36 protein-coding genes and 1 riboswitch are annotated in these 42,453 nt (G+C 60.0%); of the genes, 17 read left to right on the plus strand and 19 right to left on the minus strand.

Annotated elements, in window-relative coordinates:
- The 3 genes from VFN25_RS15375 to purD all read left to right on the plus strand — a co-directional run.
- Positions 1–305, plus strand: a 305-nt coding sequence (locus VFN25_RS15375) for a helix-turn-helix domain-containing protein (protein WP_414648982.1), incomplete at its 5' end; no start/stop codon positions are given.
- A gap of 214 nt (positions 306–519) precedes the next feature.
- On the plus strand, positions 520–2,097 hold the full coding sequence (gene purH, locus VFN25_RS15380; protein WP_325143467.1) for a bifunctional phosphoribosylaminoimidazolecarboxamide formyltransferase/IMP cyclohydrolase: 1,578 nt from the start codon (positions 520–522) through the stop codon (positions 2,095–2,097).
- A 183-nt stretch (positions 2,098–2,280) separates the two neighbouring features.
- Positions 2,281–3,564, plus strand: coding sequence for a phosphoribosylamine--glycine ligase (purD, locus tag VFN25_RS15385; protein ID WP_325143469.1), 1,284 nt, complete (start codon positions 2,281–2,283; stop codon positions 3,562–3,564).
- 770 nt (positions 3,565–4,334) lie between these two features.
- Here the strand turns inward: purD and VFN25_RS15390 are convergent.
- Positions 4,335–4,790, minus strand: coding sequence for an ATP-binding protein (locus tag VFN25_RS15390; RefSeq protein ID WP_325143471.1), 456 nt, complete (start codon positions 4,788–4,790; stop codon positions 4,335–4,337).
- A 146-nt stretch (positions 4,791–4,936) separates the two neighbouring features.
- Here VFN25_RS15390 and VFN25_RS15395 point away from each other — a divergent pair, with 146 nt between their 5' ends.
- Positions 4,937–6,820: an MFS transporter gene (locus tag VFN25_RS15395; protein ID WP_325143473.1), complete on the plus strand. Its 1,884-nt coding sequence runs from the start codon at positions 4,937–4,939 to the stop codon at positions 6,818–6,820.
- A gap of 43 nt (positions 6,821–6,863) precedes the next feature.
- Here VFN25_RS15395 and VFN25_RS15400 read toward each other — a convergent pair whose 3' ends face one another.
- A complete protein-coding gene (locus VFN25_RS15400; protein WP_325143475.1) occupies positions 6,864–7,871 on the minus strand; it encodes a mitochondrial fission ELM1 family protein in 1,008 nt (335 codons plus the stop codon).
- 135 nt (positions 7,872–8,006) lie between these two features.
- Between VFN25_RS15400 and VFN25_RS15405 the strand changes: the two genes are divergently transcribed.
- A complete protein-coding gene (locus VFN25_RS15405; protein ID WP_325143477.1) occupies positions 8,007–8,609 on the plus strand; it encodes a malonic semialdehyde reductase in 603 nt (200 codons plus the stop codon).
- Between the two features lie 24 nt (positions 8,610–8,633).
- The gene (locus tag VFN25_RS15410) at positions 8,634–9,224 is read left to right on the plus strand and encodes a YceI family protein (RefSeq protein WP_325143479.1); all 591 of its coding nucleotides are present in this window, start codon (positions 8,634–8,636) and stop codon (positions 9,222–9,224) included.
- A 77-nt stretch (positions 9,225–9,301) separates the two neighbouring features.
- Here the strand turns inward: VFN25_RS15410 and VFN25_RS15415 are convergent, their stop codons facing one another.
- Positions 9,302–10,561, minus strand: coding sequence for a Yip1 family protein (locus tag VFN25_RS15415; RefSeq protein ID WP_325143481.1), 1,260 nt, complete (start codon positions 10,559–10,561; stop codon positions 9,302–9,304).
- Between the two features lie 196 nt (positions 10,562–10,757).
- On the opposite strand from VFN25_RS15415, the gene VFN25_RS15420 reads away from it, so the two are divergent.
- The 3 genes from VFN25_RS15420 (at position 10,758) to VFN25_RS15430 (ending at position 13,460) form a co-directional block, all read left to right on the plus strand.
- Entirely contained in the window at positions 10,758–10,967 is a 210-nt protein-coding gene (locus VFN25_RS15420; protein ID WP_325143482.1) for a zinc-finger domain-containing protein, read from the plus strand.
- 64 nt (positions 10,968–11,031) lie between these two features.
- Positions 11,032–12,171 carry a glycosyltransferase gene (locus VFN25_RS15425; RefSeq protein WP_325143532.1) on the plus strand — a complete coding sequence of 380 codons (1,140 nt, stop codon included), beginning with the start codon at positions 11,032–11,034 and terminating at the stop codon, positions 12,169–12,171.
- Complete coding sequence (locus tag VFN25_RS15430; protein WP_325143484.1) at positions 12,168–13,460, plus strand: O-antigen ligase family protein; 1,293 nt, start codon at positions 12,168–12,170, stop codon at positions 13,458–13,460. The genes VFN25_RS15425 and VFN25_RS15430 overlap by 4 nt, the downstream gene beginning before the upstream one ends.
- Here VFN25_RS15430 and VFN25_RS15435 read toward each other — a convergent pair.
- The 3 genes from VFN25_RS15435 to lpxL are packed head-to-tail and all read right to left on the minus strand — an operon-like array spanning position 13,347 to position 18,466.
- Positions 13,347–14,759: a DUF3999 domain-containing protein gene (locus tag VFN25_RS15435; RefSeq protein WP_325143485.1), complete on the minus strand. Its 1,413-nt coding sequence runs from the start codon at positions 14,757–14,759 to the stop codon at positions 13,347–13,349. The two genes, VFN25_RS15430 and VFN25_RS15435, sit on opposite strands and share 114 nt — an antisense overlap.
- Positions 14,756–17,506, minus strand: coding sequence for a DUF2339 domain-containing protein (locus tag VFN25_RS15440; protein ID WP_325143487.1), 2,751 nt, complete (start codon positions 17,504–17,506; stop codon positions 14,756–14,758). Before VFN25_RS15440 ends, VFN25_RS15435 begins: the two co-directional genes overlap by 4 nt.
- 30 nt (positions 17,507–17,536) lie before the next feature.
- Positions 17,537–18,466 carry an LpxL/LpxP family Kdo(2)-lipid IV(A) lauroyl/palmitoleoyl acyltransferase gene (gene lpxL, locus VFN25_RS15445; protein ID WP_325143489.1) on the minus strand — a complete coding sequence of 310 codons (930 nt, stop codon included), beginning with the start codon at positions 18,464–18,466 and terminating at the stop codon, positions 17,537–17,539.
- Between the two features lie 114 nt (positions 18,467–18,580).
- Between lpxL and waaA the strand changes: the two genes are divergently transcribed.
- Complete coding sequence (waaA, locus tag VFN25_RS15450) at positions 18,581–19,870, plus strand: lipid IV(A) 3-deoxy-D-manno-octulosonic acid transferase (protein ID WP_325143491.1); 1,290 nt, start codon at positions 18,581–18,583, stop codon at positions 19,868–19,870.
- A 307-nt stretch (positions 19,871–20,177) separates the two neighbouring features.
- Here waaA and VFN25_RS15455 read toward each other — a convergent pair whose 3' ends face one another.
- Both VFN25_RS15455 and VFN25_RS15460 read right to left on the minus strand, forming a co-directional pair.
- Positions 20,178–21,563: a TolC family outer membrane protein gene (locus tag VFN25_RS15455; protein ID WP_325143493.1), complete on the minus strand. Its 1,386-nt coding sequence runs from the start codon at positions 21,561–21,563 to the stop codon at positions 20,178–20,180.
- 43 nt (positions 21,564–21,606) lie between these two features.
- Positions 21,607–22,266 carry a protein-L-isoaspartate O-methyltransferase gene (locus VFN25_RS15460; protein ID WP_325143495.1) on the minus strand — a complete coding sequence of 220 codons (660 nt, stop codon included), beginning with the start codon at positions 22,264–22,266 and terminating at the stop codon, positions 21,607–21,609.
- Positions 22,267–22,596: 330 nt separating this feature from the next.
- On the opposite strand from VFN25_RS15460, the gene VFN25_RS15465 reads away from it, so the two are divergent.
- Entirely contained in the window at positions 22,597–22,935 is a 339-nt protein-coding gene (locus tag VFN25_RS15465) for a hypothetical protein (protein WP_325143497.1), read from the plus strand.
- Here the strand turns inward: VFN25_RS15465 and VFN25_RS15470 are convergent.
- Entirely contained in the window at positions 22,930–26,097 is a 3,168-nt protein-coding gene (locus tag VFN25_RS15470) for an efflux RND transporter permease subunit (RefSeq protein ID WP_325143499.1), read from the minus strand. The two genes, VFN25_RS15465 and VFN25_RS15470, sit on opposite strands and share 6 nt — an antisense overlap.
- A 136-nt stretch (positions 26,098–26,233) precedes the next feature.
- Positions 26,234–27,337, minus strand: a complete 1,104-nt coding sequence (locus VFN25_RS15475) for an efflux RND transporter periplasmic adaptor subunit (protein ID WP_325143501.1) — start codon at positions 27,335–27,337, stop codon at positions 26,234–26,236.
- An 83-nt stretch (positions 27,338–27,420) separates the two neighbouring features.
- On the opposite strand from VFN25_RS15475, the gene VFN25_RS15480 reads away from it, so the two are divergent.
- Positions 27,421–28,077: a TetR/AcrR family transcriptional regulator gene (locus VFN25_RS15480; protein WP_325143503.1), complete on the plus strand. Its 657-nt coding sequence runs from the start codon at positions 27,421–27,423 to the stop codon at positions 28,075–28,077.
- 137 nt (positions 28,078–28,214) lie between these two features.
- On the opposite strand, the gene VFN25_RS15485 is transcribed toward VFN25_RS15480, so the two are convergent.
- From VFN25_RS15485 to hemW, 7 genes are all read right to left on the minus strand, one after another.
- On the minus strand, positions 28,215–28,553 hold the full coding sequence (locus VFN25_RS15485; RefSeq protein ID WP_325143504.1) for a PilZ domain-containing protein: 339 nt from the start codon (positions 28,551–28,553) through the stop codon (positions 28,215–28,217).
- Positions 28,554–28,564: 11 nt separating this feature from the next.
- Positions 28,565–31,105, minus strand: a complete 2,541-nt coding sequence (locus tag VFN25_RS15490; protein WP_325143506.1) for a DUF1631 domain-containing protein — start codon at positions 31,103–31,105, stop codon at positions 28,565–28,567.
- Between the two features lie 96 nt (positions 31,106–31,201).
- Positions 31,202–33,004 carry a TonB-dependent receptor domain-containing protein gene (locus VFN25_RS15495; RefSeq protein ID WP_325143508.1) on the minus strand — a complete coding sequence of 601 codons (1,803 nt, stop codon included), beginning with the start codon at positions 33,002–33,004 and terminating at the stop codon, positions 31,202–31,204.
- A gap of 122 nt (positions 33,005–33,126) precedes the next feature.
- Positions 33,127–33,360, minus strand: a riboswitch (cobalamin riboswitch).
- Positions 33,361–33,504: 144 nt separating this feature from the next.
- Entirely contained in the window at positions 33,505–34,680 is a 1,176-nt protein-coding gene (locus VFN25_RS15500; protein WP_325143510.1) for a vWA domain-containing protein, read from the minus strand.
- Complete coding sequence (locus VFN25_RS15505; protein ID WP_325143511.1) at positions 34,680–35,528, minus strand: MoxR family ATPase; 849 nt, start codon at positions 35,526–35,528, stop codon at positions 34,680–34,682. Before VFN25_RS15505 ends, VFN25_RS15500 begins: the two co-directional genes overlap by 1 nt.
- A 70-nt stretch (positions 35,529–35,598) precedes the next feature.
- Positions 35,599–35,787, minus strand: coding sequence for a CPXCG motif-containing cysteine-rich protein (locus VFN25_RS15510; protein WP_325143512.1), 189 nt, complete (start codon positions 35,785–35,787; stop codon positions 35,599–35,601).
- Complete coding sequence (gene hemW / locus VFN25_RS15515) at positions 35,780–36,961, minus strand: radical SAM family heme chaperone HemW (RefSeq protein ID WP_325143514.1); 1,182 nt, start codon at positions 36,959–36,961, stop codon at positions 35,780–35,782. Before hemW ends, VFN25_RS15510 begins: the two co-directional genes overlap by 8 nt.
- A 312-nt stretch (positions 36,962–37,273) precedes the next feature.
- Between hemW and VFN25_RS15520 the strand changes: the two genes are divergently transcribed.
- Positions 37,274–37,801, plus strand: a complete 528-nt coding sequence (locus VFN25_RS15520; protein WP_325143516.1) for a hypothetical protein — start codon at positions 37,274–37,276, stop codon at positions 37,799–37,801.
- Positions 37,798–38,643: a hypothetical protein gene (locus VFN25_RS15525; RefSeq protein ID WP_325143518.1), complete on the plus strand. Its 846-nt coding sequence runs from the start codon at positions 37,798–37,800 to the stop codon at positions 38,641–38,643. Before VFN25_RS15520 ends, VFN25_RS15525 begins: the two co-directional genes overlap by 4 nt.
- A 9-nt stretch (positions 38,644–38,652) precedes the next feature.
- Here the strand turns inward: VFN25_RS15525 and rdgB are convergent, their stop codons facing one another.
- Together rdgB and rph are read right to left on the minus strand one after the other, a co-directional pair.
- Entirely contained in the window at positions 38,653–39,246 is a 594-nt protein-coding gene (gene rdgB / locus VFN25_RS15530; RefSeq protein WP_325143520.1) for an RdgB/HAM1 family non-canonical purine NTP pyrophosphatase, read from the minus strand.
- Positions 39,243–39,968 carry a ribonuclease PH gene (gene rph, locus VFN25_RS15535; protein WP_325143522.1) on the minus strand — a complete coding sequence of 242 codons (726 nt, stop codon included), beginning with the start codon at positions 39,966–39,968 and terminating at the stop codon, positions 39,243–39,245. Before rph ends, rdgB begins: the two co-directional genes overlap by 4 nt.
- 69 nt (positions 39,969–40,037) lie before the next feature.
- Here rph and VFN25_RS15540 point away from each other — a divergent pair, with 69 nt between their 5' ends.
- The 3 genes from VFN25_RS15540 to VFN25_RS15550 all read left to right on the plus strand — a co-directional run.
- The gene (locus VFN25_RS15540) at positions 40,038–40,901 is read left to right on the plus strand and encodes a YicC/YloC family endoribonuclease (RefSeq protein ID WP_325143524.1); all 864 of its coding nucleotides are present in this window, start codon (positions 40,038–40,040) and stop codon (positions 40,899–40,901) included.
- Between the two features lie 2 nt (positions 40,902–40,903).
- A complete protein-coding gene (gene gmk / locus VFN25_RS15545) occupies positions 40,904–41,521 on the plus strand; it encodes a guanylate kinase (RefSeq protein ID WP_325143526.1) in 618 nt (205 codons plus the stop codon).
- 132 nt (positions 41,522–41,653) lie between these two features.
- Positions 41,654–42,453 (plus strand): ABC transporter ATP-binding protein (locus tag VFN25_RS15550; protein WP_325143528.1); only part of this gene is annotated, 800 nt, incomplete at its 3' end.

The following is a 42,453-nucleotide window of genomic DNA, read 5'->3' on the forward strand; positions in this document are numbered from 1 at the left end:
GATTGCCTCGGGGGGCCAGAAAGCAAGTGAATGCCGTTACTCCATTGCGCCCGGATGGCGCGCAAGATTCTGTCCTGCAGCCTGCGTTGAGCGAGTGTGTCGCCCGCGCTGTCCGCCACTACCTGGCCGATATCGATGCACAACCGGCCGACGGATTGCACGCATTGGTCATCAGTGAAGTCGAGTCGCCGCTGTTGCGCGAAGTCCTCGACTGGTGCGGCGGCAACCAGAGTCGTGCCGCTGCAACGCTCGGCATCAATCGGGCGACCCTGCGCAAGAAGCTGCAACAGCACGGATTGAGCTGAGCGTCATCCCGGCGAACTATTCCGTCTGAGGAGAGAATTCGGCCGGGTGGCACGGATTTTCGATGATTCGCAGAACCATGATGCTCGCATGGCTCAACAAGTGGCGGAGCCAGGGGTCACACAGACGGATTCGCGCCCTGTCTGGTAAACCCCGACAGCTTGCATGTGAGCCGCTATACTGCGCGGCTGCACCGATCCGCTTACGGCTGACTCCATGTTCGATACCCCGCTATTACCCGTTCGCCGCGCACTGCTCAGCGTCTCCGACAAGACCGGATTGCTCGATTTTGCGCGCGGACTCGAGTCTCTCGGCACCAGCCTGATCTCGACTGGCGGCACCGCGCAAAGCTTGCGTGAGGCTTCGATGCCCGTCGTTGAAGTCAGCGCCATGACCGGTTTTCCGGAAATCATGGATGGTCGGGTCAAGACCTTGCACCCACTGGTTCATGGTGGTCTGCTCGGGCGACGAGGGATTGATGATGAAGTCATGGCCGCGCATGGCATCAGCGCGATTGATCTGCTCGTCGTCAATCTGTATCCGTTCGACAAGGTCACCGCGCGACCGCAATGCTCGCTCGCCGAAGGAATCGAGAACATCGATATCGGTGGCCCGGCCATGTTGCGTGCCGCGGCCAAGAATCACGAGCATGTGATTGTCGTTGTCGACCCGGCCGACTACGCCGAAGTACTTGATGCGCTGGCCCACGGTGGCACCGGCATTGCCATGCGCCGTCGTCTGGCGGCCAAGGCCTACGCGCACACGGCGCGCTACGACGGCCGGATTGCCAACTGGCTCGGCGCACGCGCGCAAGGCGAAAACAGCGAGCCATTTGCGCCAAGTCTGCATCTTTCCTATGAGCGCAAGCAGGTCTTGCGCTATGGCGAGAACCCGCATCAGGCTGCGGCCCTCTACGTTGAAAGCAATGTGCCCAGCGGCACCGTTGCCGGTGCGCGCGTGCTCGCTGGCAAGGAGCTTTCCTACAACAATCTCGCCGATGCCGACTCTGCCCTGGAGTGCGTCAAGGCGTTCCGGCGTTCTCCAGCTTGCGTCATCGTCAAGCATGCCAATCCATGCGGCGTCGCGCTTGCCGCGAGCGTTCGCGAAGCTTACGAACTGGCCTACGCCTGCGATCCTGTCTCTGCTTTTGGCGGCATCATTGCCTTCAATCATCGTCTCGATCTGGAAACCGCCGAGCTTGTACTCGAGCGCCAGTTCGTCGAAGTCGTGATTGCTCCGGAAGTCGATGAGGCCGCATTGATTGTGTTCGCGAAAAAGCCGAATGTGCGTGTTCTTGCTACCGGCCAGTGGCCTGAACTGGCCAACCATTCCGTTGACTACAAACGCATCGCCGGCGGCATGCTGGCCCAGGATGCGGATCGCGACACCTTGATGTTGACCGACCTGAAAGTGGTCACGAAACGGGTTCCTGATGCTGACGAACTGCGCGACCTGCTGTTCGCCTGGCATGTTGCGATGTACGTGAAATCGAACGCCATCGTGTATGCACGAGACAGTCGTACAATCGGCATCGGCGCAGGCCAGATGAGCCGCGTCATCAGTGCGCGGATTGCCGCGATGAAGGCCGAAGAAGCGGGCCTGACCGTACCTGGCAGCGTCATGGCCTCGGACGCATTCTTTCCATTCCGCGACGGCATCGACGCTGCCGCGGAAGCCGGCATTCGCGCGGTGATCCAGCCAGGCGGCTCGATGCGCGACAAGGAAGTGATCGCCGCCGCCGATGAGAACGATATCGCCATGGTGTTTACCGGCGTGAGACATTTTAGACATTAGCGCGTTGCGCTAATGTCGGGATTTGGGATTCGCAAGGGCGAGTGCGTGCAACTCTCCGAATCTCTCAGCCAATAGCACTCAGATGAAAACTCGCGCCAGCGGGTATTCCACTTCCAAACCTAAAGTTGCAATCCACGCAGTCGAATCCCAAATGCCGAACCCCAAATCCCAAGCTCTCAAGCCATGAAAATTCTCGTCATCGGCGGCGGTGGCCGCGAACATGCTCTGGCATGGAAGCTCGCACAGTCAAAGCGCGTCAGCAATGTGATCGTTGCGCCGGGCAACGCGGGGACTGCGCGTGAGCCGCATATGCGCAACGCCGACGTGGCCGCGGACAATGTTGATGGCTTGTTGCAACTGGCCAGGGATGAAGGCGTCGCCTTGACCGTGGTCGGCCCCGAAGTTCCGTTGGTGCTGGGTGTGGTCGACAAATTTCGTGCGGCGGGTCTGGCCTGTTTTGGTCCCCGCCGTATTGCTGCGCAACTGGAAGGTTCGAAAGCCTTTGCCAAGGCCTTTCTCCAGCGCCGCAACATTCCCACGGCGCGGCATGCCGTATTCACCGATCTCAATGCCGCACTGGCCCATGTTCGTGCCCAGGGTGCGCCGATCGTGATCAAGGCGGATGGTCTTGCGGCCGGCAAGGGCGTGGTTGTCGCACTGACTCTCGGCGATGCCGAGCAAGCGCTGCACGACATGCTCGGCGCGCACTCGTTTGGTGACGCTTCGACCAGTGTGGTCATCGAGGAGTTTCTCGAAGGCGAGGAAGCGAGCTATATCGTCATCTCGGATGGTCAGCACGCGCTGCCAATGGCGACCAGCCAGGATCACAAGCGTGTCGGCGAAGCCGATACCGGTCCGAACACCGGCGGCATGGGTGCATATTCACCGGCACCGGTCGTCACGCCCGAGGTTGATCGCCGGATCATGGAAGAGGTGATCAAGCCGACACTGGCCGGCATGGCAGCGGAGGGCGCTCCCTTCATCGGCTTTCTCTATGCCGGATTGATGATCGACAAGAGTGGTGCGCCGAAGGTCATCGAGTTCAACGTGCGCCTCGGCGATCCGGAGACGCAGCCGATCATGTTGCGCTTGCAGACGGATCTGGTCGAAATAATCGAGGCGGCGCTGGCCGGAAGACTGCAGGACTTTAGCGTGAGTTGGGACCCTCGCCCGGCCATTGCCGTGGTCATGGCGGCTCACGGCTATCCGGGCAAGGTGCGCAGTGGTGACGTGATCCGCGGGCTCGACGTCGACACGGGCAAGGACTGCAAGATTTTCCACGCCGGCACGCGTGAGCGCGATGGCGAGGTGGTCACAGCGGGAGGGCGTGTGCTTTCGGTTTGCGCGCTCGGCGAGGATCTTGCGGCGGCACGCGAACACGTCTATTCAGCCGTTTCGATGATCCGGTTTGACGGAGGTTTTCAGCGTCGCGACATCGGTCACCGCGCCTTGCAGCGTGACGTGTGACCTACAAATAGGAAAATATTTAGTTTCCAGTTTAGACTCGAGTCTCAGTTGTCAAAAACTCTCCCTTCGTTGTCTCTCGATCGAATCGATTCCCAAGGATGAGACTTTGGCGACATACAAAATCACGTGGTTTCATCTCGTGCTTTTCGCGCTTGTCGCCCTTGCGTATGCAGGGATCCAGTGACTTTGTTTCTATAAAGCACGCTCCTTCGTCGCGCGGCATCCCTGCCGTTTTTCACTCGCCTCAGGCGAGCGAGTGTCTTCTCTTTGCGTGGCCAAAGAGAAGGCACCAAGAGAAAGGCCACCCCACAATCGCGCCTTGCGCACAGTCCCTGTGCTCCAGGTCCGCGAGGTTGCTCCGGGGTTCGCCGACAGTCCATCCGTGGACTGGCGTCGAACCCCCGGAGTCGCGTTGCGCAGTCGGAGGGCAGGATGCCCGGAGACCGCTGTAATGGGGTGCTCTTTCTTTTGGTTACTCTTTCTTTGAGCACGCAAAGAAAAGTGACTCGCTCGCCTGAGGCGAGTGAAAAAAGGCATGGATGCCGCGCCGCGAAGCGGCGTAAAGATCAACATGAATCAGAGAGTTGCGAGCTTACCTAGGCACCGCAGAGCTTGTTCTGCGTTTGTCGCAACGTCGGCTCAACGAGCTCGCTACTGCTGTATCGAGAAGTCTGATACAAACTCTTACGAAACCACGAATCGATGACGAAAGTTCTGATCAAGAAACAGCGACGATCGAGTGATTCTTGACGGCTCAGATTCGAGGCCAATCAGCTTGTCTTCAGCGGCAAACGAACGCGCAGATGATTTTCGCCGCGGCGGTATTGGTGGCTGAACTCACGGGTCATCGCGCGCACCATGGCAATGCCGACGCCACCGATGTTGGCTGAGGCGACTGTCGTTGGCAGATGGGTCGCGGCGATCACCGTGGGGTCGAAAGCGACAGCACAATAGCGCAGACGTGCAATCAGCTCATCATTGCTGCAGCGTAACCGGACATGCACCGGGCCGCGAACCGCCTGGGCATGCATGACGACGTTGGCGAGCAATTCATCGAGAACCGTGGCCAGGGATTGACGCACGCTTTCATCGATGCCCGCGGTATCCAGATCTTCGTCCATGCGATCGGCGAAACGACCGATGGCGGCACGTTCTGTCTTCACGCGATAGCGCCATCGGCGCACCGGGCGATTCAGTTTGACCCGCTGATTGCCGCGTTTTGCCATACCCGCTCCCCTTGCAGGCTGCTCTCAGCCTCATCGTGGACGAAGTCGCCCGATCAGGCAAATCCCGCTCCTGATGTGGGTGCGCGCATCGCCGGATTGCCTCGCCTCTGCTAGATTGCCGCAGTCAATTCAGCAAGATCGGGATCATGTCCGAACAAAGCCAGTTCACCCTGCTCGGCAAACGCAGGTTCGCGCCGTTCTTTACCACTCAGGCGCTCGGCGCGTTCAATGACAATGCGTTCCGCCAGGGCATGATTGTCCTGATCGGATTTCATCTTGGCCTGAGCATCGAGGCCGTCAGCTTCTACGCGATGATTGCTCCCGCGATTTTCATCCTGCCGTTCTTCCTGTTTTCGGCCAGCGCCGGACAGATTGCCGAGATGTTCGAGAAATCGCGTCTGATCCGCTACGTCAAGTTGTTCGAGATCGGTGCGATGCTGGTTGCGGTGTATGCGTTCCACGCGCATCAGGTCTGGCTGTTGTTTGTCGTGCTGTTCCTGATGGGCCTGCATTCGACCGTGTTCGGGCCGATCAAGTACGCGATTCTGCCGCAAGCTCTGAAAACCGAAGAACTCGTCGGCGGCAACGGTCTGGTCGAGATGGGTACGTCGATGTCGGTGCTGATCGGCATGATGGCCGGTGGCTCGTTGATGGCGATGGGCGATTTCGGTGCCACTGCAGCATCGATCCTGGTCGTCAGCATTGCCGTCATTGGCTATCTGGTCAGTCGCTCGATTCCGCTGGCGCCGGCGACGGCACCGAACCTCAAGTTCAACTGGAATCCGGCCAGTGAAACGCTGCGTGTAATGCGCTACGTGGTCAAGGACCGCACGATTTTCAATGCGATCCTCGGCATCTCCTGGTTCTGGTTTTTCGGTACCGTGTTCACGGCGCAATTGCCGGCCTATACGCAGACTTATCTCGGCGGTGGTGAAGGCGTACTCAATCTGACTCTGGCCATGTTCTCGGTCGGCGTCGGCATTGGCTCGCTGCTGTGTGAGCGCTTGTCCGGGCACAAGGTCGAAATCGGTCTGGTTCCGTTTGGCTCGATCGGCATGACCGTTTTCGCCATTGATCTGTATTTCTCGCGTCCGCATCTGGCGACCGTGCATGGTTTGAGCGCAGGTGACTTCCTGGTTGCCGCAGGCAGCATCCACATCCTCGTCGACCTGATCCTGATCGGCCTGTTCGCCGGTCTTTTCATCGTGCCGTTGTTCGCTCTCGTGCAGAGCCGGACCGATCGCAGCGAACTGTCTCGCGTGATTGCCGGCAACAACATCCTCAATGCGCTGTTCATGGTGGCCTCGGCTGGTCTTGGTCTTGGTCTGACCGCGCTTGGCCTGAGCATTCCGCAGATTTTCCTCTGCGTGGCCGTGCTCAATGCGCTCGTTGCGATCTACATCTACACGCTGGTGCCCGAGTTCCTCATGCGCTTCCTGTCGTGGATCCTGATCAACACGCTGTACCGGATCCGCAACGAGGGTCTCGACCATGTTCCTGAAGAAGGGCCTGCCTTGCTGGTCTGCAACCATGTCAGCTTCATGGATGCGTTGATTGTTGCCGGCAGTGTGCGTCGACCGGCGCGCTTCGTCATGTATTACAAGATTTTCAATATTCCTGTTCTCAGCTTCATCTTCCGCACTGCCAAGGCGATTCCGATCGCTGCGGCCAAGGAAGATCCGGCCTTGCTTGAAAAGGCCTTTGACGAGATCGATCGAGCCCTCGCCGACGGCGAGATCGTGTGTATTTTTCCTGAAGGCGGGTTGACCTCGGATGGTGAGATCGGGCCATTTCGAAATGGCGTCGAGCGCATTCTCGCGCGGCGTGCCGTGCCGGTCGTGCCGATGGCGCTTCGCGGACTTTGGGGCAGTATCTTCAGCCGCCGTGACAGCAAGCCTGGACGCATGCGACTTCCGCGTCGATTCCGGTCACGTATCGTGCTTGCGGTTGGTGAGGCCGTTGCGCCGGTGAATGCGAGTGCCGCCTTGCTTGAACAGCAGGTCAGGGAATTGCGCGGGACCTGGGCCTGAATTGTTCGACGGGATCAGCAATCGTTGTTGCCGCAGCGTTGAATCAGCGCTTCGTGGCATGCAGCCACTGCTGCCGCACTTGAGCGGCGACACGCGCTGTTTCGCGCAACGGCTTGATCGAGGCGGCGTCTGCGAGTCCATCTACGGAAGTGAGATAGCCCTGGTCGAGCAGAGTTTGATGGAAGCTGCCGATCTTGCCGGTGGCCGGAATCGGTGCAAAGACGTGAACGGGCCTGGCCGTCGCGCAAGCTTCGGAAATCATGTTGACCGAATCGCCGCTGACAATGAATTGCTCTGCCCAGCCGAGAATGCCTCGGTAGGGATTTTCGCCATCGCCGGATCCACCCCAGAAGATTCCCGGCCAGCGCGAAAATTCCTTGCGCAACCGTTCGACCTGTTTGCGTGATGTGCGTCGTGATGTACTGACCAGGAAGCAGCCGCCGTGCCGTGCATGCAGCCTTTCAAGAGCGGCGAACAGCGCTTCGAAATAGGCATCATCCAGCGCAATCGATGCATTCGATGCGCCGATCAATACCGCTCGTCGGGGACCCGCCAGTTTCGAAAACGATGGGAATTCAGATCGACCGTCGGCAAGCCAGGCCTCATCAACCGCATTCAAGCCGCCGAGTGTCTCGATCACGTTGTCACCCGGCAGATGGTCATGCTGTGGGGCAATGACGACATTGAAATGTGCGGGCGCGATGCGCGGATCGAGAATCTGCACGGTAAAGCATTGCTGGTCACTCCAGTCTCGCAGGCAACGGGTCAACAATGCCGCACGACGCCCGCAACCAATGGCGATGGTTGGCCATGGCGAAGCGATCACTCCGCCATGACGGTCGTGCATGCCACGCCGGGCAGCAAGCCGCAGTCTCGGCGCAAGCCAATCCCAAGGATGGCTCACTTGCAGCGAGATTACGCGTGGAACGAGGCCGAGCGCACGCGCCAGGGCAAGTGCCTGGGCCTCGTTGCCGGCCGCGCCGTCACTGATGACCCAACAAGGCGCATCGGTCGTGACTGAGGCCAATTGGTTGGCTTTCGCTGTCTTCATGGCGGGCCGAATTCTGGCTTCTGCAGTGATCGTGTATGCCATTGTCCATCAGTCGGCCGTCTTGAAGGTGTTGAACACTGCACGCACGCCCCCATGACTGTAGGCTTATCCGGATTTTTGCAGCCAGGAGTTTTGATGACGACCCCACTGAACGATTCCGCCCTCGACCAGATCTTCCGCAAGGCGCGCACCTATCGGCGTTCGGCGGCTGCCTGGCTGGACAAACCGGTCGATGATGCCTTGCTGCAGCAGGCCTACGATCTGGCCAAGCTGGGTCCGACCAGTGCCAACTGCCAGCCTTTGCGTGTTGTCTTTGTACGCAGTGCCGAGGCCAAGGAAAGGCTGCGACCGGCATTATCGGAAAGCAATGTCGCCCAGACCATGGCTGCACCGGCCACGGCAATCGTCGCTGCCGATCACGCGTTCTACAAGCATCTGCCGCGACTGTACAAGGAAGAGGATGCGTTGCCCTGGTTCGAAGGCAAGGCCGAGGCCATCGACGCAACGGCATTTCGCAATTCCAGCCTGCAAGGCGCCTATCTGATCATCGCCCTGCGTGCGCTCGGTCTCGATTGCGGGCCGATGTCCGGTTTCCACAATGCTTCGGTCGATGCGGAGTTTTTCGCCGGAACCGAGACAAGATCCAATTTTCTGATCAATATCGGCTACGGTGACCCTGCCACAGTACGCCCACGCGAAGAACGCTTCGAATTTGACGAAGCGTGTCGCATTGCTTGACACCCCCACATGAGGAAATTGAACATGCTGAAACAAACCTTGCTCGCCAGTGCTCTGGCGCTGGTCTCGGGCTCCGTATTTGCTGCAACGGAAGCCTATACGATCGATGGCAACCACACCCAGGCCAATTTCACCTGGACCCACTTCGGCTACTCCAACCCAAGTGGCGGCTTCAACGACATCTCGGGCACGATCAATTTTGATGCCGAGGATCCGACCCGGTCTTCAGTCGATGTGTCGATTGCGATTGACAGTTTGAACACGCAGGTCGAGAAGCTCGACGAGCACCTGAAGAAAGCCGATTTCTTCGACGCGGCGAAGTACCCGACGGCGACCTTCAAGAGTACCCGGATCGTCAAAGGCGCGACCAAGAACGAATTCAAGGTCAGCGGCGATCTGACCATCCACGGCGTGACCAGGCCGGTGACCCTCGACGCCACGCTCAATCGTGCCGAAGCGCATCCCATGTCGAAAAAGCCGACGATTGGATTCGACGGCAGCGTGACCATCAAACGCAGTGATTTCGGCATCGGGGCCTATGTGCCGAATGTCAGCGATGAGATTCGAATCCACATCACCACTGAGGCCAGCGTCGCCAAACCGAAAGCGGAATAACGACTGCGCGGGGTTCAATCGGGATCCCGCGTTCTCCCCCGGTGTGCTGACTTGATCTGCCGCCGGGCGGGTCGTCCTCAGCCCTTCTTGACGCCTTGATTCTTCATCGCTTCAAGGCCGGCCAGATTCAGGGAAGACACTGCCGACTTGATCGCATTCATGTCGAGGCCCTCGCCCTGGCCCTGCAACTTGACCGAAAAGCGCTGGCCGAGAACGATGCCGAACTCGCCACGATGGCTGTTGCTGTCCCAGCTTTCGTTGACCAGGCGACCATCCTGCTTGTAGGTACGCTCATAGCCGGATTCGGTCTGCTTCTCGGATTCAACACCGGCGAAGCCGGCCAGGGCCATCACGCCTTTGGCCCCGCCCATGTCGGTGATTTCCAGGTCAAGACGGTTGTCGTTGGCATCGCGATATCGCGCTTTGCCCGTGCTGACCTGCACGCCCATGACGCCGTTGCGCTCGACCGAGATCGACTCGCGCTTGAAGCCGGCGAGCTTCTCCGGCAAATAAGCCTTGATCTCGTTCGGGGCCAGTGCTTCGACTTGTGAGCCGCCGCCAAGGAGGCTGCCCATCATGGCGCTGGCTGCTTCGGCCTGGGCATTGGCATCGCCGCTGCGCTGCGCCGCTTCCATTTTCTTGCCTTGTTGCTCCATCTTCTGGCCCAGTGCGGCGAGCTTGCCGAACGGGCTGTCTGAATCGATGGTCACGCTGCTGCTTGAACTGTTGCCGAAGTTGATGGCATTGCCGGCGGTGCCAACTGCGGTGATTCCGCTGACGATCACACCAATGATCAGACTCAGGATGAATCCGATGATGATGATGACCACGGTATAGATGACCGACTTCTCCGGCGGGCAACGCATCGTGTGCGGCAAGCCGAGATAGAGCAGGTAGATACCGTAGATTGAACCCGCCAGAGCAACCAGCCAGCCAATCCACGGCACGATCATGGCGATGCTGGCAATCCAGCCCGCGGTATAGGCATAGGCTGCGGTTTTCAGCCCTTGCAGCACATTCTTTTCGCCATCAAAACTCGGCGCAAGAGCGCTGATCAGGAGGCCGACAAGATAGACCAGAGCAAGAATCAGGGCGTACTGGACAATCATTCCGACGATGCCGCTGACGATTGGTGTACGCGCAGTGAAGCCCATGACGCTATAGCCGATCAGGCTGCTCTTGATGAAACCGAACACGGCTGGAATCGCAGCCAGAATCAGAATGTAGTTCTTGTACAGGTTGGCAACGGTTTCCTGTTCCGCTGCAATGACCGGCCATTCAGTCTTCGGTGTCAGCAGAATGGCCTGGACGCGGGCAATGAGTTTCGAGAAATCCATGGTGTCTCCCCTAAAGGTTTGAATGAAACGCTGCGAGTGCGATCGAACGACTGGACATTCTAGGCCAGCCGCGATGCAAGGGTGTGGCCAAATCGTTAGGTCGACTGCGACCTGTTCGACGAGGCAAGTGTGACGAACTTGGCACAATCCGTGCTGCTAAACTAGATGGCTGTCATCTTTTCAGGAGTCGTGGCACATGTCATCGCGTAATCCAGCAGCGGAAACGCGTATTCCGGCGAATGCGGAAAACCGCTATCGAGTCACCCTTGGCGATCTTCCCTTGAGTTGCCCAATGCCGGCAATGTCGTTGTGGAACTCGCATCCGAAGGTCTATCTGCCGATCGAGGATCAGGGCGGCAAGGCGAAATGCCCCTATTGCGGCGCCGACTACGTGCTCGAAAGCTGAACGGCTGTACTGCTTGAATTTCAACCGCCATGCCGAGGTCGATTTGTCCGAACACGGTTCCAATCTGACAAGTCCGCGACTTTGCGTTGTCCAGTTGCTGCCGGCGCTGGCTTCGGGTGGCGCCGAGCGATCTGCGCTCGAGATCGGTCGCGGCCTGGTTGAGGCCGGCCACGAATCGATTGTGATCTCGGGCGGCGGGCGCCTGGTCGAACAACTGGAAGCGCAGGGCAGTCGTCACATCAGTTTGCCGATCGGGCACAAGTCCTTGCGCACCCTGATCCTGATGCCGCGGCTGCGTTCGCTGCTGGCTGAATTGAAGCCCGATATCGTGCACGCCCGATCGCGCTTGCCGGCCTGGCTCGGCTGGCATGCCATTCGCGGACTTCCGGCCCCAAGGCCGCACTTCGTGACCACGGTTCACGGCCTCAATACACCGGGTTGGTACAGCGGCATCATGGCTCGTGGCGAACGCGTCATCTGCGTTTCGAATCTGGTTCGCGATCATGTCCTGCGTCACTATCGCGGCACGAATCCGCAGCGATTGGTGCTGATCCCTCGCGGCGTGGATGCCAACGAGTTTCCATTCGGCTATCAGCCCGATGATGAATGGCGGACAAGATTCTTCGCCGAATACCCGCAATTGCAGGGTGCGCCGCTACTGACCTTGCCCGCGCGCGGCACGCGATTGAAGGGGCATGCCGATGGCATCGAACTGCTCGCTGATTTGAAGGATCGTGGCGTCGAGGCGCGGCTGCTTCTTCTGGGTGCGCGTGAACCCGGTCGCGAGGCCTATATCGCTGAACTCGAGGCACTGGCGGAAAAGCTTGATGTTGCCAATCACCTGGTCATCAGCGCGCAACGTGCTGATGTGCGTGAAGTCATGGCGGTATCAACCCTGATCCTGCAGCTCAGCACTCAGCGCGAGTCGTTTGGTCGAACCGTGATCGAGGCGCTTTCACTGTGCCGTCCGGTGCTGGGCTACGCACATGGCGGTGTTGGCGAACTGCTCACCGAGTTGTATCCGCAGGGTCGCGTGCCGCCGGGTGATCGCGCGCGACTGGCCGAATGCGCAGCCAGCCTGATGCGCAATGCACCGGCGATCCCGTCGCTGACCCGCTATCGGCTCAGCGATATGCAGGAGGCAACCCTGGCCCTTTATGCCGAACTGGTCGCTGAACCCCGGCGTCGTCAAAGTGATCGATGAACACGCTTGAGTCGATGCGCCGCGGTGAGCTCGGCGCGCTGCTGATTGTGCTTGCGGTGCTGATTCTTCTGCCCGTCGGCAGAACCTCGGAATTGCCGATTCTGATCGGTGGCCTGATCGGTATCGGATTGCTGCTGCGTCATCGCATCGAACCTCTCGCTGGTCCCGGATTGCGTCTGACGCTTGTCCTGTTCGCGTGCTACTGGATACCCGTGTTCCTGTCGGCCTTCAGCGCGGTAATGGCGCAGAAATCCTGGATGACTGCGCTCGAAATTCTGCGTTTTCTTCCATTCGCCCTGTTTGTTGCCTGGGCCTTGCGCAAAGGCGAATTCTGGCAACCGTTTCTGGGCGCCGTCGCGGCCGTATCGGCACTCTGGATTATCGATGCCTGGGTGCAGATCGTAGGCGGCTACAGTCTTGCTGGGGCGCCGGAACTCAATCGGATTTCCGGAATCTTCGGTGCGGGAAATCTCAAGCTCGGCCCGGTGCTTGCCGTGTTGTCGCCATTCCTGCTGCTTGCTGCGCGCGAAAAGGCGGGGCGCTGGGGTCTGTTGCTCGCGTTCATCTTTGTGCTGGTGCCAATCCTGATGTCCGGATCGCGTGCGGCCTGGCTGTCATTTGCACTGGTTACCCTGGCGTTTGGCTGGCGCGAAACGCGCAGTTTTCGCCGTTTCTTTCCGCTGCTTCTCGGTGCCTTGCTCGGCGTTGCCCTTTGCGCCGGCCTGATCCTGCGTGATTCGGAGCGCTTCGATTCACGCATAGAACGAAGCCTGCTTGTATTCCAGGGCACCGAGCAGGCCATTGATGAAGCCTCGGCCGGGCGCCTGCGCATCTGGAGCGCGGCAATTGACATGATCAAGGCGCATCCATTGAGCGGAGTCGGTGCCCGTGGCTTCCGCTACGACTACGCCGAGCACGCGTCCGCCGGTGACGATTTTGTCGATGCGGCTACTGGAACAGGCGCCTCGCATGCACACCAGATCGTGCTTGAGGTGCTGACTGAGACGGGCCTGATCGGGCTGATTTTCTGGATCGCTGGCGGTGTGTACGCGATCCGCACCTGGCGTCGCGCAACAACGGATCAACAAGTGCGGGCGTTTGCGCCAGGGCTGGCTCTGGCCGTGATGTGTTTTCCACTGAATACCCACTTCGCCTTCTACTCGGCGTGGTGGGGCCTATTCTTCTGGTGGCTGCTGGCGATCTTTTGTGCCGCCCTGACCGCTGGTGCGAAGCAGGCTGAGGGCAATCCCGCCGACCAGTCCGGCGGCTCCGACAAGCACCGTCCATAGCAGCCAGCGCTTCCAGGCCAGAGGTTCGTGCGGCTCGAGCAAGGCGTTTGCGCCAGCGCTAGGGCGCGCACTGTCGAGCGCGGCCAGCGGCGGTTGCCAGTCCGCACCGAATCGCTTGCGCAGGCTCGAGATAGCGGCTTCAACCGGATAGTCCGGTCGGCGTTCCTGACTGCTGCCAACAGCGAGCAGGAAAGGACCCTCACCCTCGGCGAGAAAAACCAGGCGATCAGCACTGTAACCCACGCGTACGCGCGGAGACTGACTGAGCGGCGTGGCCGAATCGATGCGCAATTCGTCAATGCGCTGTGTGCCGGAGACGCCGATTTCACCACTGTCGATTTCAGTGCCCGCCTGGCGAAGTCGATAAGCAACGAAACCCGCGCGGTGCATCCAGTGCTGCCCGCTTGTGATCGAACTGCTGGTTGAAACATCGAGCTGGGCCAGACTATTGTCGCTGGCAAGATCGATACGCAAGCGGCTCACGGGCACTGATGCAGGCAAGCTGTAGAGATGCCGTCGGTCGCTGTGTTGCATGCTGCCCAGAGCTTGCACCAGCGTCGCATCGAACCATTGAATTCGCTGCCTGAATTCAGAGCGATGCTGTCGTCTTTGCGCCTCGACATGCAGGTTTGCCAGAACCGGGCCATTGTCCAGCCGACGCAAACGCAAATAGCGAAATGGCTGGCCATTCAATTCAATCTCGCGGCGCTCGATACGCAACCCATCGCGCTCAAACAGAGCGATGGTTGCGTCGCTGCGGATTCGCTTCCACGTTTGCAAGTCATCGCTGCCGCCGACATCGTAGCGGGCGACGACGCTGGTCTCAGGGCTGCTCCAATGCAACGTGATTGCGTCGATGCCCTCGTCGAAATCACTGCTGTCGAGCAGCCACTCACTGGCTCTCGAATCTGCTTGTGCAGCGCCAGTCTCGTTGGTTTCGATGCGCTGGACGCGGCCACTTGCATCGCGATTGACGATCAGCTGGAGGTTTGTGTCCGGGCGTGTCGATGGTTCTGTCGGTAACGCGAAGATCGGCAGTTCCGCGGTGCGTTGTTCAACGGATTGTCTGGGCTCGACGCGCCAGCGTGCCATCGGTACCGGCTGCCCGGCCGCGTTGAATATGGCGATGTCGCGAAGGTTCGGCTCTTGTGACCAGTGATAGGCCTCGGTATTGAGCTCGATCTGCCAGGCAGCGCTGCTGCCGTCAGTTTCGATCGGCAACACCATTGCATAGTTGTCCGGGCTCGCGGCAGCTGCGGTTTGCATGCCGAGTACGGCGATCAAGGCGAGGAGTTTCATGCCGATTTCTCCTCCGCGAGCTGACGCGGCGGTGCCGGGGCCAGATAGCCGACCAGGGTGCAGAGCAGGCCATAGGCGATGAACGAGGCGATGCCGAACAGGTTGCCGAGGTGCTGGCGATCAACCAGCAACAACTTGACCAGCACCACGGCCATCAACAGTGCGCTGGCCAGCCACAACGGGCGGTTGCCGCGACGTGAACCGATTACCCAGCCGGCCACGCCGAGTACGCTCCAGACGACTGCAAGGCTGGTTTGCGAGAGGCTCGCGCGGAGCAGGTCGTCGTCCCAGGGTATGCCGCCGAGATGATGCGCAGCCCTCAGCGTGGCCGCGGTGATCAGCAGGAAGCCGGCGATCGAGAGCAGGGCGGGGCGATGGTCGCGGAACAGTTCCGGCGCGTCAGCATCGCGAATCCACAGCGCAAGCAATATCAATGCCGCAATCTGGAACAATTCAAGTGGATTGAGAATTGGCAGCCAGATCAGCGGGTCGCTGGCGCCATCGAGGATCAGGCTGAATCCAAGCATGCCGCCGAGTACGATCGCCTGCGAACCGAGGACGATGCCACGGTAGCGGACAAAGGCTTCAGAAAGTGGCATGGCAATCCAGTGCGGGCGACGCAGGGCCAGCACGAACAAAACCATCAGTGGCAGCGCGATCATCGCCATCATCCAGCCGTTGCCGAGCGTGGCATCGTCGGCGATTTCAATCAGGCGCAGCGCAAACACCACGGTCCAGACCCAGAACCAGCCAAGGTGTGCGGCGGTTTGTTCGGCCGAGGTGCTCTGACCCAAACAAGCCAGTGCACGCCAGCCAAGCACGGCAAAAATGGCGTAACCGAGCAGGTTCCAGGTTTCGAATACCCGACCTTCCATTGCAATCAACAAACTCAATGGAAGGACCAGCCAAACCAGGATCGTGGTGGTCAGCGTCAGGGCCAGGCGCTGCCAGTGGCGCGTGGCCTCGGCTGCCAGCCAGGCACTGACCGCGAGCAAGGCAAGTACGCCGGCGAGCTTGTGCTGGCTCGGTACAAAGCGATCGATTTCGATCAGCCATGCGCAGAACCACCAGCCAAGACCCCACAGATAGAGCGCTCCACTCAAGGCATTCGATGCCCTGGCGCGCTGGTAGAGCCAGGCACAAGTCAGGCCACCGAGACAGATCAGTATTGCGCCGGCGAAATGGCCGTTGGCGATTGGCAAACCAAATTCGAAGCGCCCCCATTCGAACGCGATCACGAATGCACCGCCGGCGAGCCCTTGCAGGAGCAAACCGATCCAGCGCGGCAAGCGTCGATCCTGGCGCAGGCCAAGCCAGACCAGAGCGGCACCTTCAAGGGCGAAGATACAACCAGTCGTGCGTGCCGACAGGGCCAGTGGAACCGAAAGCGTCGAGAAGCCCAAGGCGAGCACGGCAAATGATTCACCGAGAATACGCAGGCGACGAATCAGACTGGCCGCGAGCAGCAGATAGATGATGCCGAGAGCCAGTGCCGAGATCGCCAGCGGTGTGCGCTCCCACTCAAGCAGTGCGCCTTGCAGGGCGAATGCGGCCAGTGGATTGCCAAACAGCAAGGTACCGTCGATGGCATCGCGCTTTTCCGGCGAGCGTTTCAGCGCATACAGGATCGGAACGGCGAGATAGATCGCAAAGAACAGCAGCAGGAAGGGTTCGGTGCTGTTAAACAGATTGCCGCGATAGGACAACACACCCCACAGCGTGCCAATCGCGTAAGTAAAGAAGAAGCCAATCAGGTTCAGTATCCGCCAGGAGCGTTTCCAGGCGATCGCGAAAACCGCGATATTGAGCAAGGCGTAGTAGGAGAACAAGGCGACATGGTTGCCGCTGCCGGTCGAAATCAGAATTGGTGCAGCAAAGCCGGCAAGAATGCCAAGCACGGCCAGAGCCAGTGCATCCTGCAGCACGGCCAGCACACAGACGCCGGCGACGAGAATCAGCATCAAGGCAAATGCCGGCGTCGCCGGCAGCAGGTGATACAGGCGAAAGGCGGCGAATACGGTCAGCAGTAGCATGCCAATTGCGCCACCTTGCAGACTCAGAGAAAACGCACGCTTCGTGTCGCGCTGGCGCCAGGCAAAGGCCAGCGCCGCGATCGAGGCCAGGGCGATGCCGGCCAGACGGAACTCAATCGGAAAGGTGAACCAGCCTTCGTCAGCCGCGTATTTCAGCAGTGCAGCGACGCCGGCGAACAGCACAAGCATGCCGACCTTGACTGGCACATTGCCTTCGGTAAACCAGCTCTTGATTCGGTCGAATATATCCGCAGAAGGTTCTTCGTGCCAATCAGCAGGCTCCGCGGCAGAGGCCGGTTGCACCGCTTGTGACCAGACCGGCGTGGGCACTGGTGCTGGTACCGGCGGCATCGCTGCATCCTGTTTGACCACAGGCGTTTCATCAGCAGCGGATGGGAATCGCTGCGCGGCAGCCGGTCCTGGCGTAGCCGGTGCCGGAGCGGGAGCGGGTGCGCTGTCACGCAGGTCGAGCGTCGCCTCAGCAACAGGTCGTGACGGACTCCTGGCGATGCCGGCACGCAGCTCCTTCTGTTCCAGGGCAGCGAGACGCGCTTCGCCATCGTGCAAGCGTTTGGCCATCTGGCCGAGTCGCCAAAGCAGAAAACCGAATCCCGCGCCGCAAAAAAGACCAAACCAGGCCATGGATCGGTATGAAACCGTCGAGCCGAACAGGAGGCCAAGTAGTGCGCCGCCGATGATCCAGGCCAATCCCATGCGTCTCACTCCCTGCTTCTGTGTTGCCGCTCAATCGTATACCGGCGCTTCGCCCTTTGGACGAGTCTTGAAGCGCCGATGGATCCAAAGGTACTGGTTGGGTGCTTCGCGCGTCATGCGTTCGATCATGCCATTGATTCGCGCCGTATCGACACCTACGTCGTCGCCCGGAAACCCGGCCAGCGGCGCTTCCAGGCGCAGCGCGTAGCCGCCTTCAGGCAGGCGACGATGAAAGAACGGAATCACGCAGGCGCCGGAAAGGCGAGCCAGATGGTGAGTGGCAGTCAGGGTCGAGGCGCTGATGCCGAAGAAGGGAACAAACACCGTGTCCTTGCCGCGCATGTCCTGATCCGGTGCGTACCAGATGCGTCCGCCGGATTTCATGTAGCGCACACAGGCGCGCACCTCGTTCTTGGTGAACATGGTTGCGGCATAGTGCTGGCGCGCGCGGCGGATCGCCCATTCGAAAGCGGCATCGCCGTGTTCGCGGTACATGCCGGCCAGTTCGATGCCGCCGCGTTCGACCAGCAGACGCCCGGCCAGCTCGAGATGCGAGAAGTGTGCACCGGTCAGCAGAACGCCCTGGCCGCGTGCTCTCGCCGCCTCGATGTGTTCGATGCCCTCAATGGTCACCGGGACACTGGCAATGGCACGGCGGGAGCCCATCCAGGCGAGCGCAAACTCGACCAGCATGAGGCCGACATCGCGCAGACTGTCCTCAAGCAGGCGCGCGCGCGTTGCCGCATCCAGCTCGGCAAAGCACAGCTCGATATTGCGCGCGGCAATGCGCCGCCGCGAACCTGGAATGCGCGCGATCAACCAGCCGATTCCACGCCCTACCCGCATCAGTGCGCGATAGGGCAGGCACGACAGCAACCAGAGCAGGCCGAGCCCGATCCAGGCCGGCCAATGGCGGGGGCTGAGCAAGCCGGGGCGAAACGTTGGCGGACCTGATGACATTCCCCGATTATGGCGGTCGCGCCTGATTCTGCCTATGTCACCACGTAGCCCTGCGCAGAGCTTGATCGGTGCTTCCCTTATACTTCGCGGCCTTGCCCGACTGCGAATTCCGTCTTGCTGCGCCTGCTTTACACCCTGACCATGTACTTGTTGACGCCGGTGATTCTGTATCGGCTGGCCGCGCGCGGTCTGCGTTATCGGCGCTATCTTTCGCGCTGGAAGGAACGTTTCGGCTTTTTCCCGTCGCCGCGCTTCACCAACAGCAGCTGGGTGCATGCGGTTTCAGTGGGCGAGGTCAATGCGGCGGTGCCGCTGATCGAGGCCTTGATTCGCCGCTTTCCGGATTCGCCAATGGTGGTGACAACGGTCACACCGACCGGTTCCGAGCGCGTGCAGCAACTGTTCGGCGAGCGGATCTTTCATGTCTACCTGCCTTATGACCTGCCGGCTTCGGTCAAGCGCTTTCTGGATCGCATCAAGCCGAGGTTCGCGGTGATCATGGAAACCGAAATCTGGCCGAACCTGTTTGTGACCTGCCGTGAACGGTCGATTCCTATCGTGGTCACCAACGCTCGCCTGTCAAAGCGCAGCCTGAAAGGTTACGGCCCGGTGCGACCGCTGGCTCGACGCGCCATTCGCTGCGCGAATTTCGTCGCCGCCCAGTCGCCTGTGGATGCCGAGCGTTTGCGCCTGCTTGGCGCTGCAGTGACGCGATTGGCAGTGATCGGCAATCTCAAGTTCGACATGACAATACCGCCCGATCTGGCCGACAGTACCAGGAAGATGCGCGAGTCGTGGGGAGTAAAGCGACCCGTGTGGATCGCCGCGAGTACTCACGAAGGTGAGGAGTTGCCGGTGCTCAAGGCCCACAGTGCCGTGCTGCAGCGCTATCCGGATGCGCTGCTGCTGATTGCACCGCGTCATCCCGAGCGCTTCAAGCCGATTGTCGGTGTCTGCCGTTCGCTCGGCTTCAGTACGCGGGTGCGCAGTGAAGATGTACTTGCAGATGAGAGCTGCCAGTGCTTCGTCATCGACAGCATGGGTGAATTGCTGCAGTTCTATGCCTGCGCCGACGTCGCCTTTGTCGGCGGCAGTCTTGAGCCGATCGGCGGGCACAATCTGCTCGAACCTGCCGCTCTCGGCAAGCCGGTGATCGTCGGTCCGCATACTTTCAATACCGAAGAAATCGCCGATAGCCTGATCGCCGCGAAGGCGGTCTTGCGGGTTGCCGATGAAACCGAGCTTGGCGCCGACCTGATCCGTTTGTTCACTCATGCGGGAGAGCGGCAGGCCATGGGCCAGGCGGCACAAGCGGTCATCGAGCGCGAACGCGGCGCCGTTGAGCGCACGGTCAGAATCCTCGAGCAGGTGCTTGGTGAAGCGGGAGGGGGGAGTGGGGAGTAGGGCAAGCAAAATGCGTTTCGCCGCAAACCAGTAGCAGCGCCTACAGGCGCGATGAATATTGCCGACCATGAAGGCAACCGCGTTTGCTCAGCTTTGCTTCAAACGCTTGCCTTGAGTCTTTCGAGGGGAGACTCCCACAAATATCTTGTCGATCGATAAAAGGTGGGAGTCGGTGAAACACTGGGCGCGAGGCCCTTGGCAGGGAGTTTCAATTCTGGTCGGATATCGAAACAGGCCTTAAGGCAAGTGGAAAATCTTGCGCTAAATCGCTGTCCCCACTCCCCATTCCCTACTCCCTACTCCCGCTTCACTCAAGCAAGGCATTGACCGCTTCGAGATCCTGAATTTCGATGATGCCGGCGGCCTGCTTGAGGCGCAGACCGTTGAGGACGAAGGCGTGGCGTGCTTGCGAGTAGCTACTTTGTGCCGACAGCAATTGCTGCTGGCTGATCAGCACGTCGACGATGGTGCGCGTACCGACTTCATAACCGGCCTGGGTTGCGTCGAGTGAACTCTGAGCCGAGACGACGGCCTGGCGGGTGGCTTCGACCTGGCTGACACCGGCAATCACGGCACGGTAACTGTTGCGCGTGCTGCGCTCGATCAGGCGCTTCTGCAGCTCGTACTGATCCTGGGCGGCATCGCGTGTGTAGATCGACTGGCGGACCCGCGATTGGGTGAAGCCGCCGGAGAAAATCGGCACGTTGAGGGTCAGCCCGACCGTGGTCGACCAACTTTCACTGTTGGTGTGAAAGGCGTCGTTGAAGCTTGATGCGCTGTTATCGGACCAACGCGGATTCTTTGAGTAGATTATCCGACCATTGATTGTCGGCAGATGGCCTGAACGTGCGGTCTGGATGTTGGCTTTGGCGGCATCAAGATCGTACGCATAGGAGCTCAAAACGGGACTCTGGGCGACGGCGACGTTGACCCAATCGTCCGGGCTTTCGGGATTCGGCTTGTTCAGCGGCAGATCGTCGCGCAGCTTCTTGAGTTCGCCAGGCTCCTTGTTGGTGAGCTGACGCAGGGCTTCCTTGTTGTCATCGAGCGTGTTTCGCGCGGTGATGACATTGGCCACCGAAGTGTCGTGCTGGGCCTTGGCATCGTTGACGTCGGTAATTGCGGAAAGGCCGACGTCGAAGCGCTGTTGGGCCTGTTCCATCTGGCGACCCAGGGCCTGTTCGTTGGCCTGGGCGAATTTGAGCGCATCCTCTGCCGTCAGTACGTCGAAATAGAAGGTAGCGACACGGATCAGCAGATCCTGCTGGGCGGCTTCGTAAGTGGCATCACCGGCCTTGGCTGAAGCCCGCGCCGACTTCAGCGCGGTCCATTTGCTCAAATCGAGAATGCTCTGGTCGAGTTGACCACTCAGCGTGCGACTGTAGTTATCCGACGATGTCGAGACGTTGACCAGGCTCTGGCTGCCATCGGGATTGGTGACGAACTGCGGACCACCACTGGTGCCGTGGCTCTTCGAATAGCTCAGCGACGCACCGATTTGTGGCAGCAAGGCGGAGCGTGCCTGATCGACGTTCTCGCTGATGGCTTGGCTGTTGGCCTCGGCACCGGCGAGTTGTGGATCGGAAGATCGCGCTTCGCTGTAGATCTGCATCAGGTCGTCAGCGTGCGCCATGCTGGCGCTTGCGCCGAGCACCAAAGCCAGCGCGATCGACAGGGAACGGGGAGCATTCATCGGTTCATCCTCGGGAGTTTGCAGTGCCCGATCCAGGCTTTCATCACAGCGTGAAGTGCGCGGGTGGCGAGGCGTGGGTCAGGTACGGGATATCGGTTTCAAACAGACTTTCAGTCTGCCAGTGGTTGTCATCAACGCGCGTGTGCAATAAGGCCTGCATCGCGGGTGACTCGCCGCAGATTGCGAACAGGCACCCACCAGGCTTTACCCAGCTCTTGACGCGCTCAGGCAACGCAAAAACCGCGCCAGTCAGCACGACGCAGTCAAAAGTCGACGATGGCTGGTACTCCATCAAGGCTTCAGCGACCTCGATCCGGACCCGGGAAAGGCCGGCTTGATCAAGGTTCGCGCGGGCATTCGAGGCCAGGTCGGCATGCTGCTCGATGCTGGTGACATCGCCTCCGAGCTCGGCCATGCAGGCGGCGAGAAAGCCGGAACCGGTTCCGATTTCGAGCACCCGTTGTCCGTTTTCGATCATGATCGCCTGCAAGATGCGGCCTTCGACAACAGGTTTCAGCATCACCTCGCCATGGCCAAGCGGCAGTTGCACGTCGACGAAGGCCATGTCGCGATAGCGTGGCGGCACGAAATCTTCGCGATGCAGGCGGGAAAGCACATCGAGCACGCGCGGATCGAGCACCTCCCAGGTGCGAATCTGGTTCTCGACCATGTTGCTGCGGGCCACCTCAAGATTCATTGACATCGGAAGTTCCAAAAACAGGAAAAAAGGGGCGAAAGCATAGAAGGTCTGTCGGCGGGCAGCAAATCATTGTAAACAGGTTGCGTCGAATCGGCGAAGGCGGCCCGTGTCAATCAGGCAGCAACCGTACCCCAGTGATGGAGAGTTGCCAGCGCAGATTGGATCTGGGCGGCCCTCGAACGCACACTCGAAGCCAGCCCGGGATCGACCGTCGCCAAGGCACCCAGACCATTGGATGCGGATACCGCGGAAATGGTTGCCAACTGCAGAGCGAGCCAATGATCCAGACGTCCGCGGTCGTCCACGGACAACCTGGACAGGCAGCCCCGTGCATTGCTGCGCAAAGCGGTGGCGGAAATCCGGCCGCATCGACCCGCCTCTTCAAGCAAGGCGGAGAATGCCTGCTGTGCCAAGCGCAGTCGCCACATATCGAGTGCACTTGGGTCATTCAATTTGATTGCTGAATCAGCCATTTTCGCCTCTCACCAGTTCGTCGGTACGGAATCGGTCAAGATGACCGGCGCCGAGCATGTCGGATTTCAGGTTTGTGATCTTTGCAATTCCGATACCAACCGTTCGGTCCGGAGTTCTCATGAAGTTGCGATGATCGCGCAGAACATTGGATTGACTGTGCAGATTCAAGGGAGAAACAGACTCCTGGTCAATTCATGAAGTTTCCGCGCGCGGTTCGGTTTCGCGATGGATACGGAACCATGCCGCATACAAGGCTGGCAGGAACATCAGGGTAAACGCGGTGGCCACGGTCAAGCCGCCCATGATGGCAACCGCCATGGGGCCGAAGAAGGCGCTGCGCGACAGCGGAATCATGGCGAGAATGGCGGCCGAGGCAGTCAGTACGATGGGCCGTGAGCGACGCACGGTCGCATCGACAATCGCATCCCAGGGGCGATGGCCCTCGCCAATATCGTGCTCGATCTGGTCGACCAGAATCACTGAATTGCGCATGATCATGCCGAACATCGCAATCGTGCCGAGCATGGCGACGAATCCGAAAGGGACCTGCAAGACGAGCAGAAAAAGAACCACGCCAATGAGGCCGAGTGGAGCCGTCAGGACAACCAGAAGCACGCGCTGAAAACTGCGCAACTGCAACATCAGCACACTGAGCACAACCAGCACGAACAGCGGGATGCCGGCATTCACTGAACCCTGCCCCTTGGCCGATTCCTCGACGGAGCCACCGGTGACCAGATGATAGCCTTGCGCCAGCTCGGAGCGAATCTTTCCAAGCTGCGGCTGAATTTGCGCATCGATGGTTGCCGGCTGCAGAGCACCTTCAATATCGGCGCGCACGGTTACCGTCGGCAAGCGGTCGCGACGCCAGATGATGCCTTCCTCGAAACCATATTCGAATGTGGCTATATGACCCAGCGGGATGCTTTTTCCGGAAGCAGTCGGAACGGAGAGGCTTTTGAGCAAGCTCATTTGCGCACGCTCATCGGCAGTGCCGCGGAGTAGCACGCCGATCAACTGGTCGCGTTCGCGATAAGTTGCGATCGGCGCGCCATTCAACGAGCTTTGCAGGAAATTTGCGACATCTTCGGAGCTGACGCCAAGCGCGCGCGCGCGATCCTGATCAATGGCCAGACGGATCACCTTGCTCGGCTCTTCCCAGTCCAGATTCACGTTGCGCGCATTCGGGTTCTCTCGAACTACCGCAGCGACTTTGCGCGCCAACTCGCGCACGGTGTCGATTTCGGCGCCGGAAACGCGATATTGCAGTGGATAGCCGACTGGCGGGCCGTTTTCGAGGCGGATGACGCGTGCGCGCAGCTCCGGGAAGCCATTCTCGAACAGCGTCAGCAACTCCTTGCGCAGTGATTCGCGCTCGTCATTGCCATGGGTAAGCAAGACAAACTGCGCGAAACTCGCTTGTGGCAACTGTTGGTCCAGCGGCAGATAGAAACGCGGCGTGCCTGAGCCGACATAGCTGACATAGTTTTCCAACTCGGGCCGTTTGGCCAGCCAGGCTTCGAGCTTCTTTACCTGGGTCTCGGTTGCGGTCAGCGATGAGCCTTCGCCGAGTTTGAAATCAACCAGCAACTCCGGTCGAGTCGACTCGGGGAAGAATTGCTGCTGGACGAAACCAAAACCGAAAATAGCCAGAATAAAGAGGACAACCGTACCACCGATGACGATGAAACGATGCTCGACGCAGCTTTCGACGAAGCGCCGGAAACGTTGGTAGAACGGTGTGCCATACGGATCGTGACTGGCCTGGTCCGGCCTGTCGGAGATGCCGCCGAACCAGCTTGGCAAGGGCTGACGCAGACGCTGCAGACGCGATGCCAATGCCCCGCGAGCCCGCGTATCGGCCGGGGATTTCGGGTCTGGCAAGAACTTGTAGCCGAGATAGGGAATGAAAACGACCGCTGCGATCCAGGACAGAACCAGAGCGATCGTGACCACTTCAAAAATCGCCCGCGTGTATTCGCCGGTGCCGGATCTGGCTGTCGCAATGGGCAGGAAGCCGGCCGCCGTCACCAGCGTGCCGGTCAGCATCGGAAACGCGGTCGAGGTATAGGCAAAGGCCGCCGCACTCATGCGATCCATGCCTTGCTCCATCTTGATCGCCATCATTTCCACGGCAATGATGGCGTCATCGACGAGCAGGCCCAGACCGAGAACCAGTGCGCCGAGCGAAATCTTGTGCAGACCGATACCGAAGAAATGCATCGCGCCAAAGGTCATGGCCAGCACCAGCGGAATCGAGATCGCGACAACGAATCCGCTGCGTAATCCCAGTGAAAAGAAGCTGACCAGCAGGACGATCAGGACCGCTTCGGCCAGGGTGCGCACAAATTCGCCGACTGAACGACGCACTGCGGCGGGCTGGTCGGCAACTTTGTGCAAATCGAGACCGACCGGCAAGGTCTTGCCGATCTGTGCGGTCGCCGCTTCCAGATCGTGGCCGAGGGCGATGATGTCACCGCCACTGCGCATCGAAAGCGCGATGCCGATGGCCGGTTTGCCTTCAAAGCGCATGCGCGGTTGCGGCGGGTCGACGAAGCCACGCTTGACCGTGGCGATGTCGCCGAGCCGAAACAAGCGGCCATTGCTGCCGCGGATACTGAGCTCGCGAATCGCCTCGACCGAATCCAGAGCGCCGGTTGTGCGCAGGTAAATTCGGTCCGTGGCCGTCTCGAAACTGCCGGCGGGTGCAATGGCGTTCTGCGTCGCCAAGGTATGTTGCAGCTCGGCAAAGCTGACGCCGAGGGTGGCCAGCTTGGCATTCGAGGCTTCAACGTAGATCTTCGGGTCCTGGCGACCGATCAGCTCGATCTTGGCGACGTCAGGGACGCGCAACAGCTCAAGCTTGATGCGTTCGGCATAGTCGCGCAGGTCGCCATCATCGAATCCGTCGCCGGTCAGTGCATAAATGTTGCCGAAGGTGTCGCCAAACTCGTCGTTGAAAAACGGGCCGCGAATATCGGTGGGCAGGGCGTAGCGGATATCAGCCACCTTCTTGCGCACCTGATACCAGACATCGGGGACGCGGGCGGGATCGATGGAATCCTTGACCACGAAAAATATCTGCGATTCACCGGGCCGCGAGTAACTGCGCAGATAATCGAGATCGGGAATTTCCTGAAGTTTCTTCTCGATCGTCTCGGTAACCTTCTCGGAAATTTCCAACGCTGTAGCGCCCGGCCACTGGGTCTGCACAACCATGGCCTTGAAGGTGAACGGCGGGTCCTCGGCCTGACCTAGCCCGCGGTATGACCAGATGCCGATGATCCCGAACAGGATGATCGAGTACAGGACCAGAGACTGGTTGCGCAGCGCCCACGAGGAGAGATTGAATGAAGCCATCGATCAGAAAACCCCTGGTCTGGACTGGCTGAGGCGAGTTATCCCTGTGCCGTCAGACCGTGTGAAGGTCCTCCTCACTGTGCCGCCGGCGGGGAGGGGGGAGAATCTCCGGCAGCACAGGAAGAGGGTTTGAACATCAAAACGAAACGCGGCGGTTCTGTGCATCGATCGGACTGACGACTTCGCCTTCGCGCAAACGATGCACGCCGGCGGTGACGATCCAGGTCTGGACGACAAGTCCCTCACTGATGAATGCAACAGTTTCGTCAAACTTGTCGACCACGACCGGTGTCAAATGGACCTTTCGGGTTGCCGTATCGAATTGCCACAGCGCCGCCTTTCCTTCCTTCTCGTAGACCGCACTGAGTGGAACGATGAATCGCCCTTGTGCATTGTTCGATGCAAAAAAATAGACGCGTGCGCTCTGTCCCAGTCGCGGTTTCGACGATTCATCGTCGAACGCGACCCGAACTCGGAAGGTCCGTGTGGTTGCATCCGCAGCCGGTGCAATTTCACGGACCCGGCCCGAACTCCTGTTGCCGCTGTCAGTCCACAGTTCGACCTGAGCCTCCGAGCCAATGCGCATTCCGGATATGGCTTGCTCGGGAACGTTGATTTCGACTTCGCTGGCGCCATCATGAGCCAGATTGAGCACCGTTTGACCGGTGCCGACCACCTGTCCCGCTTCAGCCAGGACCGTCGTGATCACGCCATCGGCATCGGCACGCAAATCCGCGTAGCCGGTCTGATTTGTTGCCGCATTCAGAGCCGCCTGCGCTTCAGTGACATGTGCGCGCGCCGCTTCCAGAGCATTGGCCTTGGCTTCCAGATTGATCTGGCTGACGAAATTTTGTGCGTGTAGCGTCTGGTAGCGCTGGTGCTCGGACTCCGCCAGGCGAAACGCGGCTTGCGCCGACGCCAGTGTCGCGCGGGCACTCGAACTGGCCAATTCGAGATCGCGAGGATCCAGCTCGGCCAGCACTTGACCCTTGTCGACGTGATTTCCGACATCCACAAGACGCGCCTTGATCTTGCCGCCGACCCGAAAGCCCAGAGCACTTTCATAGCGTGCGCGCACTTCACCCGGGTAGACCGAGACGCCCTTGTCGTTGGCTGTTTCGACCTGGGCAACCCGGGCCACGCGCGGCGCCTCGGCTACTTCCGGCTTTGCCCCGCAACTCGCCAGCAAGGCAATCAGGGTTGCGCCGAGAATCGGCCGACAGACGGGGAGTGGGAGCATCGATAGAGTCACAAGGTGGGAGACAGTTGGTGTACTGCGTGGTATAGTAATGAATCAGAACTCACGAGTCCAGTAATTTCTCCATGAATGCAGCGATAGTAAAACCCTGTGGACCCGGTCGACCGAAAGATCTCGGCAAGCGTGCGGCGATCCTGGAGGCGGCCAAGTGCCTGTTCCCCGAACACGGTTTTGATGGCACCAGCATGGATGCCATTGCCGCACAGGCAGGTGTCTCCAAGCTCACCGTCTATAGTCATTTCACTGACAAGGAGACGCTTTTTACTGAGGCCGTGCGGGAAAAATGCAGCGAGCAGATGCCGAACACCTTGTTCGACGTTGATACGCGTGGCTCATTGCGTGATCAGTTGCTGGCCATTGCCAAGGCGTTCTTTGCGCTTGCGACCAGCGAAGAATCGATTGCCTTGCACCGATTGCTGACGGCGCGTGCGGGCGAGTCGACAAAGCTCGCGCAGAGATTCTGGGAGGCCGGGCCGCAAACCTTGCAGAACGAGTTTGCCGGCTTTCTGCAACGTGAAGTCGATGCAGGTCAGCTCGAAGTCAACGACATCAAGCGCGCGTCTTCGCAGTTCTTCTGTCTGCTGAAAGGAGAGCTGCATGCACGCCAATTGTGTGGCTGTGTCGAGGCCACGGCGTCGCAGGACGAGATCGAACAGCACCTGCAGGCCAGTGTCGACATGTTCATGCGTGCTTACGCGCCGGGCAACGCTGCGCCACGCTGATTGCGTCTGGCAGGCTGTTGAATTTCTGCGCGAGTCGGCGTTAAAAATGTCTGTTTACCGTATATAAGCCCGGCTTTTTCGGCCCGTTTCGCTTTGTCTCGCACTCGCCAGAGCGAAGTTCAACAGCCTGCCAGGACTCAGTCCTCGTTGTTGCCGATCCAGGATTCGATGGCACTGAGGTCAGCATCGGATATGTCGATAAAGTGGAAGCCAGCCCAGAACTGTCCGGGCACATTGGCCGGCTCCGACCACATCTGCTGAACGCCGACGTTGATCGCATGCGCCTTGTTGTGATCATCGTCCAACTCGAAGCCAAGTTGAAACAAGGCGTCGCTCGCGATTTCTGATTCGCAGACCATGAGCATGCCATCGGAAGAGAGATTTCCGATCCGACCCAGAACCTCGCCGGTCATCATGTTGTTGACCGGCGTGTTGGTGAAAGGGGTTTTGCGCAGTGAGCGTCGATATTCGTTCATGAAGGTAACCCTCAGGCCGATGCCGGTAAGGGGCTCTGCCCGGAAAAATGTTTCAGCTTGTCCTTGATCGCGTTCCACGCCCGATCAACGAAGCTTTCAGTTTCGTCCTTGTGCAATCGAACCTGGCCGGAAACAAGATCCCGCGCCAACTGCTCGATCGACCGTTCATCAGAGCGAGCACCGCGTTGGTTGACGAACAGGCAGCGACCGGTGACGGTTGAGAACCATGCAAGCTTGCGTCGAACGGTACTGCCTTGCTGATTGGTGACGAAATCGAACCAGGTGCCAAACGGGAACGTGCGAATTCGTTGCACCATTTCCTTCTCGGCAGCGGTCAGGGCTTTCGCCTTCGGCGCGCTCGCTTTCTCGTCGGCTACCTGTTTTGCCGATAGCGCATCGCCGCCGAGACGTGTCTTGCTCTTCAACGCGTGCGTAATTTCGGTATGACTGGTCTTTTTCTCAAGCGAAGCGGGATCAAACAGCTTGCCGAGGACGCCGTCGATTTCATCGTTGTGAAGTCCGACCTGCTGAAGGCCGTTGCGGACCTCTTCGCGGATCTTGTCGTCGACCCTGGCAATGTCCGCACCGGACCCGATCTGCATCAGCTGATCGGCAACCGCCAGGCAGCGTCGGTAGGCCTGACTGTCCTCGCCTTGGCGCAACAAGGTCAGGGCGAGCACGTCAGTCCACGCCTGTTCGAGCACGGCGCGCACCATCGGTGCAGGTTTGCCGCGCTTCAGCAATCGCGCAATCGCGGTGTTTGCCTGTTCGCGGGAAAGGTCGAGCCGCTCACGGCCCTTGGCTGCATCGATGTGCCGTCGCTCGGTAATTTCAGCGCGCCGGGTAACCTGGGACATGTAGCGTCCGAAGTCATCCAGTAGCGATTCCATCAAGCCGATGTCACCGTTGAATTCGTTGGTCACGCGGTCGACCATCGAGTTCATCGTGTCGACCATGCCGCTGTCGGTTTCCTCGTCGCTCATCCACTTCGCACTGGCTTCGGCGACGTTGTTGAGCAACTGCCGTGCCGGATGATTGCGTTGAGTGAAAAAATGCTTGTCGCTGATGGCGCTGCGCAGCACTGGAACCTGCAGTTTTGCAATCAGGTCGCGACTACCTCGATGTGAACCGAGATTTGCGCCGATGTAATCAAACAGCATGCCGATCAGATCGATCGTGTCGGAATCTTCCTCGGCCAGGACCGGCGCTTTGCCATCTGGACTCTTGGCCTTGAGCTCGTTGAGCAAATCCTGCTTGATGTGGCCGATATTGCGCGGAACAGTCTTGCCGTCCTGCTGCATGCCCTGATTTGGCACTGACTGCAGCGCACCTAGCGCATCCTGCAGATCGTCTCGGCTGGCTGCCCCGCCTGGCGGCGTCGATGCCAGTGGCGTACCGAGGCTGCGTCGGCGTTCGGCGAGCAGGCCGCGCAGCGAGGTGAACAGCTGGGAGTCACCACCTCCCTCGCCGACGGATCCTTTTCCGTCGCTACTTCCACCCCCTGTTCCCACGCCTGAATGACTGCTGCTGCGAGAGCCTGCGGGAGCCTGGTTGGAAATTGCGCCTGAACCTTGATACCCGCTTGAGCGCGCACCGGGCTGAGCTGGAGACGGCATGCGTGGTGGGGTCGAACCGGGCAACGCCCCATTGCCAGCGCGGCCAGGTGCCGCTTGCGCACCACCGTATGAACCTGCTGCCAATCCACCAACGTTCGCAGCGGGCGCGCCGCCCTGGTTGGCGGGCTCGACTTGTTCAGGTTCTTCCTTCGCCGGAGTGTCTTTGGTCGGGCTGGCATCTGCCTTCCTTTCCGCAACCGGCTTGTGCGAGCTGCTTTGATGCTGGTGGACTTGCAGGGTTGGCAAAACGCCTTGCTCGGCAAGATAGCGATTCAGGGTGTCGTAGTAGGGGCCGATCTGAGCGATGACGATACTGTCAAAATCATGGAATACGCTGATCCGATCCTCTTGATCGAGGTCGATTTCGCTCAACGCGTATTGCAGCGCCCTTGCCAGGGCATGTGGGCCGAGGGGCAAATCCTCGGGCTCGAACGCTGAGCGGCCGGCGATGACGCCGAGACGATGACCGAGCAGGTACAAGGCCGTCGAGTGGCGGATTTCGGCCTTGTTGCCGATATCCTGGGTGGCCAGGGATATTTCCAGATCCCTTGAGTCGACCAGCTCAAGCTTCATCGGACTGCGGTCGCGCCGCTGCGTGGACTCGTTCTTTTCAGAGGTCTCGTCGACCAGAGCAAGGCTCGACTCCAGATGAACCAGGAATCGAGGAACGATATCGGCCTTGCAGCGCTTGAGTTCCCTGATGGCTTCCATCAGACGCGCCTGTTGCACATTGTTGCGAGCGCTGTCGGCCTGTTTGAACAGGCGCTTTTCAACTTCCTCAAAAAGTTGGCCAAGCGCCGCCTCGAAATACGCCGTGCGTTCCTGCAAGCCTTCAAGCAGGAAACGCACGCGTCGCGGCAGAGTCCGCTCTGCCAGACGAGTCAGGCGATTCTTGTTCTCGGTTTTGTCACCCGTTTGATTCTCTTGTTGGTCCACTGCATCACCCTGCCCGCAATCCATCTGCATTCTTGCACGTTGGCGATGGCGGCAACAGATGGGGCGGGCGAATGCTGATGAGTGGCTCGCGGGTTACTACCTGGTCGTCCAGATCACTTCCAGAAAACCCGAGCGACCCGGCGTGTTGTAGCCGCGGGCAAGCTCGTAATCCCTGTCGGTCAGATTTTCAATCCGGGCTCGCAGCGCCCACTGCGGGGTCAGAGTCCAGCCGGCGCGCAGATTGACAAGGGTATAGCCAGGCAGTTTGATCCCGCCGACATCGTTGCGGCTGCCAGAATCAATCAGCTCGGCACCAATGCGCAGCGACTCTCCGAAAGAACGCTCAACGGTAGCTGTAAACTTCTGTCTCGGACGCCGAAGCAGATCGGATCCGGTGTCTTCGTTGCGTGGCCTGAGCCAGGTATAGGACGCCGAGACCTGCCACACGCCGAGTGATTTTTCATAGCCCAGCTCGGCACCTTTGATCCGTGCACGCGCGATATTCTCGGCCTGGAAATCCGTGCCGGTGAAACTGATCAGATTGTGAATTCGAGTCGAGTAGAGACTGGCCTTGAAGCGTTGACTGGAATCAGGTGCAAGTTCGATTCCGATTTCGCTGCTGCTCGATTCTTCCGGCTTGAGATCGGGGTTGCCCGCGTAAAGTCCACCAAACCCAGGTGAGTATTGCTCGTTGAGGGTAGGGCCGCGAAAGCCTTCGCCGTAACTTGCATAGGCGCGCAGCGAATCATTGAATCGCCAGCCGGCGGCGACCGATCCGGTGGTCTCGTTGCCAAAGTTGCTATTGTCGTCGTTGCGCACTGACACGGCGCTGTTGAACGAACGGATGTTGACCTGCCAGCCTGCATAGACGCCGGTGTTTCTTCGGCTTTCGCGATACACGCTTGTGTTGCCGAAAGTCTCGCGATTGTCGCCGCGCTCATCGATCGCATCAATGCCGAGGACGAGCAGTTGTTGTTCAGAGAGGGAGATCTCGTTTTGCCAACCCAGGGTTGAGCGGCGCGATTTGTAGGCACTGAAGAATGCCGGTGTTGCATAGTCCTCACTGCTGTGGCCGACGTTGAGGCGGTGTTGCCATGCCGGCGTGACCGCTCCGTCCAGTGTGACGCTGATCATTTGCTGGGTGAAATTCGACGATCCGCCGGCAAATTCGGCCGTCCCCTGGCTGCGCACGAGGATGCCTTGCAGCGTTTGATCGCCCCAGCGCTGGTCGGCGCGCGCGGAAAGATGCCGATTACGCAAACCGTGATCCTTGTCCTCGTAGCCAAATCCATTTTCGTTCTGGCTTGGAAAGCCGTCTTCATCACGAGCGCCAATCTGCACGCTGTAGCCACCACTATCGCTGCGATGGCCGATGCCGATATCGGCATTGGCATCGCCGTAGCTGCCGTAGCCCAGCGCAACTCTCGCGCCGTCGAGCTTGCGCGTGAAGATCTGGATGACACCGCCGATCGCGTCCGAACCCCAGTAGCTTGCACGTGGGCCACGAACAATTTCGATGCGTTCGATGGTCGCCAGGGGCAGGGTTTCCCAGGTGAACGCGCCGGTGCCGAGTGCCGAGACGCGCACGCCATCGATCAATACAAGTACATGGTTGTTGTTGGTGCCACGCAGAAAGACCGATGTCTGTCCGCCGGGACCCCCGGTGCGGGTGATATCGACACCGGCCTCAAGCCGCAGCAGGTCGCTGATGTCACGCGTGGCGCTGGCTTCGATGTCCTGGCGGGTGATGATGCTGACGTCAGCCAGGGTCTCGTCGACGGTCTGCGCAACACGCGTGGCAGTGACCACGATCTCAGGCTGCAGTTTCGCCTCGTCGGCGAATGCGAAGCCGCTGAATGCGGCAAGTATGCTGAAAGACAAAAGGGAATAACGACACATGATGGAAACCTCCGAACGCTCACCCGCGAAAACCAGGTGCAGCGACGGATCAACAAGCGCGCGTGGACGAGAGCCACGAATGCCCGTCCGTTGCCCGCCGCAACGCCTGGAACGATTGACGTCGATGACGTCAGCCAATGGCCGGTCTCCGGGCTTGCAAGCGATGCGAGGCATCAGCCTGATCACCTTCCCGTGCAAAGCACAGTGGTCAATCGATCAGGTTTGGCTTGTTTACCGTTGCGGGGGCAGCGCCGGAATTGTTGACGAGTGCGATCAGAAACGATCACAAGAACAACGCACCGGCTTCCCGTTTCACCTGAGCGAAACGATCAGGCACCTTTGGCGGCGCGCAGTGTACCTGAAAGCGGGGAGTGGGGAGTGGGGGGTGATTCTGAGGCTTCCTTCTCCCCGCAGGAGAAGGTACCAGCCGGTCGGATGATCAAGCCAACAACACCGCTTGCCTTTCCCACTCCCCACTCCCCATTTCCCACTCCCAGCTTCTATCGCGCCAGATAACGCATTGCATCGGCCAGTCCATGCGGGGTCAGCGGATACATCTTGTCTTCGACCAGTTCGCGGACGAAATCGGTTGATGCCGTGTAGTGCCAGCGATTCATAGGCGTCGGATTGATCCAAGCGACCTTGCGAAAGCGTTCCTTGAGGCGCTGGAACCAGACCGAGCCGGGCTCTTCATTCCAGTACTCGACGCTGCCGCCAGCGTGGGTGATCTCGTACGGGCCCATTGCCGCATCGCCGACGAAAATGACCTTGTGATCGGGGTTGTAGCGGCGCAGCAGCTCGCTGGTCGAGGTCGCTTCGCTGCTGCGGCGCAGGTTGTCGCGCCAGACGTGGTCGTAGATGAAATTGTGGAAGTAGAAGTGCTCAAACCGCTTGAACTCGGATTTGGCCGCGCCAAACAGCGATTCACACGCATAGACGTGCTCGTCCATCGAGCCGCCGACATCGAGGAACAGCAGCACCTTGACCGCATTGTGGCGTTCCGGGCGCAGGCGGATATCGAGCATGCCGCCTTCGCGCGCAGTGGCCGCGATGGTGCCATCGAGATCCAGTTCCTCGGCCGCCCCTTCGCGGGCGAACCGACGCAGGCGACGCAGGGCGATCTTCAGATTGCGCGGCCCGAGTTCGGCATCGGCATCGAGATTGCGGTAGATGCGCTGGTCCCAGACCTTGGCCGCCATGCGCCCGCCGCCCTGCGAGCCGACGCGGATGCCGCCGGGATGAAAACCTCCCGCGCCGAACGGACTGGTGCCGCCGGTGCCGATCCAGCGATTGCCGCCGGAATGGCGTTCTTTCTGTTCTTCGAGGCGCTTGCGGAATTCTTCCATGAGTTTGTCGAGGCCACCGAGTGATTCGATCTTGGCCTTTTCCTCGTCGCTGAGCAGACGTTGCATGCTCTGGCGCAGCCAGTCGTCCGGAATCGCCGTGAGTTGTTCAGGCCCGATCGATTCAATGCCAGCCAGATACTGGCCAAAGACGCGATCGAAGCGATCGAAGTGGCGTTCGTCCTTGACCAGGATCGTGCGCGCCAGGGCATGCAGGGCCTCGGCATCGGCGAAGGCGAAGTCAGCCTCCAGCGCGGCCATGAAATCGAGCCACTCGCGCAGGCTTACCGGCACACGGGCCGAGCGCAGCGCTTCGAACAACCCGATCAGCATCAGCCGCGACTCTGGCGCCGGTGCATGAAGGCCAGGCGCTCGAGCAGCTGCACGTCCTGCTCATTCTTGATCAGTGCGCCATACAGCGGCGGTATGGCCTTGGCCGGGTCCCTCTCGCGCAGCGCGGAAAGCGGGATCTGATCGGCCAGCAGCAATTTGAGCCAGTCGATCAGTTCGGAAGTCGACGGCTTCTTCTTCAGGCCCGGCACCTCGCGCAGTTCGAAGAACATTTCCAGCGCGCGCGAAACCAGATCCTCGGCGATGTTCGGGAAATGCACGGCGACGATGCTTTCCAGCGTGGCCCGATCCGGGAACGCGATGTAGTGGAAGAAGCAGCGGCGCAGAAACGCGTCGGGCAGTTCCTTCTCGTTGTTCGAGGTGATGACGATGATCGGGCGCTGGCGCGCGCGCACGGTCTCGCCGGTCTCATAGACATGGAATTCCATGCGGTCGAGTTCGAGCAGCAGATCATTCGGAAACTCGATGTCGGCCTTGTCGATTTCGTCGATCAGCAGCACCGCACGCTGCCCGGAATCGAAAGCCTCCCACATCTTGCCGCGCTTGATGTAGTTGCCGACATCCTGCACGCGCGGATCGCCGAGCTGCGAATCGCGCAGGCGACTGACCGCATCGTATTCGTAGAGCCCTTGCTGGGCCTTGGTCGTCGACTTCACGTGCCAGGTGAACAACGGCGCCTCGATCGCACGCGCAACCTCCTCGGCGAGCAGGGTCTTGCCGGTGCCGGGTTCGCCCTTGATCAGCAGGGGCCGCTCAAGCGTGATTGCCGCATTCACGGCGAGCTTGAGGTCATCGGTGGCGACGTAACGGTCGGTGCCGGAAAAATTCATGAATCAGGTATCCATTTGCCAAAATTGGGGGAGGATAGAGAATCGTTTTCGAATCTCGAATCTCGAATTTCTATTCCCGATCCGTGCTGGTATGCACATCAGTCAACTCGCCCGCGTCATCCACGCGAATCCGCACTTCAATCGGTCGACAGCAGATCGCACAATCCTCGACGTAGGCTTGCGAGCCTGCCGAAGTATCCGCCGACGTCTCGAAGCTTTCGCCGCAATACGGGCAGTGAAGCGTGATCGCATCAAGCATGGCGTTGTTCGGGCTCGTCGAGAAACAGGGCGATGACATCGTTGAGGAAGCGCTGGCCGGTTTCGGTCGTGAGCAGGATTTCGCTATCCTCGTCGATCCAGCCCTTGCCGCGCGCTGCATCCAGAATCGGGGCAATCGCCTCGATTCCAAGCCCGGTGCGCTCTGAAAACTCCTTCATGGGTGTGCCGTCGACGAGGCGCAGCGCATTCATCATGTACTCGAACGGCAGGTCGATCGACGCCAGCGCCACATCGCTGGCGATCCCGCGTGGCTGCCCTGCGTGTTCGAGATAGGCGCGTGGCGTGCGCTGCTTGGCGCGACGTTTGATGATCCCGCTCGCCGCATCGCTGAGCTTGCCGTGCGCACCGGCGCCGATGCCAAGGTAGTCGCCAAACTGCCAGTAGTTGAGGTTGTGTTGCGAGCGTCGTCCGGCTTGTGCATAAGCCGAAATTTCATACTGTGCGTAACCGGCGTCAGCCAGCATCTGCTGGCAATGCTCCTGCATGTCCCAGGCAGCATTACTGTCTGGAAGCACGGGCGGGCGCGAAGCAAACACCGTGTTCGGCTCGATGGTGAGCTGATAGTGGGAAATATGCGTCGGCGCCAGTGCAATCGCCTGTTCGATGTCGCTCGCGGCAGCGGCCAGATCCTGTCCCGGCAATGCATACATCAAGTCGATATTGAAGTTGTCGAAGCCGGCATCACGCGCCTCGCCGACCACTCTTGCCGCATCGCTGGCCGAGTGGATGCGCCCGAGCCGGCGCAGCTTGTCGTCATCGAAACTCTGCACGCCAAAGCTGATGCGATTGACCCCGGCGGCGAGATAGCCATCGAAACGACCGTGCTCGACCGTGCCCGGATTGGTTTCGAGGGTGATCTCGATATTGCGATCGAATGACACGCGTTCGCCAACGCCATCCAGAATCCGCCCGATCGACGCTGGCGAAAAAAGGCTCGGTGTACCGCCGCCGAAAAAGATGCTGTGTAGATCTCGTCCGCCAACGGCATCACCAAAATCGCCCAGATCCCGATCCAGATCCGCCAGCAAGGCAGCGACATAGGCATCCTGCGGAATGCCGCCAACCTGCGCATGCGAGTTGAAATCGCAGTACGGACACTTCTTCACGCACCACGGGATATGGATGTACAGCGACAGGGGAGGGGCAATCAGCATCCGCGCATTGTAGTCGCCTGTCGGTCAACACCCGACATTGCAATCGAATTTGGGTGCTTTGGTGCTCAAAAATCGGGACGGAGGCACCTTCAGAGGAACGTAAAATGGTGCACAGACAATCAATGGGATTCAAACGGAAAATGCCTCCGTCCCCTTTTTGAAAGGACTTTCGAGTCGCAGGACATGAGATCGGTTGCAGGTAGCTTGTGCGCGCTTTCCGCCTTCAGGATTCGCATCGGAAATCGTCGCGGCTGAAGGCACTCCTGCATCTGTTTTGCCTGGCTGGGCAGGTCGCCCGCTTGGGGGATTGTGATGGCTCAATTGCCTTCCGGACGACACATCGCCATTCAGGCGACGGCGCTGTTTGAATTGATTGATGCGTCATGCATGCCCGATACGGTCATCACGCGCCTGTTGCGGATCGAACGGGAGGTTGATCTCTTCCCGTATATCGAGGTCATGTTTTTCCGCGAAGCCGCTGATGCGGCACTTCCAGAGATCGCCCCGGGAGGTCAGTCCGTTCCGGCTGGAATCGAGCCGTATGAAAGCGGCTATTCGTTGGCGACGATTGGCGCGGCGATCGCTGACTGGCCGCCAGCAGATCAGCGCGCCTTCGCCGAATATCTTGATTCCGGGCGCGTGCGCAATCACTTGTCTGCCCTTTTGGACAAAGTTGCCGAGGTCAAGTACCGACTCGGTCGCGAGGGAGATTTCGTGCTGCGTTTCCAGGCCTTGATTTGGGAGCGCGGTTGCCATCCTGTTCAGAATGATGATCGGGAAGATCCGATGTATGCATGGCTTCAGGTCAATGACACGAATGCTGACGGAGATGCACCTTGAAGGTTGTCTATTGCGAGCAGATGGTCGTCGACGCGCAATCGTTTTCGCCGAGTGCGCGCAAGCCACGTGAAGTGATGGCGTCGTGGCGTCGCCGGTTTCCGCTGCTGGACATGGTCGAGCCGCAACCAGCGAGCGTCGACGAGCTCTGTCTCGCTCACGATCCGGATTATGTGCGCGGCGTGCTCTCGTTGAGACTGGCCAATGGCTTCGGCAATCATCTGGCCGAGGTCGCGCAAAGCCTGCCATGGACCAGCGGCGCCATGCTCGGTGCGGCCAGGCTGGCCTTGAATGAGGGCTGCGCAGTCGCGCCGGTGTCGGGCTTCCATCATGCCGGCTACGAGCAGGGCGGTGGATTCTGCACGTTCAACGGCTTGATCGTGACCGCCCGGGTTCTGCGAGGCGAGGGTCGGGTCCGCCGCGTCGGTATCCTCGATTTCGATCAGCACTACGGCAATGGCACCACCGACATCATCCGCGAACTCGGCCTGTACTGGATCGAGCACTACTCGGCGGCGGCGGACTGGGACCGGCCATCACAAGCAGAGGAATTCCTTGGCGAAATCCCGAAGATCATGATGCAATTTGAACGTTGCGACCTGCTCCTCTACCAGGCTGGCGCCGATCCGCATGTCAATGATCCGCTGGGCGGCTGGTTGACCACGGCACAACTGCGTGAGCGCGACCGCCTGGTATTTGCGAGCTGCAAGAAGTTGGGCTTGCCCGTCGCTTGGAATCTGGCCGGCGGCTACCAGACCAATCTGCGCAAGGTGCTCGATATCCACGACAACACGATGCTGGAATGTTTGACCGCGTTTGCCGAGGGCGTTGATGAAATCGACTGAAAGCGGAGTTCAGATTCCTTTCGCAAGCAATTCGCGCAATCGGCTCAAGGCCTGGCCGCGATGGCTGATGCGGTTTTTCACGCTGGCATCGAGTTCGGCGGCGCTGCATTCGTGGGTCGGGTCAAAGAAGATCGGGTCGTAACCGAAGCCGCCGCTGCCGCGCGGGGCATCGAGGATGCGTCCTGGCCAGCGACCTTCGGCGATCAGCGGTGCCGGATCATCAGCATGACGCAGCAGCACGATGACGCAGAAGAAATGCGCGCTGCGGCGGGCGTCGGGGACATCGTTCAAGGCTTCAAGCAGCCGGGCGATATTCGCCGCGCTGTTGCCGTGCTCGCCGGCATAGCGTGCGGACAACAGGCCGGGGGCGCCGTCGAGCGCATCAACGCAGATGCCGGAGTCATCGCCAAGCGCGGGCAGACCGCTCATGCGAGCGGCGTGGCGCGCCTTGAGAATCGCGTTTTCGACAAAGGTCGCGCCGGTTTCCTCGGCATCGCTGACGCCGAGTTCGCCTTGCGCGACCAGCTCGATCGACAGGTCGGCCAGTACCTCGCGGATTTCGACGAGCTTGCCGGCGTTGCCGCTGGCGAGGACCAGCTTCATGCGGACAGGGCTTGGCGCTGCAGTTCGCAGAGTTCGGCGACACCCTTGTTGGCAAGGACGAGCAGGGCATCGAGTTCTTCGCGGCGGAAGGCGTGACCTTCGGCGGTGCCCTGGATCTCGATGAAGCCGCCACCGTCGTTCATGACCACGTTCATGTCGGTGTCGCAGTTGGAGTCTTCGGCGTAGTCGAGGTCAAGCACCGGCACCCCGTTGAAGATGCCGACCGAGATCGCCGCGATGGCGCCAACAACCGGATCGCGCTTGATCGCGCCGCGCTTCCTGAGACCGTTGATGGCATCGACCATGGCGACGTAGGCCCCGGTGATCGCCGCCGTGCGCGTGCCGCCATCGGCTTGCAAGACATCGCAATCGAGGGTGATCGTGCGTTCGCCGAGGGCGGCGCGATCGACGCAGGCGCGCAGGCTGCGGCCGATCAGACGCTGGATTTCCATGGTGCGGCCGCCCTGGCCGCCGCGTGCGGCCTCGCGCTGCATGCGATCGTGGGTCGAGCGCGGCAGCATGCCGTATTCGGCCGTCAGCCAGCCTTCGCCCTTGCCGCGCAGGAAGCCGGGTACCTTTTCCTCGACACTGGCCGTGCACAGCACGCGGGTGTCGCCGAAGGAAATCAAGACCGAGCCTTCGGCGTGTTTGGTGAAGCCTCGTTGAATCGAAATGGGGCGCAATTGATCGGGCGCGCGGCCACTGGGGCGCTGCAGGGACATGGGAAACTGCTTTGGCAATCTGGCCGCGCAGTTTACCATTGCCGGCCTTGTCTCCGATGGACCGACAGCATGATCCGCAGCATGACGGCCTTCGCCAGCGCAGAAAGCGAGACCGCGCACGGCAACCTGAGTATCGAGTTGCGCTCGGTCAATCATCGCTACCTCGAACTCAGCCCGCGCCTGCCCGACGACTTGCGCAGCTTCGAGACGCCGTTGCGCGAGACGCTGACCGCGCGCCTTTCGCGTGGCAAGGTCGATGTCACCATGCGCCTCAAGGCCGCGGCGACGCGCTCGACCGCGCTTGATATCGATGATGACTTGCTCAATCGCCTGGCAGCCAAGGCTCAGGATCTGTCCAGTCGCTTTCCCGCCCTGAACGTTGATTTCACCAATCTACTCAACTGGCCGGGCGTGCTTTGCGAGCAATCGGCCGACACTGAAGGTTTGCAGGCGGCTGCCACGAATCTGCTCGATCAGGCGTTGATCGAGTTCATCGCCACACGCGAGCGTGAAGGCGAGCGGCTCGCAGTCTTCTTGCGCGATCGTCTGGATGGCATCGAGGCGATCGTCGCCAGCGTGCGCGAACACCTGCCTGAAGTCCGCACGGCGGCTCGTGCGCGTCTCGATCAGCGTCTGGCCGAGATCAAGCAACCGGCCGATCCGGGCCGTATCGAGCAAGAGATCGTCCTGCAATTGCAACGCATGGACGTGGATGAGGAACTTGATCGCCTGGCCTCGCATATTGCCGAGGCGCGGCGCATTCTTGGCACCAATGAGGCCATTGGTCGTCGTCTTGATTTCCTCATGCAGGAGTTCAATCGCGAAGCCAATACGCTGGGGTCGAAAGCGGCTGATCCGCGCACGACCAAGGCCGCCGTCGAGCTCAAGGTCTTGATCGAGCAGATGCGCGAGCAAGTGCAGAATCTGGAGTAGTTGTGTCGGGCACTCTCTATATCATCGCAGCACCTTCCGGGGCGGGGAAAACCAGCCTGGTTCGCGCCCTGCTTGAGCGCGAGCCGGAGATTTCACTGTCGGTTTCATATACGTCGCGAATGCCACGCAGCAACGAAGTTGATGGCCAGCACTATCATTTCGTTTCACGCGAAGTTTTCGAGCACATGGCCAAGGCCGGCGCATTTTTCGAGTACGCCAACGTCCATGGCGACTACAAGGGAACGGCTCGCGAAGCGGTTGAACCCTTGCTTGAATCCGGTCGCGACATTCTGCTGGAGATCGATTGGCAAGGCGCGCAACAGGTTCGCCAGCAATGGCCGGATTCGCTGAGCATCTTCATCTTGCCGCCCTCACGGGCCGAGCTGGAACGCCGCCTGCGCCACCGTGCCTCGGACAGTGCCGAGCAGATCGCCCGGCGTCTGGTTGATTCACGGGTCGAAATTGCTCGTGCGGCTGAATTTGACTACATCGTCATCAACGATGATTTCGCCACGGCGATCGACGATTTGCGCGCCATTTTCGCAGCGCGCAGATTGCGTCGTGATGCCCAGTTGGTCCGCCATGCAAGTTTGCTGGACAATCTGCTGAAGTCGGTCTGAGCCATTGCAAATCTTTCCGTCTCCAGGCATCTCCGACTTGCGCGATTCCGCTGGCATGGGCCAAGGTTGTCGATTGCAAAGCCGGGCGCAAACCTTGAGCTCGGTGATTCTTGAACGGGTGGCCCACCTCACGTGAACAAAGAAAACCGTTCCATTCATGCGGATTCCGGCAAAGCGGACACCGATGCCTACGTGCAGATCCGTGGTCTGCGTACCGTGCTCGGCGGCAACGCCATCTTTGATGGCATCGACCTCGACATACCGCGCGGCAAGATCACCGCAATCATGGGGCCAAGCGGAACCGGCAAGACGACCCTGTTGCGGCATATCACCGGACAGCTCGACGCCGATGCCGGGGAAATCCGTGTCGACGGGCACAACGTTCCCGACCTGTCGCGCAATCAGTTGTTCGACCTGCGCGAGAAGATCGGATACTTGTTCCAGAATTCTGCGCTGCTGACCGATTTCAGCGTATTCGAGAATGTCGCGTTCCCGCTTCGCCAGCACCTGCACCTGCCCGAGGAGCTCGTGCGCAATATCGTGTTGACGCGCCTGCAAGCCGTCGGCCTGCGCGGCGCGGCGGAGCTGATGCCGGCCGAACTTTCCGGCGGTATGGCCCGGCGTGTGGCACTGGCCCGCGCGATCATTCGTGACCCCGGCTTGATGATTTATGACGAGCCGTTTGTCGGTCTCGATCCGATCGCCTTGAATCAGGTGCTCAAACTGATTCGCACGCTGAACGACACGTTAGGCATCACCAGCATTCTGGTCGCGCATGAATTTGCTGCAGTCAGGCGCGCAGCGGATCACGTCTATCTGATTGCCGGCGGCAAGGTCGCCGCGCAAGGACACCCGGATGAGCTCGCCGAACGCGATTCCCCGTGGACGCGGCAATTCTTCGGTGGCGAGGCCGATGGCCCGGTGCCGTTCCA

The sequence above is a fragment of the Dokdonella sp. genome, from assembly GCF_035703485.1.
Lineage (GTDB): Bacteria > Pseudomonadota > Gammaproteobacteria > Xanthomonadales > Rhodanobacteraceae > Dokdonella.

Bases quoted from the DNA above. Each gene is read 5' to 3' on its own strand.
- VFN25_RS15505 (WP_325143511.1), bottom strand. From the start codon at position 35,528: ATGAATTTTTCCGGCACCGACCGTTACGTCGCCACCGATGACCTCAAG.
- VFN25_RS15455 (WP_325143493.1), bottom strand. From the start codon at position 21,563: ATGAATGCTCCCCGTTCCCTGTCGATCGCGCTGGCTTTGGTGCTCGGC.
- VFN25_RS15420 (WP_325143482.1), top strand. From the start codon at position 10,758: ATGTCATCGCGTAATCCAGCAGCGGAAACGCGTATTCCGGCGAATGCG.
- rdgB (WP_325143520.1), bottom strand. From the start codon at position 39,246: ATGAAGCTGGTCCTCGCCAGCGGCAACGCCGGCAAGCTCGTCGAAATC.
- lpxL (WP_325143489.1), bottom strand. From the start codon at position 18,466: ATGTCATCAGGTCCGCCAACGTTTCGCCCCGGCTTGCTCAGCCCCCGC.
- VFN25_RS15510 (WP_325143512.1), bottom strand. From the start codon at position 35,787: ATGCTTGATGCGATCACGCTTCACTGCCCGTATTGCGGCGAAAGCTTC.
- VFN25_RS15500 (WP_325143510.1), bottom strand. From the start codon at position 34,680: ATGCTGATCGGGTTGTTCGAAGCGCTGCGCTCGGCCCGTGTGCCGGTA.
- VFN25_RS15460 (WP_325143495.1), bottom strand. From the start codon at position 22,266: ATGTCAATGAATCTTGAGGTGGCCCGCAGCAACATGGTCGAGAACCAG.
- VFN25_RS15400 (WP_325143475.1), bottom strand. From the start codon at position 7,871: ATGAAGACAGCGAAAGCCAACCAATTGGCCTCAGTCACGACCGATGCG.
- hemW (WP_325143514.1), bottom strand. From the start codon at position 36,961: ATGCTGATTGCCCCTCCCCTGTCGCTGTACATCCATATCCCGTGGTGC.
- VFN25_RS15475 (WP_325143501.1), bottom strand. From the start codon at position 27,337: ATGCTCCCACTCCCCGTCTGTCGGCCGATTCTCGGCGCAACCCTGATT.
- VFN25_RS15390 (WP_325143471.1), bottom strand. From the start codon at position 4,790: ATGGCAAAACGCGGCAATCAGCGGGTCAAACTGAATCGCCCGGTGCGC.
- VFN25_RS15410 (WP_325143479.1), top strand. From the start codon at position 8,634: ATGCTGAAACAAACCTTGCTCGCCAGTGCTCTGGCGCTGGTCTCGGGC.
- VFN25_RS15540 (WP_325143524.1), top strand. From the start codon at position 40,038: ATGATCCGCAGCATGACGGCCTTCGCCAGCGCAGAAAGCGAGACCGCG.
- VFN25_RS15395 (WP_325143473.1), top strand. From the start codon at position 4,937: ATGTCCGAACAAAGCCAGTTCACCCTGCTCGGCAAACGCAGGTTCGCG.
- VFN25_RS15435 (WP_325143485.1), bottom strand. From the start codon at position 14,759: ATGAAACTCCTCGCCTTGATCGCCGTACTCGGCATGCAAACCGCAGCT.
- purD (WP_325143469.1), top strand. From the start codon at position 2,281: ATGAAAATTCTCGTCATCGGCGGCGGTGGCCGCGAACATGCTCTGGCA.
- VFN25_RS15495 (WP_325143508.1), bottom strand. From the start codon at position 33,004: ATGTGTCGTTATTCCCTTTTGTCTTTCAGCATACTTGCCGCATTCAGC.
- VFN25_RS15485 (WP_325143504.1), bottom strand. From the start codon at position 28,553: ATGAACGAATATCGACGCTCACTGCGCAAAACCCCTTTCACCAACACG.
- VFN25_RS15430 (WP_325143484.1), top strand. From the start codon at position 12,168: ATGAACACGCTTGAGTCGATGCGCCGCGGTGAGCTCGGCGCGCTGCTG.
- VFN25_RS15405 (WP_325143477.1), top strand. From the start codon at position 8,007: ATGACGACCCCACTGAACGATTCCGCCCTCGACCAGATCTTCCGCAAG.
- VFN25_RS15440 (WP_325143487.1), bottom strand. From the start codon at position 17,506: ATGGGATTGGCCTGGATCATCGGCGGCGCACTACTTGGCCTCCTGTTC.
- VFN25_RS15415 (WP_325143481.1), bottom strand. From the start codon at position 10,561: ATGGATTTCTCGAAACTCATTGCCCGCGTCCAGGCCATTCTGCTGACA.
- VFN25_RS15470 (WP_325143499.1), bottom strand. From the start codon at position 26,097: ATGGCTTCATTCAATCTCTCCTCGTGGGCGCTGCGCAACCAGTCTCTG.
- rph (WP_325143522.1), bottom strand. From the start codon at position 39,968: ATGTCCCTGCAGCGCCCCAGTGGCCGCGCGCCCGATCAATTGCGCCCC.
- VFN25_RS15480 (WP_325143503.1), top strand. From the start codon at position 27,421: ATGAATGCAGCGATAGTAAAACCCTGTGGACCCGGTCGACCGAAAGAT.
- VFN25_RS15520 (WP_325143516.1), top strand. From the start codon at position 37,274: ATGGCTCAATTGCCTTCCGGACGACACATCGCCATTCAGGCGACGGCG.
- purH (WP_325143467.1), top strand. From the start codon at position 520: ATGTTCGATACCCCGCTATTACCCGTTCGCCGCGCACTGCTCAGCGTC.